The 55,990-nt window shown below is 64.1% G+C and carries 52 protein-coding genes and 1 pseudogene (2 of these 53 running past the window's edge); 22 read left to right on the top strand and 31 right to left on the bottom strand.

Going from position 1 to position 55,990, the window contains the following annotated elements:
• The 5 genes from IX761_RS00780 to IX761_RS00760 all read left to right on the top strand — a co-directional run.
• Positions 1–808, top strand: partial view of a 2-hydroxyacid dehydrogenase gene (locus IX761_RS00780; protein WP_194787663.1) — the 3' portion only. It extends 131 nt beyond the left edge of the window; the window shows 808 of its 939 coding nt (coding positions 132–939); its start codon lies beyond the left edge, outside the window; it ends in the stop codon at positions 806–808.
• 74 nt (positions 809–882) lie between these two features.
• A complete protein-coding gene (locus tag IX761_RS00775) occupies positions 883–1,296 on the top strand; it encodes a GFA family protein (protein WP_194787662.1) in 414 nt (137 codons plus the stop codon).
• Positions 1,297–1,370: 74 nt separating this feature from the next.
• Positions 1,371–1,709, top strand: a complete 339-nt coding sequence (locus IX761_RS00770) for an FKBP-type peptidyl-prolyl cis-trans isomerase (RefSeq protein ID WP_194787661.1) — start codon at positions 1,371–1,373, stop codon at positions 1,707–1,709.
• A gap of 210 nt (positions 1,710–1,919) precedes the next feature.
• Positions 1,920–2,582: a histidine phosphatase family protein gene (locus tag IX761_RS00765; RefSeq protein WP_194787660.1), complete on the top strand. Its 663-nt coding sequence runs from the start codon at positions 1,920–1,922 to the stop codon at positions 2,580–2,582.
• Positions 2,583–2,628: 46 nt separating this feature from the next.
• The gene (locus tag IX761_RS00760) at positions 2,629–3,819 is read left to right on the top strand and encodes a D-amino acid dehydrogenase (protein ID WP_194787659.1); all 1,191 of its coding nucleotides are present in this window, start codon (positions 2,629–2,631) and stop codon (positions 3,817–3,819) included.
• 90 nt (positions 3,820–3,909) lie between these two features.
• Here the strand turns inward: IX761_RS00760 and IX761_RS00755 are convergent, their stop codons facing one another.
• The 3 genes from IX761_RS00755 to IX761_RS00745 all read right to left on the bottom strand — a co-directional run bounded on the left by IX761_RS00755 (position 3,910) and on the right by IX761_RS00745 (position 7,192).
• The gene (locus IX761_RS00755) at positions 3,910–4,638 is read right to left on the bottom strand and encodes an aspartate/glutamate racemase family protein (RefSeq protein WP_194787658.1); all 729 of its coding nucleotides are present in this window, start codon (positions 4,636–4,638) and stop codon (positions 3,910–3,912) included.
• A 17-nt stretch (positions 4,639–4,655) separates the two neighbouring features.
• A complete protein-coding gene (locus IX761_RS00750) occupies positions 4,656–6,191 on the bottom strand; it encodes an NCS1 family nucleobase:cation symporter-1 (protein ID WP_194787657.1) in 1,536 nt (511 codons plus the stop codon).
• Positions 6,192–6,754: 563 nt separating this feature from the next.
• Complete coding sequence (locus IX761_RS00745; RefSeq protein WP_194787656.1) at positions 6,755–7,192, bottom strand: Lrp/AsnC family transcriptional regulator; 438 nt, start codon at positions 7,190–7,192, stop codon at positions 6,755–6,757.
• Positions 7,193–7,325: 133 nt separating this feature from the next.
• Between IX761_RS00745 and IX761_RS00740 the strand changes: the two genes are divergently transcribed.
• Both IX761_RS00740 and IX761_RS00735 read left to right on the top strand, forming a co-directional pair.
• The gene (locus IX761_RS00740; protein WP_194787655.1) at positions 7,326–8,231 is read left to right on the top strand and encodes a DMT family transporter; all 906 of its coding nucleotides are present in this window, start codon (positions 7,326–7,328) and stop codon (positions 8,229–8,231) included.
• A gap of 72 nt (positions 8,232–8,303) precedes the next feature.
• On the top strand, positions 8,304–9,185 hold the full coding sequence (locus IX761_RS00735; RefSeq protein WP_194787654.1) for a LysR family transcriptional regulator: 882 nt from the start codon (positions 8,304–8,306) through the stop codon (positions 9,183–9,185).
• Between the two features lie 12 nt (positions 9,186–9,197).
• On the opposite strand, the gene IX761_RS00730 is transcribed toward IX761_RS00735, so the two are convergent.
• Positions 9,198–9,851: a DsbA family oxidoreductase gene (locus IX761_RS00730; RefSeq protein WP_194787653.1), complete on the bottom strand. Its 654-nt coding sequence runs from the start codon at positions 9,849–9,851 to the stop codon at positions 9,198–9,200.
• 160 nt (positions 9,852–10,011) lie between these two features.
• On the opposite strand from IX761_RS00730, the gene IX761_RS00725 reads away from it, so the two are divergent.
• Complete coding sequence (locus IX761_RS00725) at positions 10,012–10,938, top strand: class I SAM-dependent methyltransferase (protein WP_194787847.1); 927 nt, start codon at positions 10,012–10,014, stop codon at positions 10,936–10,938.
• A 107-nt stretch (positions 10,939–11,045) separates the two neighbouring features.
• Here IX761_RS00725 and IX761_RS00720 read toward each other — a convergent pair whose 3' ends face one another.
• The 8 genes from IX761_RS00720 to gcl form a co-directional block, all read right to left on the bottom strand.
• Positions 11,046–12,044, bottom strand: a complete 999-nt coding sequence (locus IX761_RS00720; protein WP_194787652.1) for a sulfate ABC transporter substrate-binding protein — start codon at positions 12,042–12,044, stop codon at positions 11,046–11,048.
• A 240-nt stretch (positions 12,045–12,284) separates the two neighbouring features.
• Positions 12,285–13,121 carry an ion transporter gene (locus tag IX761_RS00715; RefSeq protein WP_194787651.1) on the bottom strand — a complete coding sequence of 279 codons (837 nt, stop codon included), beginning with the start codon at positions 13,119–13,121 and terminating at the stop codon, positions 12,285–12,287.
• Positions 13,122–13,166: 45 nt separating this feature from the next.
• On the bottom strand, positions 13,167–14,042 hold the full coding sequence (locus tag IX761_RS00710) for an urea transporter (RefSeq protein ID WP_194787650.1): 876 nt from the start codon (positions 14,040–14,042) through the stop codon (positions 13,167–13,169).
• Between the two features lie 181 nt (positions 14,043–14,223).
• Positions 14,224–15,639, bottom strand: a complete 1,416-nt coding sequence (gene pyk, locus IX761_RS00705) for a pyruvate kinase (RefSeq protein WP_194787649.1) — start codon at positions 15,637–15,639, stop codon at positions 14,224–14,226.
• Positions 15,636–16,910 carry a glycerate kinase type-2 family protein gene (locus IX761_RS00700; protein ID WP_194787648.1) on the bottom strand — a complete coding sequence of 425 codons (1,275 nt, stop codon included), beginning with the start codon at positions 16,908–16,910 and terminating at the stop codon, positions 15,636–15,638. The genes pyk and IX761_RS00700 overlap by 4 nt, the downstream gene beginning before the upstream one ends.
• Before the next feature lie 238 nt (positions 16,911–17,148).
• Positions 17,149–18,042, bottom strand: a complete 894-nt coding sequence (locus tag IX761_RS00695; protein WP_194787647.1) for a 2-hydroxy-3-oxopropionate reductase — start codon at positions 18,040–18,042, stop codon at positions 17,149–17,151.
• Between the two features lie 179 nt (positions 18,043–18,221).
• Positions 18,222–19,004, bottom strand: a complete 783-nt coding sequence (gene hyi / locus IX761_RS00690) for a hydroxypyruvate isomerase (RefSeq protein ID WP_194787646.1) — start codon at positions 19,002–19,004, stop codon at positions 18,222–18,224.
• A gap of 53 nt (positions 19,005–19,057) precedes the next feature.
• The gene (gene gcl, locus IX761_RS00685) at positions 19,058–20,833 is read right to left on the bottom strand and encodes a glyoxylate carboligase (RefSeq protein WP_194787645.1); all 1,776 of its coding nucleotides are present in this window, start codon (positions 20,831–20,833) and stop codon (positions 19,058–19,060) included.
• A gap of 256 nt (positions 20,834–21,089) precedes the next feature.
• On the opposite strand from gcl, the gene IX761_RS00680 reads away from it, so the two are divergent.
• The gene (locus IX761_RS00680; protein ID WP_194787644.1) at positions 21,090–21,530 is read left to right on the top strand and encodes a GlcG/HbpS family heme-binding protein; all 441 of its coding nucleotides are present in this window, start codon (positions 21,090–21,092) and stop codon (positions 21,528–21,530) included.
• A 139-nt stretch (positions 21,531–21,669) separates the two neighbouring features.
• Here IX761_RS00680 and IX761_RS00675 read toward each other — a convergent pair whose 3' ends face one another.
• Positions 21,670–22,281 carry a TetR/AcrR family transcriptional regulator gene (locus IX761_RS00675; protein ID WP_194787643.1) on the bottom strand — a complete coding sequence of 204 codons (612 nt, stop codon included), beginning with the start codon at positions 22,279–22,281 and terminating at the stop codon, positions 21,670–21,672.
• A gap of 132 nt (positions 22,282–22,413) precedes the next feature.
• Here IX761_RS00675 and IX761_RS00670 point away from each other — a divergent pair, with 132 nt between their 5' ends.
• Positions 22,414–23,328 carry a DUF808 domain-containing protein gene (locus IX761_RS00670; RefSeq protein ID WP_194787642.1) on the top strand — a complete coding sequence of 305 codons (915 nt, stop codon included), beginning with the start codon at positions 22,414–22,416 and terminating at the stop codon, positions 23,326–23,328.
• A 141-nt stretch (positions 23,329–23,469) separates the two neighbouring features.
• Here the strand turns inward: IX761_RS00670 and IX761_RS00665 are convergent, their stop codons facing one another.
• The 7 genes from IX761_RS00665 to puuE form a co-directional block, all read right to left on the bottom strand.
• On the bottom strand, positions 23,470–24,252 hold the full coding sequence (locus IX761_RS00665) for an outer membrane protein OmpK (protein WP_194787641.1): 783 nt from the start codon (positions 24,250–24,252) through the stop codon (positions 23,470–23,472).
• A gap of 351 nt (positions 24,253–24,603) precedes the next feature.
• Positions 24,604–25,392 (bottom strand): outer membrane protein OmpK, encoded by a 789-nt coding sequence (locus IX761_RS00660; RefSeq protein WP_194787640.1) that lies wholly within the window; start codon positions 25,390–25,392, stop codon positions 24,604–24,606.
• A 140-nt stretch (positions 25,393–25,532) separates the two neighbouring features.
• On the bottom strand, positions 25,533–26,888 hold the full coding sequence (locus IX761_RS00655; protein WP_194787639.1) for a nucleobase:cation symporter-2 family protein: 1,356 nt from the start codon (positions 26,886–26,888) through the stop codon (positions 25,533–25,535).
• A gap of 152 nt (positions 26,889–27,040) precedes the next feature.
• Positions 27,041–28,360, bottom strand: a complete 1,320-nt coding sequence (locus IX761_RS00650) for a urate hydroxylase PuuD (RefSeq protein ID WP_194787638.1) — start codon at positions 28,358–28,360, stop codon at positions 27,041–27,043.
• Positions 28,361–28,405: 45 nt separating this feature from the next.
• Positions 28,406–28,909 carry an ureidoglycolate lyase gene (locus IX761_RS00645; protein WP_046856488.1) on the bottom strand — a complete coding sequence of 168 codons (504 nt, stop codon included), beginning with the start codon at positions 28,907–28,909 and terminating at the stop codon, positions 28,406–28,408.
• Positions 28,910–28,971: 62 nt separating this feature from the next.
• Positions 28,972–29,487 (bottom strand): 2-oxo-4-hydroxy-4-carboxy-5-ureidoimidazoline decarboxylase, encoded by a 516-nt coding sequence (gene uraD, locus IX761_RS00640; RefSeq protein WP_194787637.1) that lies wholly within the window; start codon positions 29,485–29,487, stop codon positions 28,972–28,974.
• A complete protein-coding gene (puuE, locus tag IX761_RS00635) occupies positions 29,487–30,413 on the bottom strand; it encodes an allantoinase PuuE (protein ID WP_194787636.1) in 927 nt (308 codons plus the stop codon). Before puuE ends, uraD begins: the two co-directional genes overlap by 1 nt.
• A gap of 388 nt (positions 30,414–30,801) precedes the next feature.
• Between puuE and uraH the strand changes: the two genes are divergently transcribed.
• On the top strand, positions 30,802–31,155 hold the full coding sequence (gene uraH, locus IX761_RS00630) for a hydroxyisourate hydrolase (RefSeq protein ID WP_194787635.1): 354 nt from the start codon (positions 30,802–30,804) through the stop codon (positions 31,153–31,155).
• A 415-nt stretch (positions 31,156–31,570) separates the two neighbouring features.
• Here uraH and dacB read toward each other — a convergent pair whose 3' ends face one another.
• Positions 31,571–33,034 (bottom strand): D-alanyl-D-alanine carboxypeptidase/D-alanyl-D-alanine-endopeptidase, encoded by a 1,464-nt coding sequence (gene dacB, locus IX761_RS00625; RefSeq protein ID WP_194787634.1) that lies wholly within the window; start codon positions 33,032–33,034, stop codon positions 31,571–31,573.
• Positions 33,035–33,219: 185 nt separating this feature from the next.
• Between dacB and IX761_RS00620 the strand changes: the two genes are divergently transcribed.
• Positions 33,220–33,564, top strand: coding sequence for a YggL family protein (locus IX761_RS00620; RefSeq protein WP_194787633.1), 345 nt, complete (start codon positions 33,220–33,222; stop codon positions 33,562–33,564).
• Positions 33,565–33,594: 30 nt separating this feature from the next.
• Here IX761_RS00620 and IX761_RS00615 read toward each other — a convergent pair whose 3' ends face one another.
• From IX761_RS00615 to IX761_RS00590, 6 genes are all read right to left on the bottom strand, one after another.
• Entirely contained in the window at positions 33,595–37,230 is a 3,636-nt protein-coding gene (locus tag IX761_RS00615; RefSeq protein ID WP_194787846.1) for an ATP-binding protein, read from the bottom strand.
• 7 nt (positions 37,231–37,237) lie between these two features.
• Positions 37,238–37,858 (bottom strand): response regulator transcription factor, encoded by a 621-nt coding sequence (locus IX761_RS00610; RefSeq protein ID WP_194787632.1) that lies wholly within the window; start codon positions 37,856–37,858, stop codon positions 37,238–37,240.
• Positions 37,859–38,139: 281 nt separating this feature from the next.
• The gene (locus IX761_RS00605) at positions 38,140–39,471 is read right to left on the bottom strand and encodes a deoxyguanosinetriphosphate triphosphohydrolase (RefSeq protein WP_194787631.1); all 1,332 of its coding nucleotides are present in this window, start codon (positions 39,469–39,471) and stop codon (positions 38,140–38,142) included.
• Between the two features lie 77 nt (positions 39,472–39,548).
• A complete protein-coding gene (locus IX761_RS00600; RefSeq protein WP_194787630.1) occupies positions 39,549–39,878 on the bottom strand; it encodes a hypothetical protein in 330 nt (109 codons plus the stop codon).
• Positions 39,875–40,249 carry a phage holin family protein gene (locus IX761_RS00595; protein WP_194787629.1) on the bottom strand — a complete coding sequence of 125 codons (375 nt, stop codon included), beginning with the start codon at positions 40,247–40,249 and terminating at the stop codon, positions 39,875–39,877. The genes IX761_RS00600 and IX761_RS00595 overlap by 4 nt, the downstream gene beginning before the upstream one ends.
• A gap of 9 nt (positions 40,250–40,258) precedes the next feature.
• On the bottom strand, positions 40,259–40,570 hold the full coding sequence (locus tag IX761_RS00590; protein WP_194787628.1) for a DUF883 family protein: 312 nt from the start codon (positions 40,568–40,570) through the stop codon (positions 40,259–40,261).
• A gap of 303 nt (positions 40,571–40,873) precedes the next feature.
• Here IX761_RS00590 and IX761_RS00585 point away from each other — a divergent pair, with 303 nt between their 5' ends.
• The 4 genes from IX761_RS00585 (at position 40,874) to IX761_RS00570 (ending at position 43,703) form a co-directional block, all read left to right on the top strand.
• Positions 40,874–42,082: an ammonium transporter gene (locus IX761_RS00585; RefSeq protein WP_194787627.1), complete on the top strand. Its 1,209-nt coding sequence runs from the start codon at positions 40,874–40,876 to the stop codon at positions 42,080–42,082.
• Positions 42,083–42,155: 73 nt separating this feature from the next.
• Positions 42,156–42,392 carry a glutaredoxin family protein gene (locus tag IX761_RS00580; protein ID WP_194787626.1) on the top strand — a complete coding sequence of 79 codons (237 nt, stop codon included), beginning with the start codon at positions 42,156–42,158 and terminating at the stop codon, positions 42,390–42,392.
• Between the two features lie 67 nt (positions 42,393–42,459).
• Positions 42,460–42,768: a transcriptional regulator gene (locus IX761_RS00575; RefSeq protein ID WP_194787625.1), complete on the top strand. Its 309-nt coding sequence runs from the start codon at positions 42,460–42,462 to the stop codon at positions 42,766–42,768.
• A 50-nt stretch (positions 42,769–42,818) separates the two neighbouring features.
• The gene (locus IX761_RS00570) at positions 42,819–43,703 is read left to right on the top strand and encodes a pseudouridine synthase (RefSeq protein WP_194787624.1); all 885 of its coding nucleotides are present in this window, start codon (positions 42,819–42,821) and stop codon (positions 43,701–43,703) included.
• Positions 43,704–43,772: 69 nt separating this feature from the next.
• Here the strand turns inward: IX761_RS00570 and IX761_RS00565 are convergent, their stop codons facing one another.
• The 3 genes from IX761_RS00565 to acnA form a co-directional block, all read right to left on the bottom strand.
• A complete protein-coding gene (locus IX761_RS00565; RefSeq protein ID WP_194787623.1) occupies positions 43,773–45,338 on the bottom strand; it encodes a methyl-accepting chemotaxis protein in 1,566 nt (521 codons plus the stop codon).
• Positions 45,339–45,540: 202 nt separating this feature from the next.
• Positions 45,541–46,317, bottom strand: coding sequence for a CPBP family intramembrane glutamic endopeptidase (locus IX761_RS00560; protein ID WP_194787622.1), 777 nt, complete (start codon positions 46,315–46,317; stop codon positions 45,541–45,543).
• Between the two features lie 342 nt (positions 46,318–46,659).
• Positions 46,660–49,404, bottom strand: a complete 2,745-nt coding sequence (gene acnA / locus IX761_RS00555; RefSeq protein ID WP_194787621.1) for an aconitate hydratase AcnA — start codon at positions 49,402–49,404, stop codon at positions 46,660–46,662.
• 216 nt (positions 49,405–49,620) lie between these two features.
• On the opposite strand from acnA, the gene rlmM reads away from it, so the two are divergent.
• From rlmM to pdxB, 3 genes are all read left to right on the top strand, one after another.
• Positions 49,621–50,685, top strand: a complete 1,065-nt coding sequence (gene rlmM, locus IX761_RS00550) for a 23S rRNA (cytidine(2498)-2'-O)-methyltransferase RlmM (protein WP_194787620.1) — start codon at positions 49,621–49,623, stop codon at positions 50,683–50,685.
• A 91-nt stretch (positions 50,686–50,776) separates the two neighbouring features.
• On the top strand, positions 50,777–51,019 hold the full coding sequence (gene tusA / locus IX761_RS00545) for a sulfurtransferase TusA (protein ID WP_194787619.1): 243 nt from the start codon (positions 50,777–50,779) through the stop codon (positions 51,017–51,019).
• A gap of 47 nt (positions 51,020–51,066) precedes the next feature.
• Entirely contained in the window at positions 51,067–52,209 is a 1,143-nt protein-coding gene (gene pdxB / locus IX761_RS00540) for a 4-phosphoerythronate dehydrogenase PdxB (protein WP_194787618.1), read from the top strand.
• A 124-nt stretch (positions 52,210–52,333) separates the two neighbouring features.
• On the opposite strand, the gene IX761_RS00535 is transcribed toward pdxB, so the two are convergent.
• Entirely contained in the window at positions 52,334–52,507 is a 174-nt protein-coding gene (locus IX761_RS00535; RefSeq protein ID WP_194787617.1) for a PA1571 family protein, read from the bottom strand.
• A gap of 258 nt (positions 52,508–52,765) precedes the next feature.
• On the opposite strand from IX761_RS00535, the gene IX761_RS00530 reads away from it, so the two are divergent.
• The 3 genes and pseudogenes from IX761_RS00530 to IX761_RS27460 form a co-directional block, all read left to right on the top strand.
• A complete protein-coding gene (locus tag IX761_RS00530; protein ID WP_194787616.1) occupies positions 52,766–54,538 on the top strand; it encodes an ABC transporter transmembrane domain-containing protein in 1,773 nt (590 codons plus the stop codon).
• A 273-nt stretch (positions 54,539–54,811) separates the two neighbouring features.
• Positions 54,812–55,591, top strand: a pseudogene (locus IX761_RS27465) (methyl-accepting chemotaxis protein); the annotation flags it as partial.
• 165 nt (positions 55,592–55,756) lie between these two features.
• A protein-coding gene (locus IX761_RS27460; protein WP_416366753.1) for a methyl-accepting chemotaxis protein crosses the window boundary here: on the top strand, positions 55,757–55,990 show its start. 534 nt of this gene lie beyond the right edge of the window; the window shows 234 of its 768 coding nt (coding positions 1–234); its start codon is at positions 55,757–55,759; the stop codon falls past the right edge of the window.

Genomic DNA, 55,990 nt, shown 5'->3' with positions numbered 1-55,990 from the left:
CGAGATCGACGCGGTGCTCACGCGCGGCCCATTGGGCCTGACCGCCAGCGAAATCGACCAGTTGCTACAGCTGCAGATCATCTGCGTGATCGGCGCCGGCTACGAGCAGGTTGACCTGGCCGCCGCCGCCGCACGCGGCATCACCGTGACCAATGGCGCCGGCGCCAATGCCGGCGCAGTCGCCGACCATGCCATGGCGCTGCTGCTGGCGCTTGTACGTGATATCCCTCGCGCCGACGCCAGCACCCGCCGTGGCGAGTGGAACCGGGTGATCAGCCCCTCGGTGAGCGGCAAGCGCCTGGGTATCATCGGCCTGGGCGCGGTCGGCCAGGCCATCGCCCGGCGTGCCGCCCAAGGTTTCGACATGAACGTCAGCTACCACAGCCGCACCCCGCGCACGGACCAGCCCTACACCTGGTATGACAGCCCGCTGCACCTGGCCGATGCGGTCGATTTCCTGGTGGTTGCCACACCTGGCGGCAACGGCACGCGCCATCTGGTCGATGGCCAAGTGCTCGAAGCGTTGGGCACCGAGGGTTACCTGGTGAACATTGCCCGCGCCAGCGTGGTGGACACCCAAGCGCTGGTTGCCGCCCTGCAGCAAGGCCTGATCGCGGGCGCCGCGCTGGACGTGTTCGACGACGAGCCGGCCGTACCGGATGCGCTCAAGGCGCTGGGTAATACCGTGCTGACCCCGCACGTTGCCGGCCAATCCCCAGAGGCCGCGCGCGATACCGTGACCTTGGTATTGCGTAACTTGCAGGCGTTCTTCAACGGCCAGCCAGTGCTCACCCCGGTTCGCGCCTGACTGTGCTTCACTGCGCAATCCTTCCGGAACCGCAGCCTATACTCCAATCCCCCCATCAGCACGGAGCCGCGATCATGCCACTGGAATTGCAAGGCAGCTGCCTTTGCCAGGCCACGCGCCTGAAAGTCACCCTCGACAACCCCCACGTTGGCGCCTGCCACTGCAGCATGTGCCGCAAATGGACCGGTGGCCCGCTGCTGACGGTGCAGTGCACCCAGCCCCCGCAGATCGAAGGCCCGGCACCCAGCGTCTATGACTCCTCCGACTGGGCCCAGCGCGGCTTTTGCGGCGGATGCGGCACGCACCTGTTCTACCGGCTCAAAGCGCAGGACCTGTACGTCGTGCCGGTCGGCCTGCTCGATGGCGAAGCGAACTGGACCTTCACCGAGCAAATCTTCATTGATGAAAAACCCGCCTGGTACTGCTTCAAGAACGAAACCAAAGACCTCACCGGTCAGCAGGTCTTCGAGCTGTTCGCCCCGTCCTGACGCCAGCGGCCTTGCCAAGCCTGCGCATTCCTGAGAAAAGGGCGGCCACGAACAACCGCTTCGAGGAACCTGCCATGAGCAGTGAGCTGCAAGTCATCGATCTACAGGAAGGCGACGGCAAGGCCGTGGTCAAGGGCGCGCTGATCACCACCCAGTACCGCGGCACCCTGGCCGACGGCAGCGAGTTCGACTCGTCCTGGGCGCGCGGCAAGCCGTTCCAGTGCGTGATCGGCACCGGCCGGGTGATCAAGGGCTGGGACCAGGGCTTGATGGGCATGCGCGTGGGCGGCAAGCGCAAGCTGCTGGTGCCGGCGCACCTGGGCTATGGCGAGCGCAGTGTCGGTGCGATCCCCGCGAATGCGGACCTGACCTTCGAGATCGAGTTGCTTGAAGTGTTGACCCGGGACGACTGACCGACGGGCAATAATTTGGCAATAGTCCTGCTTTAACGTGGGTAATGGCCAAGGAACGGCGAGTGTCCTCAGGGAGGAACCAAATGGGCTGGGGGCACTCTGACCCTCACTCGTGGCCAAGGATGGCATCCACTCCAAGGGCGTCTTGCGGCTTCGGCGGCAGGCAGTGTGGCGAGCCCTGATACCTTTCGCCACGAGAGCCTGCCGTACATGAGATTGCCTTCCTTCTTTCGACGTCGCCGCCACCTGCTGTTGAGCCTGGCGCTTACTGCTGCGGCTGTGCCCCTGGCACTGGATGTGGTCGAAAGCCGCGCGCAACCGGTGGATGGTACCCAGACCCTGGTCTTCCTGCGCCATGCTGAAAAGCCAGGTGAAGGGCTTGGGCAACTGAACTGCCAGGGCCTCAACCGCGCCATCGACCTGGCCACGCTGCTGCCGGAGCGTTTCGGCAAGGCTGACTATGTGTTCGCTGCCAACCCCTCGCGGCATGTCGAGGAAGGCAGCCATGACCAGAGCTACAGCTACATCCGCCCCTTGATGACCATCACCCCCAGCGCCATTCGCCTGGGCCTGCCGGTGAACATCGACTACGGTGCCAACGACACCGAAGACCTGGCCGAAGAACTGCTGCGTGACAAGTACCGCAACGCGACGGTGTACACGGCCTGGTCCCATGGCTACCTGCCGGAACTGATCAATACCGTGGCCGGCAAGGCCCTCGGTGAAAAGCAGGTGATCACCCAGGACTGGCGCGGTGACGACTTCGACTCCCTGTATGTGCTGACCCTGACCTGGCATGACGGCAAGGCCAGCCTGCTCAGCCGCAACGTGCGCCAGGGCCTGGATAACGGCGAGGCTGGCTGCCCGACCTGAGCGGCTGTTACTGTCATGCGCTGAACGCATGCACAGGGATGCACGGATGAGCCAGCGGGTGACGGTGATCGGCGGTGGGGTGGTTGGCCTGGCGACAGCCTATGCACTGGTGCGTGCGGGGTGCCTGGTCGACGTGGTCGAGGCCCGTGACAGCCTGGCCAGCGCCACCAGTTTCGCCAATGGTGGGCAGTTGTCGTACCGCTATGTGGCGCCACTGGCCGATGCCGGGGTGCCCTGGCAGGCACTGGGCTGGTTGCTGCGGGGCGACTCGCCTTTGCGATTGCGGCTGCGCATGGACCCGGCGCAGTGGCGTTGGCTGGCGGCCTTCGTGATGGCCTGCCGGACACCGGTCAATCGCCGCAACGCCGCTCAGTTGCTGGGCTTGGCGCTTGAGAGTCAAGCGGCCCTGGCGCGCTGGCGAGAGCAAGATGGTCTCGATGATTTTGCCTGGCGGCGTAATGGCAAGCTGGTTGCCTTTCGCACACAACGGGCTTTCGCTCACGCACGCGAGCAACTGCTCGATCCGGTGAGTCAGCGGGTGCTGGATGCCGAGCAGGTGCGCTTGCTTGAACCAGCGCTGGCCGAAGCACCTTTCGTCGGTGGTGTGTTCACGCCGGATGAGGAGGTCGCCGATTGCCACCGCTTTTGCCTGCGCCTGGCTGAGCGTCTGCAAGCATCCGGACAGTGCAGGTTGTGGCTGGGGCAGCCGGTGACCCGGCTGATCCGTCGCAAGGACGAGGTGGTGGCGCTGGCACTCGCCGATCGGCAACTGGACGTGCAACGCCTGGTGCTATGCGCCGGGCACCGCAGTGCTGGCCTGGGGTTGCCTGGCCTCGACCTGCCGGTCTATCCGTTGAAGGGCTACAGCCTGACGGCGCCCATCGCCGCGCATCGGGCGCCAGAAGTGAGCCTGACCGACTACGAACGCAAGATCGTCTATGCGCGGCTGGATCAGCAGCTGCGGGTGGCGGCGATGGTGGACATCGTTGGCTATGACGACTCGGTGGATGCCGGCAGGTTGCGCAGCATGCGGCGGCTGGCGGGGGAGACGCTACCCGAGGCGGCCGATTATGACCAGGCGGTGGAATGGGCGGGGATGCGCCCGGCGACACCGACCGGAGTGCCGATCATCGGCGCGACGCCGTACCGCAACCTGTGGTTGAACCTGGGGCATGGGGCGCTGGGGTTCACCCTGGCTTGTGGCAGTGGTGAGCGCTTGGCCAGGATGATGGGCTGAGTCTGCGGGCCCTATCGCGGGGCAAGCCCGCTCCCACGTAATCAGCGTCGTGGGAGCGGGCTTGCCCCGCGATGGGTCGCTACAAGTAGCTCAGCGCCCGAAGCGCATCGGCCAGCCCACCACCTTCTTCGCCCGCGGCGTGGCATAGGTGCGCACCTTGGAGGTGCTCAAGCCCATTCGCACCAGCGACTCGGCGATGGTCACCGCCGCACTCACACCATCCACCACCGGCACGCCGGTACGCTGGCGAATTTCTTCGTCGAGCCCGGCCATGCCGCCACAGCCCAGGCAGATTACCTCGGCCTTGTCTTCGCGCACGGCACGCTCGGCCTGGTCGACGATGGCCGCCACGGCGCGCCTTGGGTCGGACTCCAGTTCCAGCACCGCCAGCCCGCTGGCATGCACCGAGGCGCAGCGGTCATACAGCCCGGACAGCTTCAGGCGATCCTCGATCAGCGGCACGGTGCGGTCCAGGGTGGTCACCACTGAATAGGCGTGGCCCAGGTACATGGCCGTGCTGGCAGCCGCGTCGGTGATGTCCACCACCGGCACGTTCAGCAACTCCTGCAAGCCCTCCCGGCCGTGTTCGCCGTAACCGGCCTGGATCACGGCGTCATAGGGCTGGTCGTAGGCCAGTACCCGGTCCATCACGGCGATGGCGGCGAGGTAGCTCTCGAAGTTGCCTTCCACCGACTCGGCGCCAAACCACGGCGTCAGGCCGACGATCTCGGTGCCCGGCGCGGCGACGCTGCGCGCCTGCTCGGCGATGGCCTGGGTGATGGCTTCGGTGGTGTTGACGTTGGCGATCAGAATACGCATGACGGATCTCCCTGAAATCAGTGGCTGCTGTGGTCGACGGCGATGCACTCGCCGCTGACGTCGTGGTAGTGGCCGTGGCGCGGCGCGATCAGCAGGTACAGGGCGGCGGCGATGCCGGCCCCGATCAGCCAGGAGAACGGCGCGACGCTGTGGAAGTTGGGTACCAGGGCCAGGACGATGGCCAGCAGCGCGGCAGGGATGAACGCGGCGACGGCGCGCAGGTTGATGCCGCGGCTGTAGTGATAGGCGCCGGCCGGGTTTTCGCTGTACAGCTCGGGCACGTTGATGCGGCCCTTACGCAGCAGCCAGTAGTCGGCCATGATCACCCCGTACAGCGGGCCGAGCAGGGCGCCCAGGCCGGACAGGAAGTACACGATCACCAGCGGGCTGTTGTAGAGGTTCCACGGCAGGATCAGCACCGCCAGCGTGGCGCTGATCAGGCCGGCGCGGCGGAAGTTCAGGTGGCGTGGCGCCAGGTTGCTCAGCACGAAGGCCGGGGCGACGAAGTTGGCCATGATGTTCACCGCCACGGTGACGATCAGGAAGGCCAGGCAACCCAGCACCAGGAACAGGGTGTTGGGGATGCTGGCGACGATCTGCGTGGGGCTGTCGATGATCTGGCCGTTGATCTGGAACTGCGCGCCGCACAGCACCACGGTGATCGCGGCGAACACCAGGATGTTCACCGGCAGGCCCCAGAAGTTGCCGACGCGGATGGTCTTGCGGCACGGCGCGCTGCGGGCGAAGTCGCAGAAGTTCAGCACCAGGGTGCCGTAGATCGCCAGCCACAGCGCGCCGCCGGCGAAGATGTTGCGCCACATCTCATAGCCGGTCAGCGGCTCGGCCACCGACCAGGCGATGCGCGCGTCGGCCTTGAAGTACATGAATACCGCCAGGCTGGCCACGGTCAGCAGGATCACCGGGCCGGCGAAGGCCTCGTAGCGGCGCACCATCTCCATGCCGTAGGCGAGGATCACCAGTTGCACCAGCCAGATCGCCACGAAGCACACCCAGCCCAGGCTCGACAGGCCGAGGATGCTGTCGTGGTCGTAGGCGGCTACTTGCGGCCACACGGCTGTCAGCAGCACCCGCAGCACCACCGAGGCCAGGTAGGTCTGGATGCCGAACCAGGCGATGGCGATCACCGCGCGGATCAGCGCTGGAATTTGCGCGCCGTGGATACCGAAGGCGATACGGCTGATCACCGGGAACGGCACGCCGGTCTTCTGCCCCATGTAGCCGGACAGGTTCATGAAGAAGTACACCAGCGCCGCACCGATCGCCAGCGACATGAGGATCTGCCAGCCGCCCAGGCCGAGGGCGAACAGCCCCATGGCGAACGAGTAGTTGGCGATGTTGTGCACGTCGTTGGTCCACAGCGCGAAGATGCTGTAGCCACCCCAGCGCCGGCCTTCGGCTTTGGTGGGGGCCAGGTCGCGGTTATGCAGGCGCGGGCTCAGTTCGAGGTCGGGCGCATGGCCTGCGAGGGTGGTTGATGTGGGGCTGGTGCTGGCAACGGAAAGTTCAGGGGCAAGGGGGAGGCTGCTACTCATTCCGGCGGCTCCTGATGCGTGTGACTGCGATGAGCGGGCGCTGGCGCACGGGCTCGCCATCTCGTCGGTGCAGGCGTTGGCATCACTGGGTTCTGGGCGCGGCGGTCGCGGTTCGGAGCGACGCTGCGGGTTCTTGTGTATTTATGTTTTGTTCAAGTTGTATACAAAACACGAACACACAAAAGCCAGTTCCATGCCAGGGTGAATCCAGTTTTTAACTGGCCACTATTTTGAACTTATCTATTTGAAATATAAGTGGCTGAAATAACGAATTTATAAATTGACCAAATGAACAAGTTTAATTTTTAGAGCGTCTTATTAGTTGATCAATTGGTCAAAATTAGTTGGAGGCTGGGTGTAACCTAATGGGGCGTTACCCTATAAAAGTGCACACAAAAATGGCACTTAAGGTGACATTTATGTGTACAAAAAATCGCCAGGGCATTGGGGGGCACCGGCAAGCCGGCCCCCACATCTGTTTCGGGCCAGTTATGCCTGTAGCTTCACCGCTGTCCGCCTTGGTGCATTTCGCAAGCCCTGCGCAGCGGCTGAAGTGCCCATCTTCAAGCCATCGGCGGCAGCCGCCGCTTCACCGGGGTCTTCTTGATGATCGCGGTATTGGTCTCGGCCAGCACATTGAGCCGGTCGAGCAGGGTGTCCAGCTGTTCCATCGAGCGCACATGCAAGCGCGCGATGAAGCAATCCTCACCGGTGACCTTGTCGCACTCGGTGAACTCGGGGATGGCGATGATCTGCCGTTCCACCTCCTGCAACTGCCCCGGCAGCGGGCGGATGCGCACGATGGCCTGCAACTGGTAACCGAAGCAGCGCGGGTCCACCTCCACCGTGTAGCCGCGCAGCACGCCACGCTCCTCCAGGCGACGCAGGCGTTCGCTGACACTGGGCGCCGACAGCCCGCTGATCTGCGCCAGGGCCTTGAGCGAGCGACGCGAGTCCTCCATCAGGGCGTTGATCAGCAACTGGTCGATGTCATCGGTCATGCTTACCTCGTTAGGCAATTTTGGTGATCAGCCTTGATAGTAAAGGCGAACTGACGCTTCTGCCTTCGCTATCCGCTGGAAGGTGGGTTGGCACCCCGCGCATACTGTGGCCATCGTTCAGAGGAGGTGTGAGATGGACAATTCGTTGCGCCGCGGTTCCCTGGAAATGGTCGCCGCCATGCTGATCTCCGGGACCATCGGCTGGTTCGTGCTGGTGTCCGGGCAGCCGGTGCTGGACGTGGTGTTCTGGCGTTGCGTATTCGGTGCCGTCACCTTGCTGCTGATCTGCGCGGCCATGGGCTTTCTCAAGCCGGGCATGTTGACCCGCGCCACCTTCCTGCTGGGGGTGCTCAGCGGGGTGGCGATCGTCGGCAACTGGGTGCTGCTGTTCGCCTCCTACTCGCGGGCGTCGATCGCCATCGGCACGGCGGTGTACAACGTCCAACCCTTCATGCTGGTGGGGCTGGCGGCGCTGTTTCTTGGCGAGAAGATCACCCTGGCCAAGCTGACCTGGCTGGGCGTGGCCTTCGTGGGCATGCTGGCGATTGTCAGCGCCCATGGCGCCGGGCAAGCCAGCGGCAATGAATACCTCTTGGGTATCGCCCTGGCATTGGGCGCGGCGTTCCTTTACGCAGTGGCGGCGCTGATCATCAAACGGCTTACCGGTACCCCACCGCACCTGATCGCGCTGATCCAGGTGAGCACCGGGGTGCTGTTGCTGGCGCCCTGGGTGAAACTCGGTGGCCTGCCGGGCGAGCTGCCGGCACTGGGCAGCCTGGTGACCCTGGGTATCGTCCATACGGGGCTGATGTACGTACTGCTGTACAGCGCCATCCAGCGCCTGCCCACGGCACTGACCGGCGCGCTGTCATTCATCTACCCGATCGCGGCGATCCTGGTCGACTGGGTGGCTTTCGGTCACCGCTTGGCGCCGCTGCAATGGCTGGGGGTGGCGCTGATCCTGCTGGCCGCCGCCGGCATGCAGCAGGGCTGGTGGTTCCGGCCGGCCCGTGCGCGGGGCGTGGCGCGCTCGGAATGAGCCGTTGGCTATGGTAAAACGCCGCAGGGCATGGAACGGTCGCCCGCAGGGCGGGCATGCAAGGAGGCATCGGTGTTTTCCAGGATCAGTCTCGAACAGTGGCGCGCGTTCGTCAGCACGGTCGAGTGCGGCGGTTTCCAGCAGGCCGGCGAGCACTTGTACAAATCGCAGTCGGCGGTCAGCCACGCGGTCAACCGCATGGAGCAGTTGCTCGGCCAGGCGCTGTTCGTCATCGAGGGGCGCAAGGCCGTGCTGACCCCGCTCGGCCAGGCGCTGCTGCCCCAGGCCAAGCACCTGCTGGGGGCCGCGCAGAAACTCGAACAACTGGCCAACCAGTACCAGCCGGGGTTGTTCAGCGAGCTGGCGCTGGCGGTGGATGTGCTGTTTCCGGTCGAGCGCTTGCAACAGGCGCTCGAGGCGTTTGCCCAGCAGTTCCCGGATTACCGGATTCGCCTGTACGAAACAGCGTTGTCAGGTGCCCGGGAGTTGCTGGAGGACGGCAAGGTCGAGCTGGCCATCGCCAGCAGCCTGCCGCCGGGCTATGTGCAAGCGTTGCTGCTCGATGTCTCGCTGGCCTGCGTGGTGGCTGCCAGCCACCCGTTGAGCCAGGCAGAGGGCGAGTTGAGCCTGGACGACATGAAACCCCATCGGCAAGTGGTGATTCGCGACTCCGGGACGCGGCAATCGCAGAACAGCGGTTGGCTGGGGACCTCCCAGCGCTGGACGGTAAGCAGCCTGGCGCTGGCCGAACGCTTCGTCGAGCGTAGCCTTGGGTTTGCCTGGCTGCCGGAACATGGGGTGCGGGACGGGTTGGCGCAAGGGCGTCTGCGCAGGCTGCCACTCCAGCACCAACGCGTGCGTGAAGTGCCGCTGTACATGGGCTATGCGCAAGCGTACCGGCACAACCCCGCGGTGCAGTGGCTGGCGCAGTGCCTGCACGAGCAGTGCCGGTGAGCCGTAGGTGGTTTACCGCGCGACGCCCGTGGCCTGTTCACGGCCGGCGCGGGCCAGGGTGATGGTCCTTCGCAGTTGCTCGAAGGTCAGGGCGCCGGAAATCATGAAGCGGCCATCGATCAACAGGCTGGGCACCGAGCTGATATTCAAGCGACGACCTTCGGCCAAGTCATGCTCGAGCAACGCAGGTGCCTGGTGTTCCAGCGCGAGGGCGAACGCCGCGGGATCGAAGCCGGCTTCGGCGGCCACCGCCAGCACCGTGTCGCGGTCGCCGATGTTGCGACTGTGCACCAGGTGAGCCTCCTGCAAGCGGTCGAACAGGTTTTCGTGGCCAGCGTTGCCGCCGAGTGCCGAGGCGGCCTGGCAGGCCAGCCCTGCGAGCAGGCCGTTGGGGTATTCGAACGTTTGCCGACGCATGCCTTCGATATCGATACGCTTGGTGTCTTCTGCGTGTGAGCACGACAACCAGTGGCCGAGGATGGTCGCTTTGGCTTCGGGCATCGAACCGAAGCGTTCGATCATCGCCTCGCGACTGGCCTGGAGGATGAAGCTGCGGTGCTGGATGTCCAGGTTCAGCTCGGCCTGCAACAGCTTGAGGCGCGGGGCGAGGACGAAGCACCAGGCGCAGACGACGTCATGGAAGAATTCGATCTTCAGCGGGGGCATGGCAGTGATCCGTATTCAGTGGGGGTGACGCACTATCCCTCGACGTTGAGCGGCTGAAAAAGCGACAAAAATACGGCCAACCCATTCATCCCGTTCATCGATGGCGGCAGGATGCGCGTTCGAACGGGTAGAATGGCGCTTTTGCCCGACCATGACCGATATGAGCCCAGCCATCGCCACCCTCGAGCAGCATCTGCTCGCCGCCCTCGATCCCGCTCCGCAGGAGACCCGCCGCTTGTTCCATGGCCGTGGCCGCTGCTGGCCGGGGTTGGAGCAGATCACCGTCGACTGGCTCGACGGGGTACTGCTGGTGGCGTTGTTCCGCGAACCGCCCGAAGGTCAGCTGGCCGAGCTGGAGGCGATGCTGCAGGCGCTGGCACAGCAACCGCAATGGACCGGCCAGGCGATCCTGTTGCAGCACCGCTACCTGCCCGACAGCCCCGGCCAGTGGCTCATCGGCGAGCCCTGCCAGCAGCGCGAAGTGGTCGAGGATGGCTTGAAGTACTTGCTTGACCTGGGCGTGCGCCAGAACAATGGCCTGTTCCTCGACATGCGCTATGGCCGGCGCTGGGTGCGTGAGCAAGCTGCGGGCAAGCGGGTGCTCAACCTGTTCGCCTATACCTGCGGATTCTCTGTGGCGGCGATTGCCGGAGGCGCCGAGCAGGTGGTCAACCTGGACATGGCCAAGTCGGCGCTGTCCCGTGGCCGTGACAACCATCGGCTGAACGGTCACGACGCCTCACGTGTCGCCTACCTGGGCCACGAGCTGTTCAAGTCATGGGGCAAGGTGCGCAAGTACGGGCCATACGACCTGATCATCATCGACCCGCCGACGTTCCAGCGCGGTAGCTTCGTGCTGACCCAGGACTACGGGAAGGTGCTTCGGCGTTTGCCGGAGTTGTTGAATGACGGCGGGACGGTGTTGGCGTGTGTCAACGACCCGGGGATCGAGTCGCAGTTCCTGGTCGACGGCATGGCTGAGCATGCGCCGGGGCTGGCGTTTGTCGAGCGGCTGGAGAATCCGCCGGAGTTTCCGGATGCGGACCCGGAAGGTGGGTTGAAGGCGTTGGTGTTCCGTCAGGATTGATGTTGCCTTGGCCGGCCTCATCGCTGGCAAGCCAGCTCCCACAGTGTCGTGCGCATGACTCTTGTGGGAGCCGGCTTGCCGGCGATGAGGTCGGTTCAGGCGGATGATTACTTGTTGGTATAGATCTGGTCGAACACGCCACCGTCGTTGAAGTGGGTCTTCTGCACGGTGCGCCAGTCACCGAAGGTCTTCTCTACCGACAGGAAGTCGACTTTCGGGAAGCGGTCGGTGTACTTGGCCAGCACCGTGGCGTCACGCGGGCGCAGGTAGTTGTTCGCGGCGATCTCCTGGGCTTCGGGCGACCACAGGTACTTCAGGTATTCCTCGGCAACCGCCTGGGTGCCTTTCTTGGCCACCACCTTGTCGACCACGCTCACCGGCGGCTCGGCTTCGGCAGACACGCTTGGGTAGACCACTTCGAACTGGTCGCGGCCGAACTCGCGGGCGATCATCTCGGCTTCGTTCTCGAAGGTCACCAGCACATCGCCGATCTGGTTGGTCATGAAGGTGGTGGTGGCGGCGCGGCCACCGGTGTCGAGCACCGGCGCCTGCTTGAACAGCTTGCCGACGAAGTCACGGGCCTTGGTTTCATCGCCGCCCTGCTTGAGCACATAGCCCCAGGCCGAGAGGTAGGTGTAGCGGCCATTGCCCGAGGTTTTCGGGTTGGGCACGATCACCTGCACGCCGTCCTTGAGCAGGTCGGGCCAGTCCTTGAGTGCCTTGGGGTTGCCCTTGCGCACGATGAACACGGTGGCCGAGGTGAACGGCGCGCTGTTGTTCGGCAGGCGGCTCACCCAGTTGTCCGGCACCAACTTGCCATTGTCGGCCAGGGCGTTGATGTCGGTGGCCATGTTCATGGTGATGACATCGGCCGGCAGGCCATCGATCACCGCGCGCGCCTGCTTGCTCGAACCGCCGAAGGACATCTGCAGGTTGACCTTCTCGTTGTGCTCTTTTTCCCAGTGCTTCTGGAAGGCGGGGTTGTAGTCCTTGTAGAAGTCGCGCATCACGTCGTAGCTGACGTTGAGCAGGGTGGGGGCGGCGTGGGCGAGGTTGCCCAGGGCCAGGCCCGCGGCGAGCAGCGAGGCGCTGAAGAGTTTTTTCACGTTGCGTCCTTGTTATTGAAAGGGTGTAAGCAGAGTGCCTGCGACTATAGCGGGTGGTTGGCGAGGGGTTAAAGATCAAAACAGTCTTTGGTTATGCCTGGCGCAAGACTGCAAGGCCCAAGCGTCCTCTGTAGGAGCGGCCTTGTGTCACGAAAGGGCTGCGCAGCAGCCCCAGCGGTACTGAGGTGTACTTGAAATTCTGGGGCTGCTTTGCAGCCCTTTCGCGACACAAGGCCGCTCCTACAGGTCCTGTGCCGGTTGTTTGGGAAACAGCACATTGCCACAGCGCGAACAGAACGCCGCGCCATGCTCATGGCTCTTCTTGGCGCAGGTCGGACAGTCGTGCTGCAACTGCTCGCCGCGCATGGCATTGGCCAGCTCCGCGGTGAAGATGCCGGTGGGCACGGCGATGATCGAGTAACCGGTGATCATCACCAGTGACGACAGCACCTGCCCCAGCGGGGTCTTGGGTACGATGTCGCCGAAGCCCACGGTGGTGAGGGTGACGATGGCCCAGTAGATGCCCTTGGGGATGCTGGTGAAACCATGCTCGGGGCCTTCGATCACGTACATCAAGGTGCCGAACACGGTGACCAGGGTCGACACAGTGACCAGGAACACGATGATCTTCTGCTTGCTGCCCTGCAGCGCTGCCAGCAAGTAGTGGGCCTGCTTGAGGTACGGGCTGAGCTTGAGCACGCGGAAGATCCGCAGCATGCGCACCACGCGGATGATCAACAGGTACTGGGCGTCGCTGTAGTACAGGGCGATGATCCCCGGCACGATGGCCAGCAGGTCGACCAACCCGTAGAAACTGAAGGCATAGCGCAGGGGCTTGGGCGAGCAGTACAGGCGGGTCAGGTACTCGGCGAGGAAGATCGCGGTGAAGCCCCATTCGATAAGTGCCAGCAGCCCCGCGTAGTTCTGGTGGACCTCGTCGATGCTGTCGAGGATCACTGTGATGAGGCTGGCGAGGATGATCAGCAACAAAATCATGTCGAAGCGTCTTCCAGCCACGGTGTCGGTCTGGAAGACGATGACGTAGAGCCGCTCGCGCAGGCTCGTGGGGTTGTCCATGGGCTCGTTCCCTTGTGCGAATGGGCAGAGCCTAGGGGCTGGGTTTCAGCTGTGCAAGCGGGGTGCGTTGCGGCGTTGGTTGAGCTGCGCGAAATGGCTGCCCAGGTGCATCAGCCAGCAGGCGACCACGAACGGCGCGGTCAACCCGGCAATGGGCAGCAGGTTGAACAGCGGTTGCAGCAGCAGCGCCAGGGCGATGGCCAGCAGTGTCACCCAGGGCTTTTCGCCCTGGCGGCTGAAGGCCAGTGCGGCCAGTGCCGCATTGAAGCCGTACAGGCCCAGCCAGGCCGCTTGCGCATCGCCAGCCAGCAGCGCGATACCACCACCGATGGCCGAGCCGATCACTGCCCAGGTGGCCGCGTAGGGGTTGGCAAGGTACAGGCCGATGACGATCAGCAGGCCGGCCATGGGCTTGTCGAGCAGGAAGATCTGCCCCAGGCCGCGCAGCATGGCGTACAGCGGGTCGGCCTCGACATAGCTGTTGGTGGCAGGTTCGGCCAGCAGCAGGGCGGCCCAGCCGAGCAGCACGAAGGGCGCGGTGTAGGCGATCAGCAGTTTGCCGCCGCGCTTGCGCCACTGGTGGGTGAGCATGCTCGACAGGCCCCCGGCGGCGATGATCAGCGGCGGCAGGATGGCCGACCAGGGCAGCACCGCGCTGATCAGGATGCCGACCAGCACGCCGTTGTAGCTGTACAGCCCGGCCTGGCGGTCGGCACGGTCGTAACCACGGCGTTGCGCAGTGAGCAGGCCGGCCAGGGCGCCGAGCAGGGCACCGCCGACCAGGCCCGGGGCGGTCAGCAGGATGGCCAGCAGGCAGCACAGGCCGCACAGGGGGTTGCGCAGCAGCAGCACCTGGCTGAAGCCGTTGAGCAGCGCCGTGGCCCAGTCGGGGCACGGGTTGACGAAATTCTTGGTGTACATGGGCAGTCAGTGAGGTGAGTGGTCAGCGGTGGGCCTCTTTGGGCCTCGGTTTTCCGCGGGTTCGGTGTATTGGGAGGGCTTTGCCCTCCTTTCGCGGCACAAGGCCGCTCCTACAAGGGATCGCGTAGCTCTGTAGGAGCGGCCTTGTGTCGCGAAAGGGGCGCAGAGCGCCCCAGCGATCTCAGACCAGGGTCTCGATGCGCAAGGTATTAGTCGAACCGGGCTTGCCGAAAGGCACACCGGCGGTGATCAGCAGCGTGTCACCGCGGCTGGCCATACCTTGCGCCTGGGCGATTTCCAGCGCCGTGGAGACCACTTCATCGACCTGGCGCAGGCGGTCGTTGACCACCGAGTGCACACCCCAGGCCACGCTCAGGCGCCGCGCGGTGTTCAGGTTTGGCGTGAGGTTGAGGATCGGCGCGCGGGGGCGTTCGCGGGCGGCGCGCAGGGTGGAATTGCCCGACTCGCTGTAGTTGACCAGCACCGCCACCGGCAGGATGCCGCTGATACGGCGGATGGCGCAGCTGATGGCGTCCGACACGGTGGCTTCGGCCTTGGGCCGGCCAGCGTCGAGCTGGGCCTGGTAGTCCGGGCCGTTTTCCACCTGGCGGATGATCTTGCTCATCATCTGCACCGCTTCCAGCGGGTAGTCGCCCGAGGCGGTCTCGGCTGACAGCATTACCGCATCGGCACCCTCGGCCACGGCGTTGGCCACGTCGGTGACTTCGGCGCGGGTCGGGGCAGGGGAGAAGCGCATGGATTCAAGCATCTGCGTGGCCACCACCACCGGTTTGCCCAGTTGGCGGCAGGTGTTGATGATCTGCTTCTGGATCTGCGGCACGCTTTCGGCCGGCACCTCCACCCCCAGGTCGCCGCGAGCGACCATGATCGCGTCGGACAGCTCGGCGATGGCTTGCAGCTGCTCGACCGCCGAAGGCTTCTCGATCTTGGCCATCAGGTAGGCGCGGTCGCCGATCAGCTGGCGCGCTTCGATGATGTCTTCAGGGCGCTGCACGAACGACAGGGCCACCCAGTCCACACCCAGCTCCAGGCCGAAGGTGAGGTCGCGGCGGTCTTTTTCGGTGAGCGGGGACAGGTCGAGCACTGCTTGCGGCACGTTGACGCCCTTGCGGTCCGACAGCTCGCCACCGGCCAGCACTTCGGTGTCGATGGCGTCGGCGTGCTTGGCGGTCACCCGCAGGCGCAGCTTGCCGTCATCGAGCAGCAGGTCCATGCCCGGCTCCAGCGCGGCGATGATCTCCGGGTGCGGCAGGTTGACCCGGCGGCTGTCGCCCGGGGTCTTGTCCAGGTCCAGGCGCAGGGCCTGGCCGCGCTGCAGCTGCACCTTGCCGTCGGCGAAGCGGCCCACGCGCAGTTTCGGGCCTTGCAGGTCCATGAGGATGCCCAGCGGGTAGTTGAGCTGCTGCTCGACTTCGCGGATCCACTGGTAGCGCAGGGCGTGGTCGGCGTGTTCGCCGTGGCTGAAGTTGAGGCGGAAGATGTTCACCCCGGCTTCGACCAGCTGGCGGATGTCATCGATGCCGTTGATCGCAGGCCCGAGGGTGGCGAGGATTTTTACTTTTTTATCAGGCGTCATGATTGCGGGGTCTCAAGGATCAGGATGGCGCGGAAGTCGTTGACGTTGGTGCGGGTCGGCTCGGTGACGATCAGCGCATCGAGGGCGGCGAAGTAGCCGTAGCCGTTGTTGTTGTCCAGCTCATCGCTGGCCGACAGGCCCAGGGCCTCGGCGCGGGCGTAGCTGTCTGGGGTCATGTAGGCGCCGGCGTTCTCTTCCGAGCCGTCGATGCCGTCGGTGTCACCGGCCAGGGCGTACACGCCCGGCAGGCCTTTGAGGCTTTCGGTGAGGCTGAGCAGGAATTCGGCGTTGCGCCCGCCACGGCCGTTGCCGCGCACGGTGACGGTGGTCTCGCCGCCGGAGAGGATCACACAGGGCGCCTTCAGCGGCTGGCCGTGCAGGACGATCTGCCGGGCGATGCCGGCGTGGACCTTGGCCACTTCGCGCGACTCGCCTTCCAGGTCACCGAGGATCAGCGGGCTGAAGCCGGCCTGGCGGGCTTTCACGGCGGCGGCCTCCAGCGACTGCTGGGGTTTGGCGATCAGCTGGAAGTGGCTGCGCGCCAGCGCCGGGTCGTCGGCCTTGACGGTTTCGGAGGCCGGGTTGTTGAGCCAGTCGATGACCGCTTTAGGGGCGTCGATGTTGTAGCGCTTGATGATCGCCAATGCATCGGCCGAGGTGCTCGGGTCGGCCACGGTGGGGCCGGAGGCGATGACCGTGGCCAGGTCGCCCGGTACGTCGGAAATCGCATAGGTGTAGACGGTGGCCGGCCAGCAGGCCTTGGCCAGGCGGCCGCCCTTGATCGCCGAGAGGTGCTTGCGCACGCAGTTCATCTCGCCGATGGTGGCGCCGGACTTGAGCAGCGCCTTGTTGATCTGCTGCTTGTCGGCCAGGGTCAGGCCTTCGGCGGGCAGGGCCAGCAGCGCCGAGCCACCGCCGGAGAGCAGGAAGATGACGCGGTCGTCTTCGTTCAGGTTGCTGACCAGATCGAGCACGCGCTTGGCGACGGCCAGGCCGGCGGCGTCGGGGACCGGGTGGGCGGCTTCGACCACCTCGATCTTCTGGCAGTTGGCGCCGTGGCCGTAGCGGGTGACGACCAGGCCGGAGACTTCTCCTTGCCAGCTTTTCTCGACCACTTCGGCCATGGCGGCTGCGGCTTTGCCGGCGCCGATGACGATGACACGGCCGCTACGGTCGGCGGGCAGGTAGGGTTCTAGGACTTGGCGAGGGTGGGCGGCGGCGATGGCTGTGTCGAACAGCTCGCGGAGTAATTTTTGCGGATCGACCGACATGGCAGGCTCCCAGATTATTGTTGTTCTGCACAATCAAAAACGCCCCTGGAACTGCCTCCGTGCAGGCCGAACCAGGGGCGGGTGTTGCTCGGTGTGAAATCGGGAATTCTGGGGGCGCTTTGCGCCCCTTTCGCGACACAAGGCCGCTCCTACAGGAGACCGCGATCCCTTGTGGGAGCGGCCTCGCCGGAGCGCCGGACCGGTCGGAAAGGGCTGCGCAGCAGCCCCCGAACTCAAATCACTTGTCGTCGCGGATCGAGAAGTTGGCCATGTGCTCCAGGCCTTTGATCAGCGCCGAGTGGTCCCAGTTGCCGCCGCCCAGGGCCTGGCAGGTGTTGAACACTTGCTGGGCATTGGAGGTGTTGGGCAGGTTGATGCCCAGCTCCTTGGCACCCTGCAGGGCCAGGTTCAGGTCCTTCTGGTGCAGGTTGATGCGGAAGCCCGGGTCGAAGGTGCCTTTGATCATGCGCTCGGCGTGCACTTCGAGGATCTTCGAGGAGGCGAAGCCACCCATAAGCGCTTCACGCACCTTGGCTGGGTCGGCGCCGTTCTTGGCGGCGAACAGCAGGGCTTCGGCGACGGCCTGGATGTTCAGGGCGACGATGATCTGGTTGGCGACCTTGGCGGTCTGGCCGTCACCGTTGCCACCGACGCGGGTGATGTTCTTGCCCATGGCTTCGAACAGCGGCAGGGCGCGCTCGAAGGCTTTCGGGCAGCCGCCGACCATGATGCTCAGAGTGGCAGCCTTGGCGCCGACTTCGCCGCCGGACACCGGGGCGTCCAGGTAGGCGGCGCCGGTGGCCTTGATCTTCTCGGCGAAAGCCTTGGTGGCGGTAGGGGAGATCGAGCTCATGTCGATCACCACCTTGTTCGGACCGACGCCTTCGGCAACGCCGTTCTCACCGAACAGGACGCTTTCGACCTGTGGGGTGTCGGGCACCATGACGATGATGAACTCGGCTTCCTGGGCCACTTCCTTGGGGTTGGCCAGGGCCACGCCGCCGGCGGCGATCAGGTTGGCTGGCGCTGCGTCGTGGTGGGTCGAAACGAAGATGCTGTGACCTGCCTTTTGCAGGTTCTGGGCCATGGGGTTGCCCATGATGCCGGTGCCGAGGAAACCGATTTTAGCCATGAGAATTCTGCCTCTTTGTATTTGTATGAACAGGCGACCTGGCCCCTGTAGGAGCGGCCTTGTGTCGCGAAAGGGGCGCGTAGCGGCCCCACCTTCTCAGCCACGCAGGAACATTGTCGGGGCTGCTGCGCAGCCCTTTCGCGACACAAGGCCGCTCCTACAACGGTCCTGCGTGTGTTTCAAATTGCGTTGTGCGTCTTGAGCCAGCCCAGGCCCGCTTCGGTGGTGGTCTTGGGCTTGTATTCCGCGCCCACCCAGCCCTGGTAACCGATGCGGTCCAGGTGCTCGAACAGGAAGCGGTAGTTGATCTCGCCGGTGCCGGGTTCGTTGCGGCCCGGGTTGTCGGCTAACTGCACGTGGTTGATCAGCGCCAGGTTGGCTTCCAGGGTGCGGGCCAGGTCACCTTCCATGATCTGCATGTGATAGATGTCGTACTGCAGGAACAGGTTGTCGCTGCCCACTTCGGCCTGGATTTCCAGGGCCTGTTTAGTGGTGTTCAGGTAGAAGCCTGGGATGTCGCGGGTGTTGATCATTTCCATGACCAGGCGGATCCCGGCGGCCTTGAGCTTGTCGGCGGCGTAGCGCAGGTTGTCGACGAAGGTCTTGCGCACGGTGGCGCAATCCGGGCCTTGCGGGCGGATGCCGGCCAGGGCGTTGACCTGGGTGTTGCCCAGCACCTTGGCGTACTCGATGGCCTTGTCGACCCCGGCGCGGAACTCTTCGATGCGGTCCGGGTGGCAGGTGATGCCGCGCTCACCCTTGGCCCAGTCGCCGGCCGGCAGGTTGAACAACACTTGCGTAAGGCCGTGGGCGTCGAGCTGCTGCTTGATCTCGGCGGCGCTGAAATCGTACGGGAAGAGGTATTCGACACCGCTGAAGCCAGCATCGGCGGCGGCCTTGAAGCGGGCCAGGAAGTCCTGTTCGGTGAACAGCATGGACAGGTTGGCAGCGAAGCGAGGCATGGTTGTCTCCTTGCGATGGAGGCCCCCGGCGCAGCGCCGGGGGCGTCAGGCGATCAGTCGAGCATCGAGATGGCGGTTGGCGCGTCGTTACCGACCAGGGCGAGGTCTTCGAATTCGTTGACCGCGTTGATCTCGGTGCCCATGGAAATGTTGGTGACACGCTCGAGGATCACTTCGACCACGACCGGTACGCGGAACTCTTCGGCCATCTTCTGCGCCTTGAGCAGGGCAGGGGCGATCTCGGCCGGTTCGAACACGCGCAATGCCTTGCAGCCCAGGCCTTCGACCACGGCGACGTGGTCGACACCGTAGGTGGCGGCGTCGGTGGAGTTGATGTTCTCGAACGCCAGTTGTACACAGTAATCCATGTCGAAGCCACGCTGCGCCTGGCGGATCAGGCCGAGGTAGGCGTTGTTCACCAGCACGTGGACATACGGCAGGTTGAACTGCGCGCCCACCGCCAGCTCTTCGATCATGAACTGGAAGTCGTAGTCACCGGACAGCGCGACAACCTTGCGCGATGGATCGGCCTTGACCACACCGAGTGCGGCAGGGATGGTCCAGCCCAGCGGGCCGGCCTGGCCGCAGTTGATCCAGTGGCGTGGCTTGTACACGTGCAGGAACTGCGCGCCGGCGATCTGCGACAGGCCGATGGTGCTGACGTAGGTGGTGTCCTTGCCGAACACTTCGTTCATTTCCTGGTACACGCGCTGTGGCTTGACCGGAACGTTGTCGAAGTTGGTCTTGCGCTGCAGGCTCGATTTGCGCTGCTGGCAGTCTTCCAGCCAGGCCTTGCGGCACTTCAGCTTGCCGGCGGCTTTCCACTCGCGGGCCACTTCGAGGAACACGTCCAGCGCCTTGCCGGCATCGGAAACGATACCCAGGTCCGGGGTGAATACGCGGCCGATCTGGGTCGGTTCGATGTCCACGTGCACGAACTTGCGGCCTTCGGTGTAGACGTCGACCGAGCCGGTGTGGCGGTTGGCCCAACGGTTGCCGATACCGAACACCAGGTCGGACTTGAGCATGGTCGCGTTGCCGTAGCGGTGCGAGGTCTGCAGGCCGACCATGCCGACCATCAGCGCGTGGTCGTCAGGGATGGTGCCCCAGCCCATCAGGGTTGGCACTACCGGTACGCCGGTCAGTTCGGCGAACTCGACCAGCTTGTCGCTGGCGTCGGCGTTGATGATGCCGCCACCGGCCACCAGCAGTGGGCGCTCGGCGTCATTGAGCAGGGCCAGGGCTTTTTCGGCCTGGACGCGGGTAGCGGCTGGCTTGTTGATCGCCAGTGGCTCGTAGGCGTCGATGTCGAATTCGATTTCGGCCATCTGCACGTCGAACGGCAGGTCGATCAGCACGGGGCCTGGGCGGCCGGTACGCATTTCGTAGAAGGCTTTCTGGAAGGCATAGGGCACCTGGCCCGGCTCCAGTACGGTGGTCGCCCACTTGGTCACCGGCTTGACGATGCTGGTGATGTCGACGGCCTGGAAGTCTTCCTTGTGCAGGCGAGCACGTGGGGCTTGGCCTGTGATGCAGAGGATCGGGATGGAGTCGGCCGACGCACTGTACAGGCCGGTGACCATGTCGGTGCCGGCAGGGCCGGAAGTGCCGATGCACACGCCGATGTTGCCTGGGTTGGCGCGGGTGTAGCCCTCGGCCATGTGCGAGGCACCTTCGACGTGGCGAGCGAGGACGTGATCGATGCCACCGACTTTCTTCAGGGCCGAGTACAGCGGGTTGATCGCGGCGCCGGGAATACCGAACGCGGTATCTACACCTTCACGGCGCATGACCAGAACGGCTGCATCGATTGCTCTCATTTTGCTCATGGTTTGTGCCTCATCGATTTTGTAATTGTATACAACTTGCTTTGCGGCAGAGTGTATTCACGCTTCGACCCAAAGGTCAATCCATTTTCGTCGGGGAATTGCGCTGGTCGCTCAGGCCCTGGAAAAGCGGCATTTCGTCGCACTCGGTACGATTGGTCAAAAATATTGTATACAAAACATATCGCTGTTGTGTTCTATTCTTCCATCGGTTTTCAACTGCCCTCAGGGCTTCTCACAACAAGAAGAGGACCTTTTCATGACCGCATTGACCCTGAAAGTCGCCGTAGGCGTGGTGAACGCTGCGCTTGCCGCAGGCCGCAAGATCAACGCAGCGCCACTGACCGTGGCGGTGCTGGATGCCGGCGGGCACCTGCTGGCGCTGCAGCGGGAGGATGGCGCTAGCCTGTTGCGCCCGGAGGTGGCCATCGGCAAGGCCTGGGGCGCGGTGGCGCTGGGCAAGGGTTCGCGCCTGCTGGCGCTGGATTCGCAGCAGCGGCCGGCGTTCTACGCCGCGCTCAATGGGCTGGGCGAGCGGCCGGTGGTGCCGGTACCGGGTGGCGTGCTGATTCGTGATCAGGACGGCACGGTACTGGGTTCGGTAGGGATCAGCGGGGATACGTCGGATATCGACGAGCAGTGCGCGATCAGTGCGATCGAGGAGGTGGGGCTGACGGCGGATGCGGGGGTTGCGGCCTAAGGCTCAAAATACTGGGGCCGCTTTGCGGCCCTTTCGCGGCACAAGGCCGCTCCTACAGGGGTTACGCATTTCCCTGTAGGAGCGGCCTTGTGCCGCGAAAGGGCCGCGAACGGGCTGCAAAGCAGCCCCATTGGCCCTGTCAGGCCGCTTCGGGTTCGCAACCCTTCAACACCAGGCGAATGATGGTCTCCGCCGCCGCGTCGTAATCGCTCTCTGCCAGCTTGGCCTTCCCGGTCACCACGGAAATCTGCCAGTCGAAATCCGCATAGGTTTGTGTCGCTGCCCAGATGCTGAACATCAGGTGGTGCGGGTCGACGTTGGCGATCTGCCCGCGCTCAAGCCAGCTCTGGATGCACTCGATGTTGTGCCGGGCCTGCTCGTTCAACTGCTCGACCTGGCGCGGCGACAAGTGCGGGGCGCCGTGCATGATCTCGCTGGCGAACACTTTCGAGGCGTGGGGCAGGTCGCGGGAGATGCGAATCTTCGAGCGGATGTAGGCGCTGAGCACTTCCTTGGGGTCACCGTCGGCATTGAACGGCGTCGACGCCTGCATGATCGGCGCGATGATGCTCTCGAGCACCTCGCGGTAGAGGTTCTCTTTCGACTTGAAGTAGTAGTACACGTTCGGCTTGGGCAGGCCGGCCTTGGCCGCGATATCGCTGGTCTTGGTGGCGGCGAAGCCCTTGTCGGCGAATTCTTCACTGGCCGCGCGCAGGATCAGTTCCTTGTTGCGCTCGCGAATGGTGCTCATTGGCGGGGATCTTCCTCGTATAGGGCCCCTTGCAGGAAGGGTTCGGCATGGTAGCACCCGGCCCGACAAGCGCTCAAGGCAGCGTCATTGGGCTAGAATTCGCATCTTTGAAAACCACTGGAACAGGCAAACATGGCAGGAAGCAGTCTACTGGTACTGATCGACGACATCGCCACGGTGCTCGACGACGTCTCGTTGATGACCAAGGTCGCGGCGAAGAAGACCGCCGGTGTGCTGGGCGACGACCTGGCGCTCAATGCCCAGCAGGTCAGCGGCGTGCGCGCCGAGCGGGAGATCCCGGTGGTGTGGGCGGTGGCCAAGGGCTCGATGGTCAACAAGGCGATCCTGGTGCCGGCGGCGCTGCTGATCAGTGCCTTCATCCCCTGGGCGGTGACGCCGCTGCTGATGGTCGGTGGTGCCTACCTGTGCTTCGAAGGCTTCGAGAAGCTGGCGCACAAGTTCCTGCACAGCAAGGCCGATGCCGAGGCGCAGCATGAGGCGCGCAAAGAGGCCGTGGCCGATCCGAATGTGGACCTGGTCGCGTTCGAGAAGGAGAAGATCAAGGGCGCGGTGCGCACCGACTTCATCCTCTCCGCCGAAATCATCGCCATCACCCTGGGCACCGTCGCCGATGCGCCGCTGACCCAGCAGATCATCGTGCTGTCGGGGATCGCCATTGTCATGACCGTCGGCGTTTACGGCCTGGTGGGTGGCATCGTCAAACTCGATGACCTGGGGCTGTGGATGAGCAAGAAGGCCTCGGGCCTGGCCCGTGCCGTCGGCAATGGCATCCTGCGTGCGGCGCCGTACCTGATGAAGAGCTTGTCGGTGATCGGCACCGCAGCGATGTTCCTGGTGGGTGGCGGCATCCTGGTGCACGGCATCGCGCCGCTGCATCACGCGATCGAAGCATTCAGCGAAGGGCGTGGCGGGGCATTGACCGGGGCGCTGCTCAATGGCGTGGCCGGCGTGGTGGCCGGGGCCGTGGTGCTGGCGGTGGTCGGTGTGGTGGGTAAGCTGTGGCGGGCGCTACGGCCGGCTAATTGAGGTGCATGGCCGGGGCTTTGCCCCGGTTCGCGGGTAAACCCGCTCCCACAGGCGCCGCATCAGGGATGAAGCCTGCGCGGTACCTGTGGGAGCGGGTTTACCCGCGAATGGGCTGCGCAGCAGCCCAGGCCGTCGATCAAATCAGAAGTGAACCTTGACCAGGAAGCTCATGGTGTTCTGATCGGTGGTGAAGGCATCGCTGTCTTTGATGCCGTACTTGTTCTTCCAGTAGTCGTACTCGATACCCACGTACAACTGCTTCTCACCCAGGTGCAGCGCTTTACCCAGGTCGTACTTGATCTGCGGGTTGAAGTGCAGGTTGGCCTGGTAGGTGCCGCGACGGTTCTCGTCGTTGTCCACCACCCAATCCATGAAGCCGTCGATCAGGATGTCGGACGAACCCACCGGCAGGGTGTACGACCACACCGGGGTGATCTGCCAGACGTTGTCGCCCGGGCGGCTGCCATCGGTGGTGCGCTGGTAGAAGTTCAGCTGGAAGTAGTCGAAGCCGGGGATGGCCAGGTCGAAGCCGGGACCGATCAGGTAGGACTCGGTGTCACCCTCGCCGAACTCGTAGGTCATGGCCAGCAGCACGTCCTTCACCGGGCCGAACTCGATCTTCTGGTCGAAGATCTTGCCGAACGACAGGCGTGGGCTGAACTCGCCGTAGTAGGTGTTCGGGCCGTTGCTGGCGTCCTTCTTGCCCTGGTAGAAAATCTTGTCGACGAAGAAGAAGTTGTCGCCGTACTTCCAGCCGTCGGCGTGCTCGAAGGTCACCGTCTGCTGGATCTCGGGGTTGACCTTGAAGTTCTTGCCCCACAGGTAGGTGAGGCTGTTGTTCTGCCATTGCAGCAGGTCACCGGCTTGGCTGGCGCCGCAGGCCAGCAGGCCACCGGCGAGGATCAGGCTATTCATGATACGCATTGCGTGTGTCGCTCCCTTTATTGGATCTGTTGTCAGCGCTCGGGCGCTGTTTTTTGTCTTTTGAGTCAGCTTTTTTCGATTGGCCACAGCTGTTTGGCAAGAGCTGCGCCAACTTTCCGGGTTGGCCACAACCATCCTGCTCGACGACTTGCTGAACGGATGAACATGGGTCTTTCTGGCTGGCAACACGTTGGCCAACCGCCCGAATTCATTGACTGAGCGGTCAGCAAACGTGGGCAGGATCCTTCCTGCCCCGATCGAGGGGGCGCGCAGATTACTGGCTTGCGCGCCGGTCCTCAAGTGCTCCATCCTGGAACACGGTGTTACAAACTTGTGCGTTCGGTCAGGTTATCAGAAATGAACCTTGATGAGAGCACTGGCGACGCTTTGATTGCTTTGCAGGTTGCCCTGGCTGTCGATACCGTACTTGTCCTTCCAGTAGCTGTACTCGAAGCCCACGTAGAGCTGCTTGGCGCCCAGGTTCAGGGCCTTGCCCAGGTCGTACTTGACCTGCGGGTTGAAGTGCAGGTTGGCGTGGTAGGTGCCGCGACGGGTCTGGTCGTTGTCGGTGACCCAGTCCATGTAGCCGTCGATCAGAATGTCCGAGCGGCCAACGGGGATGGTGTACGACCAGCCAGGGGTGATCTGCCAGACGTTGTCGCCCGGGCGGCTGCCTTCGGTGTTGCGCACGTAGAAGTTCAGGGTGAAATAGTTGAAGCCGGGAATGTTCAGGTCGAAGCCGGGGCCGATCAGGTAGGCCTCGTTGTCGCCCTCACCACGCTCGTAGGTCATGGCCAGCAGCACGTCCTTGATCGGACCGAAGCTCAAGTTGCGATCGAAGATCTTGCCGAATGACAGGCGCGGGCTGAACTCGCCGTAGTAGGTGGTCACGCCTTTGCTCGGGTCGGGCTTGCCGTTGTAGAAGATCTTGTCGACGAACATGAAGGTGTCGCCGTACTTCCATTTGTTGGCGTGCTCGAAGGTGATGGTCTGCTGGATGTCGGGGTTGACCTTGAAGTCCTTGCCATACAGGTAGGTCAGGCTTTCGCCGTGCCATTGCAGCCATTCCCCGGCATGCGAGGGAAGGGTGGTGGCCAGCAGGCTGCTGCCCAGCAGCAGGGACGAGGTGATGCGTTTCATGTTGTGTTTCCCGGACTTATTGTTTTTGTTGGCGGTTTATTCGGCGCGCAGGCGCCCCGGACGGCCCATTCCGGCGGGCCGACGGTGTTGCATCTACTACGGGTCGAGAGCGGGGCGGCAATGCATGCCGCCCCTGGTCCTCAATGCTGGTGGCAGGCGTCGTTGTGCGCGGCGCGGTCGGCGCCACCGAGGATGTTGAACAACAGGTTCAGCACCAGGGCGCTGAGGGTGGCCATGGCGATGCCACTGTGGGTGATGGGTTCCATCCACTGCGGCATCTGCGCGAAGAACTCCGGACGGACCACGGGGATCAGGCCGAAGCCGACACTGACCGCGACCAGCAGCTGGTTGCGACGGTCGGAGATATCCGCTTCCTGGAGGATCTTGATCCCGGTGGCGGTGACCATGCCGAACATGGCGATGGACGCGCCACCCAGTACCGCAGGCGGGATCGAGGCGATCAGGAAGGCCGCCTTGGGCAGCAGGCTGAGCAGGATCAGCAGCCCGCCGGCCATGACCGTGACGTAGCGGCAGCGCACGCCGGTCATCTGCACCAGGCCGATGTTCTGGGCGAACGAGGAGTGGGTGAAGGTGTTGAAGAAGCCGGCGATGAACGACGCGCCAGCGTCGCACAGCAGGCCGCGACGCAGCATCCCAGGGGTGACTTCACGATCGGTGACCTTGCCCAGGGCGAGGAACATGCCCGTGGACTCGACGAAGATGATCACCACCACCAGGCACATCGACAGGATCGGTGCCAGGCTGAAGGTCGGCATGCCGAAGTGCAGGGGGGTGACCACCTGCAGCCAGGGTGCTTCGCTCAGGCCGGACAGGTCGACCATGCCGATGGAGCCGGCAAGGATGTAGCCCAGGCCCATGCCCACCAGTACCGAAACGTTGACCCAGAAGCCGCGCATGAAGCGGTTGATCAGCAGGATCACCGCCAGCACCAGGCCGGCGACCATCAGGTAGATCGGCGCGCCGAAGGCTTCGGCCTCGTGGCCGCCACCCGCCCAGTTGACCGCGACCGGGAACAGCGACAGGCCGATGGAGGTGATGACCGTGCCGGTCACCAGGGGTGGGAAGAAGCGCACGACCTTGGACATGAACGGCGCGATCAGCATGCCGAAGAACCCGGCGGCGATGGTCGCGCCGAAGATCCCCTGCAAACCGACCCCTGGCATGCCGGCCATGGCCACCATGCTGCCGACGGCGGCGAAGCTGGCGCCCATCATGACCGGCATGCGTATGCCGACCGGGCCGATACCGAAGGATTGGATGATGGTGGCAACGCCGGCGACCAGCAGGTCGGCGTTGATCAGGAAGGCGACTTCCTCGCGTGACAGGCCGGCGGCCTGGCCGATGATCAGCGGCACGGCAATGGCGCCACCGTACATCAGCAGAACGTGTTGCAGACCCACCAAGATCAGCTGGAACAAGGGCAGGGGCTGTCGTGGTGGCGCAACAGGGATGTACGCCTTGGGTGACTCGGACATGCAGCACCTCGAGTTTTGTTTTTATTCTCGGATCCAAGCCAAAAGCTCCAAGCGGCAAGCTTCAAGTAGAAGCTTGTGGTTCCCGCTCGAAGCCTGAGGCTCGATGCTTGCTTGTTATCTAGCTACTTACCGCTTGTAGCTTGCAGCTGCTTTCAGTTGACTTGCGCGCCTTTGGCGATCCAGTCGCCGACCAGCTTGCGCTCTTCGACGGTCATCTGGGTGATGTTGCCCAGCGGCATGATCTGGCTGGCGACAGCTTGCGCCTGGATGCGCGCGGCCTGGGCCTGGATCTGCTGCGGGGTGTCGAACATCACGCCGGCAGGGGCGGCGCTGAACAGCGGGCTGGTCGGCTTGGCCGAGTGGCACACGGTGCAGCGTTCCTGGATGACGTTGTGGATCTTGTCGAAGCTACCGGTGGCGGCCTGGGCGGTGGCCTGGGCAGGCGCCGCGGCAGCTGCTTCGGCAGGCTTGGCAGCTTCCTCGGCACGCAGTTCGGCGGCGGTCTTGCCACCTACGGCGGTGGCCGGCAGCGGCTGGTACTCGACCTTGGCAGCAGCCTGCTCAGGCGCAGTCGGCAGCGGCTTGGGGCCGGTCACGTAGGCCAGGCAGATCATCGCCAGGGCGCCGACGGGCAGGGTCCAGGCGTACTTGTTGCTGTCGTGGCGGGTGTTGAAGTAGTGACGGATCAGTACCGCGGCCACCGCGATCCCGGCCAGGATCAGCCAGTTGTACTGGCTGCCGTAGGTGCTCGGGAAGTGGTTGCTGATCATGATGAACAGCACCGGCAGGGTGAAGTAGTTGTTGTGGCGCGAGCGCAGCAGGCCCTTGGCCGGCAGTACCGGGTCCGGGGTCTGGTTGTTCTCGATGGCCGCCACCAGCTGGCGCTGGGCCGGCATGATGATGCGGAACACGTTACCGACCATGATGGTGCCGATGATCGCGCCGGTGTGCAGGTAGGCGCCGCGGCCGCTGAACACCAGGCTGAAGCCCCAGCATGCGGCGATGATCAGCACGAACAGCACGCCACCCAGCAGCGCTGGCTTCTTGCCCAGGGGCGAGTCGCACAGGAAGTCGTAGACGAACCAGCCGGCGATCAGCGAGCCGATACCGATGGCCACGCCTTCGGCACCGCTCAGGGTGCTGCCGGGTGCCAGCAGGTACAGCGCCGGGTTCCAGTAGAACACCACGCACAGCAAGGCGATCCCGGACATCCAGGTGAAGTAGGCTTCCCATTTGAACCAGTGCAGGTTCTCGGGCATCTTCGGCGGGGCGAGCTTGTATTTTTCCAGGTGGTAGATACCGCCACCGTGGATGGCCCAGAGGTCACCCGACAACCCATCGCGCGGGTTGCTTCGGTTCAGGTGGTTCTCCAGCCAGACGAAGTAGAACGATGCACCGATCCAGGCGACACCGGTGATCATGTGAACCCAGCGAATGCTCAGGTTCAGCCATTCGTGAAGGTGTGCTTCCACAGTAGTTACCTCTCGCCGGTCACCACATCGATGACCGACCCTTTCTTATTGGTGGGGATTGAGGATCAGCATCTGTTCCTCGGGGAAGTAATGCTCATCGCAGTTGTTGCCAGAACCACTGCGATCAACCACCAGGAAATCATCCCGCTTTTCGATCGTCAGCACCGGGTGGTGCCACACGCCGCGATGGTAATTAATGCCCTGCCTGCCGTTACTACGGAAGGCACGGACCAAGCCTGATACAGGTGCATCGCCAACCGGCGCGACCACGATCAGAAAGGGGTTGCCGAGCAGCGGGATGAAAGCCTGGCTGCCCAGCGGATGGCGTTCCAGCATGCGTACGGTCAGCGGCATCTCCAGCGCGTCGGCGCGGAAGATGCTGATGATCGCCTTGTCCTCAGGCTCGGCGGTCTCGACCGTGGCGAGCTTGTGGAAGCGCATGGTCGAGCCGTTGTTGATCATGAAGTGGTCACTGCCATCGGTTTCGATCACGTCACCGAACGGGGCGAAGGCTTCTTTGGTCAGGGGCTCGATCATCAGGGTGCGCATGCGGTTATCTCTTCTATGTTCGTTGTTCTTGATTTAGGCAGGCCGGTTCAGCGGGCCCGTCCTCAAAGCTGCAGCAGGCGGAACAGGGCGATCAGGTTGATCTGCGCCAGGGCTTCCTTGAACTCGGCATCCTGGTCGTTGTGGATGCGTTTTTCGAAAGAAGCGAGGATCTGGTGCCGGTTGCTGCCCTTGACCGCCATGATGAACGGGAACTGGAACTTGGCCTTGTAGCCGTCGTTCAGTTCGGTGAAACGGGCGAATTCCTCGGCGGTGCACTGGTGGATGCCAGCGCCGGCCTGCTCGTTGGTGCTCGATTCGGTCAGCTCGCCCTGTACGGCGGCTTTGCCGGCCAGGTCCGGGTGAGCGTTAATCAGTGCCAGCTGGTCTGCATGGTTGGCGCTGAGCAGGATGTCGCTCATGCGCTGATGCAACGCCTCGATCTCGTCCAGCTCAGTCAGCTGACCCAGGTCGTAGGCTTTCTCGGCGACCCACGGCGAGTGCTCGTAGATGTCGGCGAAGGCCTCGACGAAGGCGGCGCGGTCCAGGGTGGAGGGCTTGAGGGTCTTGAAGGCGGTCATCAGGCGTTCTCTTTCTTGTACGGGTGGGTGGCGTGCCAGTGGCGGGCGATGTCCACGCGACGGGCGAACCAGACCTGGTCGTGGCTCTTGGCGTAGTCGACGAAGCGCTTGAGCGCGGCCAGGCGGGCAGGGCGGCCGACCAGGCGGCAGTGCAGGCCGATCGAGAGCATTTTCGGGGCTTCGGCGCCTTCTGCGTACAGCACGTCGAAGGCGTCCTTGAGGTACTGGAAGAACTGCTCGCCGCAGTTGAAACCCTGCACCTGGGTGAAGCGCATGTCGTTGGTGTCCAGGGTGTAGGGGATCACCAGGTGCGGCTTGTCGGTCGGGTTGTTTGGTTCCCAGTAGGGCAGGTCGTCGTCGTAGGTGTCGCTGTCGTAGAGGAAGCCACCTTCCTCCATCACCAGGCGGCGAGTGTTCGGGCCGGTGCGGCCGGTGTACCAACCCACCGGACGTTCGCCGGTCAGTTCGGTAAGGATGCGGATGGCCTCGAGCATGTGCTCGCGCTCTTGCGCCTCATCCATGTTCTGGTAGTCGATCCAGCGGTAGCCGTGGCTGCAGATCTCGTGGCCGGCTTCGGCCATGGCGCGGATCACGTCGGGGTGGCGCTGGGCGGCCATGGCCACGGCGAAGATGGTCAGCGGCACGCCGCTGTCCTTGAACAACTTGAGCAGGCGCCACACGCCGGCACGGCTGCCGTACTCGTACAGCGACTCCATGCTCATGTTGCGCTGGCCCTGCAGGGGCTGGGCGGCAACCATTTCAGACAGGAAGGCCTCGGATTCCTTGTCACCGTGCAGGATGTTGCGCTCGCCACCTTCTTCGTAGTTGAGCACGAAGGACAGTGCAATGCGGGCATTCCCCGGCCATTGCGGATGAGGTGGGTTGTTGCCGTAACCGATCAGGTCGCGAGGGTAGTCAGCGCTCACTGCAGTCTTCCTTCTTGTACGTTTGTGCGGGTGGTGGGCGGGCCGCGTCGGGATGTCGCACCACCGGATGGGCTGATTGTATACAACTTCTTAAATCTTTTGTAAGCCTGTTTTTCCGCATTTCTTCCCATTTGTCGCGTCGTGGTCCCTTGCAAGAAATCTGCCTGACTGGTCAGATAATGCTGACGGCGCCGGCATGCGGCCTGCCTTTGCGATTGATGGCGTGTTTTCGGGGGTGAGCGGACGGGCAGGGAAGAAGGTTCAAAAAATTGTGTACAATTTTTTGAGAAACTGTCTTAATGGCGTCATTCCCGCATGCCGCAGGCCTCTGTGCCCGCTGAATGCCGTGTATTTTTTGCCCACGCATATGACAAGAGGCGACAAGCAAATGGGACGTTTGACCACACACGTACTGGATGCCGCGCACGGCTGCCCAGGCAGCTCGATCAAGGTCGAGCTGTATCGCGTCGAAGGCCAGCAGCTGGAGCTGGTGAACACTGCCCTGACCAATAGCGATGGCCGCGTCGACGCGCCGCTGCTGCAGGGTGATGACTACCGTACCGGCGTTTACCAGCTGCAGTTCAGCGCCGGCGACTATTACCGCGCCCGTGGCGTGCAATTGCCGGGCACCGCGTTCCTCGACGTCGTCGTGCTGCGCTTTGGCATCGACGAGCAGCAGGAGCACTACCACGTGCCGCTGCTGATCTCGCCGTACAGTTACTCGACCTATCGTGGAAGCTAGTTGGTCGCTAGATGAATCTTCGTAGGTCCTTGCCCGCTCTCACACTGGCGGGCTTTTTTTTGCCTGCTGGAAAGTGCGTCGCGGGGCTGGAGCAACAGTGTTGTTGTAGGAGCAACTGTCTTGCTCAGATTCTAAAAAGCCTACGCGATCCCTTGTGGGAGCGGGCTTGCCCGCGAACACCGGCGCAGCCGGTGCCAGCCAGCGCGGTGGCTGCTTCGCGGGCAAGTCGCAGCGGCGAACCGCCGCTCCCACAGGGGATCGCGGTGCGGCTCCTGGCAATGTTCCCTGCGCGACAGCGCAGCCCGTAGGGCTGGGGGATCTCCTACAGGGGCGTGCGCACAAGCAAAAGGCAGTTACTCTTGCAGGCAGACATGACAAAGGGGCGCCATGCGCCCCTTTTTCGTTCAGCCCTGGATCAGGGCGTAACGCCCACCGTCCCACCCGCCAGCTTCGGCTGCCGGTACAGGTCCAGCAGCACCTGGTCCAGCACCTGCGAGGCGCCCCAGGGTTTGGGGTCGTTGAGGATGGCGGCGACCGCCCAGGTGTTGCCGTTGCTGTCGCGGCTGAAGCCGGCGATCGCGCGCACGGTGTTGAGGGTACCGGTCTTGATGTGGGCCTCGCCGCTCATCGCCGTGCGCTTGAGGCGCTTGCGCATGGTGCCGTCCATGCCCACCAGTGGCATCGAGCTGATGAACTCGGCGGCGTACGGGCTCTTCCAGGCAGCCTGCAGCAGTGCTGCCATCTCGCGGGTGCTGACCCGTTCGGCGCGGGACAGGCCGGAGCCGTTCTCCATCACCAGGTGCGGTGCGGTGATGCCTTTCTTGGCCAGCCACTGGCGCACCACGCGTTGGGCGGCGCGGGCGTCGTCGCCGTCGGCGTCGGTACGGAACTGCGCGCCAAGGCTCAGGAACAGCTGCTGGGCCATGGTGTTGTTGCTGTACTTGTTGATGTCGCGGATCACTTCCACCAGGTCGGGGGAGAAGGCCCGGGCCAGCAGGCGCGCGCTCTTGGGCACGTTCTCGACGCGATCGCGGCCCTGGATGCTGCCGCCCAGCTCGTTCCAGATGGCGCGCACGGCGCCAGCGGCATAGGTGGGGTGGTCGAGCAGCGACAGGTAGGTCTGCGAGTTGCAGCCCTCGCCCAGTTGGCCGCTGACGGTCACGCTTACGCCGTCGGCCTGCATCACCGGGTTGTAACGCACATCGCCGGTGCACTGTTTGCTCGCTACCGCCTTGACCTGGTTGTCGATGCGGATGCTGGCGATGGGCGGTTCCACCGCAATGGTCACCTTGCCGCCATCATTGCGGGCGACGAAGCGCAGGGCCTTGAGGTTGACCAGCAGCGAGTCGGGCTTGACCAGGAAGGGTTTGTTCTCGTCGCCGCCATCGTCATTGAACTGCGGCAGGTTGGGCTGCACGAAATGGCTGCGGTCCAGTACCAGGTCGCCGGTGACGGTGCGCACGCCGTTGGCGCGCAGGTCGCGCATCAGCAGCCAGAGCTTTTCCATGTTCAGCTTGGGGTCACCGCCACCCTTGAGGTAGAGGTTGCCGTTGAGCACGCCGTTGCTCAGGGTGCCATCGGTGTAGAACTCGGTCTTCCACTGGAAGGTGGGGCCCAGCAGCTCCAGCGCGGCGTAGGTGGTGACCAGCTTCATGGTCGAGGCAGGGTTCACTGAAACGTCAGCGTTGAATACCGTCGCGGTACCAGGGCCGTCGAGCGGCAGCATCACCAGCGACAGGGCGCTGTCCTGAAGTTTGTTGTTTTTCAGGGCCTGTTGCACTTTGGCCGGCAAGCTGGTGTTGACGGCCGCAGCCTGGCTGGGCAGCGCGAGTGGCAGGAGCAGGCCGGCGAGCAATAGTGGGCGGAGCGTCTTGATCATAGAAATAAGAACCCTGCAGGCGAGGGAAAAAGAACATGGGGCTGTAAGAATGATGGCCCCAGCACGAAAACGAATGCGCATTATGCCCCAAGCGCACAGTGTATGCGCCCCGTTCGACACAAATGCGCCGAACTGCCTCGGAAACTGGTAAAGTGCCGCGCGTAAATACTTGAGAGGATTGTTTCATGGCTACCAACCGTTCCCGTCGTCTGCGCAAAAAACTGTGCGTGGATGAATTCCAGGAGCTGGGTTTCGAACTGAACCTGGGCTTCAAGGAAGACCTGTCCGATGAAGCCATCGATGCCTTCCTCGATGCCTTCCTCGCCGAAGCCATGGATGCCAATGGCCTGGATTATGTCGGTGGCGATGATTTCGGCCTGGTCTGCAAGGCTGAACGCGGCTCGGTCACCGAGGAGCAGCGCGCTGCCGTCGAAGCCTGGCTCAAGGGCCGCAACGAGCTGACCACTATCGAAGTCAGCCCGCTGCTGGACGCCTGGTATCCGGAAAAGCCGATCAACCCGGCTTCCTGATCCGCTGGCGGCACCCTTGCCGGTGCCGTATCAGCCTGCCTCGGCCAGGTGGCCCAGCTGCCTGGCCAGGGCCTTCTCCACGCGGCGCATGTGCCGCGCCAGCGCCTGCCGGCGCCGCTTCAACTCCATCAGCGGCAACCCTGGCCCTTCCAATGCCTGACAAGCGAGAATCAACGACCTGGCCTCCAGCATCCGTGCCGCGCTGAGGATCTTGTGTGCCTGGGCGTAGAGCGCGTCGGCATGCTCTTGCGGGTCGATGCTCATCAGGATCTCCAGGTCCTGTCGCAGGCTGAGGTGCAGCGTACCGAGGATGCGGTCGCGATCACTGGCGTTGTCGCCGACGATGGCGCTCAGACCGTCGAGGTCGAAGCGGTGGCCGTGCTTGCCGCAGCCTTTGCTGCACGGCCTGGTACCGCGGGAAATGGCCGTCAGTCGTTGCCCGAGCAACTGCAGGCCAATGGGCTTGAGCAGGCAGTCGTCCATCCCGGCATCCAGGCATTGCTGGCGTACCTCGGGCTGTGCGTTGGCGGTGTAGCCGAGCAGGATGCAACGCGGCCTGCTGTGCAACTGCTCCTCCGTGCGCACGGTCCTGGCCAGTTCGTAGCCGTTCATTTGCGGCATGTTGCAATCGACGATCATGACGTCGAAGCAACCTTCGCGCCATTTGCGCAACCCTTCTCGACCATCGCGGGCGCTATCCTGGCGTAGCCCGAGATAGCTCAATTGCTGGGCCATCAGCAGCAGGTTGGCGGGGTGATCGTCGATCACCAGCACTTTCAGCCGCCCATCGGGGCGTTCGATGGCGCTGGCGAGCAGCGGCGAGGAGGCGACCGGGGCAACGCGTTGCACGGGCATGACCAGTCGCACCCGCGTACCCACGCCATGCAGGCTTTGCAAGGTCAGCTCGCCGCCCATCATCGTGCACAGGTTACGGCTGATCACCAGCCCCAGGCCGGTACCGGCGCGGGCCTCGTCACTGTAGGGGTTGGCCTGCATGAACGGCGTGAACAAGCGTTGCAGGTCTTGCTCGTGGATGCCGATGCCGGTGTCGCGCACCTCCAGTTCCAGGGTCGGGGAGGGTGGGGTACCGTTGCTGCCGAGCTTGATGCTGATACGCACCTGGCCCTGCTCGGTGAACTTGATCGCATTGCTGACCAGGTTGGACAGCACCTGCTTGAAACGCAGCGGGTCGAGCAGCGCATGGCAGCGTGCCTCATCGGTGATCCTCACCTCCAGGGTCAGGCCCTTGTGCCGGGCCAGGCCGTCGAATACCCGGCCCACCGACTCGACCAATGCGGCAAGGTCTACGGGCTCCGGGGCGAGGGACAGATGCCCGGACTCGATGCGGGCAATGTCGAGGATGTCACCGATCAGGCCCAGCAGGTCGGTCGCCGAGTGATGGGCGATCTCCAGGGCTGGGCGATCGAGCTGGCCTTGTTCGGCACGTCGCAGGGCCAGTTCAAGCATGCCGATCAGGGCGTTCATGGGGGTTCGTATTTCATGGCTGATGGTCGCCAGGAACGTGCTCTTGGCCCGGTTGGCATCGTCGGCTTGCTGCTTGGCCAGGCGCAGGTCCTGCACCAGGTCGCGGCGCTCGCTGATGTCGATCCAGCCGCCGATGATGCCTTGCATTTCACCCAGGGAGTCGCGGTAGGGAAGAATCCAATGATAGAGGGTCAGTTCCCTGTCCTTTAATCGTAAGGGGCGGTCGAGAATCAGGGGTTTGCCTTCGGCCATCACCCGGTTGTAGTCGTCCTGGATCTGCTGGGTGTACTCGCAGACGCTGAAGCGCGAATCTTGCAAGCGCTTGCCGATGACCTGCTCGCGACTGGCGCCGACGGCCTGCAGGTAACTGTCGTTACAGCTTTTCAGGCGGCCGTCGCGGTCGCGGACGTACATCGGGTGAGGCGTGCCATTGAGCAGCGCGCCCATGAATTCCAACTGGTCGTTCAGTGCCCGCTCGGCACGCTGGCGCTGTTTGATCTGGCGCCGCAGCCGGGCATTCCAGACCAGGGTCAGGACCAGCAGCATGCCGATGGCCGCGACCACTTGCAGGATCACTCGACGGTAGCCACGCCAGTAGGCGTCATCCGCCACGCCATGGTCGCGCCAGCGGCTGTTGATGACCCCAAGCTCTTCCGGGGAGATGCTCAGCAATGCCTTGTCGAGGATCGAGCCCAGTTCGCTGGCTTGGGGTAGGGTCGCCAGCGAGAACGTCGCAGGCTCGGTACCGACGGTGCTGCGTATCGCCAGGCTGTCGTTGCTGGCCAGCATGTGGTTGGCGTCGATCAGCGTGGCGACCGCGGCATCCACCGCGCCGCTGCCGAGCAGGGCCATGGAGTAGAAGGTGCTTTCGGTGGCGACCTGGTGGATGCCTGGGTGGTCGGCGGTCAGCATTGTGGTCACGCTGCTGTCGCGAGGGACCGCCACCCGTTTGCCCTTGAGTGTTGCCAGCGTGGTGGGCTGGTCGGCGCCGCTGCGGCTGACAAGAACATAGGCGCTCTCCAGGTACGGCCTGCTGACTTGCAGCGGCCCGGCCCGGCGAGTGTCAGTGGAAAGCGTGGCGATGATGTCGGCGCGCGCATTCTCGAGCTGGTTGATCATATCGCCATCGCCACTGGCACGGATCGTCTCGAAGCGTAGGCCGGTACGCAGGCGAATGAGTTCGAGCAGGTCGGCGACAATGCCACGCAAGCGCCCATTACTGTCGTAAAAGGTGAGCGGCGCGGCGGTATCGTTGACCACCACGCGCATGACCGGATGACCGCTCAACCATTGTTCCTCGTGAGGCGTCAATTGCAGCTTGCGATCCGTCAACAGGTTGCCGCTGCTGGCGCTCCAGCGCTTGAAAATATCATTGCGGGTCGCGGGCGCCTGCGCATCGAGCGCGGCGTTGATCAGGTCCACTAGCACAGGATCGTCTCCGCGCACGGCAAAGCTGAAGCCCACGGCCTTGGGCTTGCCGAAGTTGGCCATGCGCAGGCGTGGCAAATGCCCCTGGCTGATGAGGTAGTGGGTGGAGATGGTGTCGCCGATGAACACATCGGCTTGCTCGAAGGCCACGGCGTTCAATGCCTGAGTAGAGGACTCGAAGGTCAGTAGCTCGGCCTTGGGGTAGCTGGCGTGGATTTCTTCCGGTGGCAGGTAGTGGTAGAGCGTGCTCAGGCGCATGCCCTCAAGGCCCGTGTCCAGGGCGCGGCTTTCGTCCTCGCGGGTAACCAGCACGGGCTGATCGACGGCATAGGGATGGGAAAGCACCAACCCCTCGGTGGTCGCCTCGTAGCCGTTGGCACTACCGAGCAAGTCGATGTGCCCGCTCTTGAGCGCCGCGACCGCTGCCGGCCGGCTGGGGAAGCGCTGTACCCGCACCGGCAGGCCGAGGGCGTTGCCGACCAGGCCAGCGTAGCCGGCTGTCAACCCCTGGTATTCCTGCCCGCCAGTGGCAATGTCGAATGGGGGGTAGTCGGGCGCCGAAGTGCCCAGCACCAGCTCGTGCCTGCCCCTGAGCCAGGCACGCTGGGCGGCTGTCAGCACAGGGGGCGTCGCTGTCGGGGATGAGCGGCTGAGCAGGGTGTAGGTCTTGCCCTCGTCGAAGGACACACAGGCGCCGTGCAAGGGAGCGCCCAGCCACAGGCATAGCAGCGAATTTACAAGGTACCTCCACATCATGACCTCAAACCAGTGCGTTGCGCTTGGCGACGTCGATCAGTTCCACCAGCGTGCTGGCCCGCAACTTGTGCATCAGTCGTTTCTTGTAGGTACTGACAGTCTTGTTGCTAAGGAACATGCCTTTGGCGATTTCCTTGTTACAACGGCCTTGGGCAAAAAGTTGCAGCACCATGAGTTCGCGGTCATTGACCTGGCGGAACAGTTCAAGTTCGTGGTTGCAGTTGTTGTGGGTGGGCGCAAGTGCCTGGCTGGGAAAGTAGTTGTAGCCGGAAAGCACGGCCTTGATGGCACTGAGCAGTTCGCCCAGGTCTTCCTGCTTGCAGACATAGCCCGCAGCACCCGAATGCATGCAGCGGATGGCGAACAGCGCGGGTGATTGCGCGGTCAGCACCAGTACCTTGAGCGGAATGGCCATGGCCTGGAAGCGCGACAGCATCTCAAGGCCGTCCAGTTTGGGGATGCTGATGTCGAGAATCACCAGCTCGGGGCGGGTCTCGCGAATCATCTGCATGGCATCGACGCCATTGTCCGACTCACCCACCACGCTATACCCCTGGTTTTCCAGCAGCATCCGCACAGCCAGGCGAATGACGGGATGATCGTCGACGATAAATACTGTGTTCATGTTCAACATTCCATGCGGCGAGTCGGAAAGAGTCGGCACATTAGCTCAGTTGAAAGTCGACGGGCAGGGAAGAATAGGTCAAATCCTTTATATAGGAAATTCCTTACGGCAATGAAGATTTGGTGCTACGAGCAATATGGAGTTTTGGCCGCGATGGTTACCTTTTTATAGATTGATGGGGCGTGTAGGCGTTGATGTTTAGTTTGCGCTGCCAGTTGTGAGAATACTCTTACAGCAGGTAGTGGCGATGGCATGTCGCAGGCTGTCACTGCGGTCATCGCTCAAGTCGAGCTGGAGCGTCCGGTCATTTCGCAGGCCATTTCGCTGGCATAACTGTCGGTCATGCCGGCGATGAAATCGATCATGCGCAGGAACGCGGCATGCAGCGATCCGCAGGGGTCGGGGGCGTTGTTACCAATCAGGTCCAGCACGCGTTGGCTCTTGAACGAGGGCGTGCGCCCGCCGTGCTGCTCCAGCGCAGCAGCGCAGAAGGTGTTGAGGAGGATCTCGAGTGTGGTGTAGGCACCGATTTCGTGCAGGGTCTTGCGTTTGTCCTGGAAGATCTTCTTGCGTGCCATGTCCTTGGCCCGTAGCACGCAGCGTTGTGCCGGGCCGTGCATGTGCTCTACCAGGTCGCCCACCAGCTGACCGGCAAGCAGGGCTTCCTGCTGTTCGACGAAGGCCTGGGCGGCGGCGTTGGTCAGGTGCTCGATGGCCTTGCCGCGCAGGATTGCCAGCTTGCGCCGTCGAGAATCGTCGTGGCGCAACTGGCGGTAGGTTTCCGGCAGGTCGTCGCCAACCAGGTCGAGCAGCAGCGCCTCGACCTCGGCGTACTGCAGCAGATCCATCTCCAGGCCATCTTCAAGGTCGATGAGCGCGTAGCAGATGTCATCGGCCGCCTCCATCAGGTAGACCAGCGGGTGGCGAGCCCAGCGTTGATGCTCCAGTTGTGGCAGGCCGAGCTTGCCGGCGATCTGCTCTAGCAGGGGGAGCTCGCTCTGGTAACAGCCGAACTTGTGTTTCTTGTACCCCAGGGCATCGGCGTGGCGGGCGGTCCACGGGTACTTCAGGTAGGTGCCGAGCGTCGCATAGGTCAGGCGCATGCCCCCGTCGAACTGGTGGTACTCGAGCTGGGTTAGGACGCGAAAGCCCTGGGCATTACCTTCGAAATTGAGGAAATCGGCGCGTTGGTCGTCGCTCATGTCGTCCAGCCAACCGCGCCCCGCGGCCTGCTGAAACCAGTGGCGGATGGCGTCCTCGCCGGAGTGGCCGAAGGGAGGATTGCCAATGTCGTGGGCCAGGCAGGCTGACTGCACGATCATCCCCAGGTCGCTGGGCGCGCACCAGTCCGGCAGGTCGTCGCGCAGGGTTTCGCCCACACGCATACCCAGCGAACGGCCTACGCAGCTGACCTCCAACGAGTGGGTCAGGCGCGTATGGATGTGATCGTTGCTGGTGACCGGATGCACCTGGGTCTTGCGCCCCAGGCGGCGGAAGGCGCCGGAGAAAATCACCCGGTCGTGGTCCTTGTGGTAGGGGCTGCGGCCAAGCTCCTCGGGGCTGTACAGGGCCTTGCCCAAGCGCTCGCGGGTCAGCAGGGTTTGCCAGTCCAAGGCGGATTCTCCTGTCGGTGGGTCGCCATAGCTTCCGGTGTCTTGCGTGCCCGCGCAAGCGGCGGGCACGCGGAGCTTCAAGGGCGGCGAGCGCTACCCATGAACAGGCGGAGCAACGGGACGAGGCTGGTGCCGACACGGATCAGGCGCGCCAGGTTGCCACTGCGCACGCCCTTGCCGGTGAGAAAGCCCAGCGCGACGACCGCGCCGATGCCCCACAGCGAGCCGTGCTTGATCCCCAGACCTTCGCCGAACGAGGCACCCATGCCACGCAGGCGGCGTGCCGGTTCGAGCATCTGGGCGGACTCGTGGCGAATCTGCTGGCGATGCATCTCCATGCGCAGGCGCAGCAGGGCCTTGCGCAGCTCCCGTGGGTTCCGGGTGTCAGGCAGTTCGGGCAGGCTCATGGCAGCAGGCGCTCCCGGTCCTTGGCCAACTCTTCGAGCGTGGCGTTGAAGGGGGAGGATTCATCGAACACCGCGGCCTTCAGGCGCAGGCCGCAATACAGTGCGGCTACCCCGTAGAAGATGCACAGGCCGATGATCCCGGCCAACCGATAGCTGTCCCACAGCAGCACCAGCAGCAGCCCGGACAAGGCAGTCAGCAGCAGCAGGGCGAAGACCAGCGCGAGCCCGGCGAACAGCAGCAGGCTGAGCGTGCGGGCTTTCTGCTCTTGCAACTCGATGCCGAACAACTCGATATGGCTGTGCAGCAGCCCCAGCAGGGCGGCGCCCAGGCGCCTGCCGGAAGCGCCGGCGCCAATGGCGTCGTTTTCCATGGGCGTTCCTCAGCGCTTGGCCAGCAGGCCGATCAGCAGGCCGACACCCGCGGCGATGCCGATCGCCTGCCAGGGGTTTTCCTGCACGTACTGCTCGGCGCTGCCCAGTGCTGCCTGGCCACGCTGGCGCACCGAGTCCTGGGTGAGTTGCAGGGTTTCGCGGGCCTGGGCGAGGCGTTCGTGGATCTGCTCGCGCACCTCGTCGGCCTGTTCGCCCGCCAGGTTGGCGGTATCGGCGAGCAGTTTCTCGGTGTCGCGAACCAGTGCCTGGAAGTCAGCCATCAGGATGTCTTGTGCAGTCTTTGCCGATTTGCTGGCCATGGATGGGCCTCTCCCTGTGAATGTGTGTGGCTATTTCGAGTGACGGGGCGAGCGGAAGGTTCAGCACGATGTGCTGGTACGGCGCTTGCTAAAACCTGGGGCGGACTCGCCGAGGCACGCGCTGAAACCGTGCGCCCTTCGTGCGAATCCCGATAAACCTTAACCCAATCCACGACAAACCCAAGAAAAAACCACGCAGGCACCGCCCAGCTCACCGAAACAGGGCAGGTGCCTGGCACCGATACGGTGCAGGGATGCCGGTTCTTGAACTGTCCTGGTGCCTTTTTGCAGGTCTGCCACTTCATGGAACACATGCACAGCGCGATGGACTCCCTGGTCCATGGCTCCAACACTCTGTTCATCCTCATGGGCGCCATCCTGGTGCTGGCCATGCACGCGGGGTTCGCCTTCCTGGAAGTTGGCACCGTGCGCCACAAGAACCAGGTCAACGCATTGTCAAAGATCCTCAGTGACTTCGCCGTCTCGGCACTGGTGTACTTTTTCATCGGCTATTGGATCGCCTATGGCGTGAACTTCATGCAGCCTGCGGCGGCATTGGCCCAGGACCATGGCTATGCGTTGGTCAAATGCTTCTTCCTGCTGACCTTCGCTGCGGCGATTCCGGCGATCATTTCCGGTGGGATCGCCGAGCGTGCACGGTTCGCCCCGCAACTGTGTGCCACGGCGCTGATCGTGGCATTCGTCTATCCCTTCTTCGAAGGGGTGGTGTGGAACGGCAATTTCGGCGTGCAGGCCTGGCTACAGGCACGCTTCGGCGCCCCCTTCCATGATTTCGCCGGCTCCGTGGTGGTGCATGCCATGGGCGGCTGGCTGGCGCTGGCGGCGGTGCTGCTGCTTGGGGCGCGGCGTGGGCGCTATCGCGACGGTCGGCTGGTGGCGTTCGCACCGTCGAGCATCCCGTTCCTGGCGCTGGGGTCGTGGATCCTGATCATCGGCTGGTTCGGCTTCAATGTCATGAGCGCGCAGACGCTTCAGGGCGTGAGCGGCCTGGTGGCGATCAACTCGCTGATGGCCATGGTGGGCGGCACGCTGTCGGCGCTGCTGGCAGGGCGCAACGACCCGGGCTTCTTGCACAACGGCCCGTTGGCCGGGCTGGTGGCGGTGTGCGCCGGCTCCGACCTGATGCACCCGATTGGCGCGTTGGCCACCGGCCTGGTGGCGGGCGTGCTGTTCGTCTGGAGTTTCACGGCGGCGCAAAATCGCTGGAAGATCGACGATGTGCTCGGTGTATGGCCGCTGCACGGCCTGTGCGGCGTGTGGGGTGGTATCGCCTGCGGGGTGTTCGGCCAGGCGGCGCTGGGCGGGCTGGGCGGTGTCAGCCTGGCCAGTCAGTTGTTGGGCAGCCTGGCCGGGGTACTGGTGGCGCTGGCCGGCGGTTTTGCCGTGTATGGTCTGATCCGGGCGGTACATGGCCTGCGTTTGAGCCATGAACAGGAGTTCCAGGGCGCCGACCTTTCGCTGCACCGCATCGGCGCGACCAGCCAGGATTGATTCAGGGCAAGTGCGCAATGCGTGGGCTGGACCTAGAATAAGCATCCCTTTCCTGTGATTTTCGGGTCCGTCCATGCTCCCTGAATGCCAGTTGTTCGGTACCGTCGGGTGCCATCTGTGCGAAGTGGCCGAGGCCGTGCTGATGCCATTCGTCGACCACGGCCTGTTGGTCGAGCTGGTCGATATCGCCGAGAGCGAAGCGTTGTACGAGCGCTACGGCCTGATCATCCCGGTATTGCGCCGTCGCGATAGCGGTGCCGAGCTGCATTGGCCCTTCGATGCCGAGCAAGTGGTCAGCTTCCTCGATTGAGGCGCACATTGACGGCAGTGTGATGCGCTCCGTATGCTGTATATAAATACAGTATCGAGGTGAAGCCATGCTCAATGTCGAGCAACTCAAGTACAGCATCAACCACATGGCGCCGGAGCGCGTGTGCGACGCGGTGCTGGAGCTACGCCTCGATGGCATCGTCACCGATGAGCACACGCCCTTCGGCAAGGTCCACTTCAATACCTGTTTTGCCGAGATCGAGGCGTTGTTCCAGCGCGCCGGCTTCCACCGCCCGCTTGACGTGGTGGGCTACCAGGGCCTGAGCTACGCGCTGTACGACCCCAGCCGCTGGGACGCGGTACAGGTGCTGCGCTGGCTGAAGGCGCGTTGCGAGCCAGCCTGCGAGGCTGGTTGAGGGGCGCGGGCTGGGGGATAATGCCCGGCCCTGATCCGCAGAGCCTGAAGATGACCACGCCTTTCGACCCCGCCCGCCAGCAAGCCAGCACCGTATGCCTGCCGCCAGGCCAATGGGCGACGGTGCTCGATTGCCTGTGCGATCACTTCAAGGCTATCGACCGTGAGCAATGGCTTGACCGTTTTGCCCGTGGCCGGGTGCTGGATGCGCAGGGGCAACCGGTTGCCGTGGACCTGGCCTACCGCCAAGGCATGCGCCTGCATTACTTTCGCGAAGTGCCCAACGAAAAGCCGATTCCGGTGCAAGAACAGATCCTGCACATGGATGAGCACCTGGTGGTGGCCGACAAGCCGCATTTCCTGCCTGTGACACCCACGGGCGAGTATGTCGAGCAGACCTTGTTGCGCCGCCTGATCCGCCGCTTGGACAACCCGCACCTGGTGCCGCTGCACCGCATCGATCGGCACACTGCCGGGTTGGTGCTGTTCTCCGCCAACCCGCAATCGCGTGGCGCCTACCAGCGGTTGTTCCCCGAGCGGCGTATCGACAAGCACTACCAGGCCATCGCCGCAGCGATGCCGCAGCATGACTTCCCGTTGGTGCACTGTAGCCGCCTGGTGCATGGCGAGCCCTTCTTCCGCATGCATGAAGTGGAAGGGGCCGACAACAGCGAAACCCATGCGCGTGTGCTGGAGAAGAAGGGTGATCTGTGGCGCTATGGCCTGTCGCCGGTAACCGGCAAGACCCATCAGTTGCGGGTGCACATGGCGGCGCTGGGGGCAGGGATCTGCAACGACCCGTTTTATCCGCAGCTGCTCGATGAGCAGGATGACTACGACAGGCCACTGAAACTGCTGGCCCACAGTCTACGCTTCGAGGACCCGTTGACGGGCGAAGAGCGCTCATTCGAAAGCCGTTTGAAGCTGGACTGGTAAACCCATCGCGGGGCAAGCCCGCTCCCAACTTGTGGGAGCGGGCTTGCCCCGCGATGGGTTCAGGTCGCCTCAGCGGTTGAACCGCTCCACCAGCGAGTATTGCGTGCCAGCGGTGCTGGTCAGCTCCTCGCTGAGCAGTGCCGAGCGCTGCGCCTGGCCGGCGGTCTGGTCGGCGAGGTCGGCAATGGTGCTGATGTTGCGGCTGATTTCTTCAGCCACCGCGGTCTGCTCCTCGGTGGCGGCGGCGATCTGGGTGGCCATGTCGGTGATATTGGCCACCGCTTCGCTGATGCCCACCAGCGCCTGGTCGGCTTCCATCACTCGCTCGACGCCTTCCTGCGCCTGACGGTGGCCGGTTTCCATGGTCTGCACCGCGTTGTTGGCGGTCTGCTGCAGCTTGGCGATCAGGCCATGGATCTGCCCGGTGGACTCGGCAGTGCGCTGGGCCAGCTGGCGAACTTCGTCGGCGACTACCGCGAAACCGCGGCCCATCTCGCCGGCACGGGCCGCTTCGATGGCCGCATTGAGTGCCAGCAGGTTGGTCTGGTCGGCGATGCCCTTGATCACGTCGACCACGCCACCAATCTCGTCGCTGTCCTTGGCCAGTTGCGTGACGGTCAACCCGGTTTCACCGACGGCGGCCGACAGCCGCTCGATGGCGTCACGGGTTTCGCCGGCAATGTTGCGGCCCTGGCTGGTCAGGCGATTGGCTTCCTGGGTGGCGTCGGCGGTGCGCTGCACGTGGCTGGCCACCTCTTGCGTGGTGGCGGCCATCTGGTTGACCGCGGCGGCCACCTGCTCGGTTTCCACCCGCTGGCGCTCCAGGCCCGAAGAGCTCTGGTGGGCGAGGGCGTCGGACTGGCGTGCCTGGTCGCTGAGCTGTTCGGCGCTGTCCTGCAGGCGCGTCAGGCAGGTCTTCATCCGTGCGTCCTGGCTGAGCATGGCCATTTCCAGGCGAGCCTGGACGCCGCGGCTGTCGGTGAACATCTGCGCGATCAGCGGGTCGGAGGTGGTCTGTTCGGCCAGGCGCAGCAGGCGCTTGAGGCCGCGTTGCTGCCAGCTCAGGCCGAGCAGGCCCAGCGGTACCGACAGGCCGGCGGCCAGGGCGAAGCCCCAGGAGTGGCCCAGCCAGTTGCCGATCAGGAAGCCCACCTGGCTGACCAGAATGAACGGCAGCCAGTCCTGCAGCACCGGCAGCCACTTGTCACGGCGCGGAATGGCCGACTTGCCCTGGTTGATGCGCTGGTACAGCCCTTCGGCGCGGCGAATCTGCTCGGCAGTCGGTTTGACCCGCACCGATTCGTAGCCGACCACCTGGTTGTTGTCGAACACCGGCGTGACGTAGGCGTTGACCCAATAGTGGTCGCCCGATTTGCAACGGTTCTTGACGATACCCATCCACGGCAGGCCCTGCTTGAGGGTCTGCCACATGTGGGCGAACACGGCGGGCGGCACGTCGGGGTGGCGCACCAGGTTGTGCGGCGCGCCCATCAGTTCTTCGCGGGAGAAACCGCTGATTTCGATGAAGGCGTCGTTGCAGTAGGTGATCACGCCCTTGGCGTTGGTGGTGGAGATCAACCGCTGCTGGGCAGGGAAAGTCCGTTCTCTCTGGGTAATCGGCTGGTTGTTACGCATTGGCTGTTCAATCCGCAAGGCTTTCGACGGGTATCGGCAAGCCTCTGGTTTTATTGAATGGATATTTAACTGGCATTGATCTGGCGCAACACGCGCGCCTGGCAGTTGCTTTAGCAAAAGCCGGCAAAATCGCGTAAGTTGCCGCCAAGATTGCAGTTTTCGTTATGTTTGATGACGAACAGGTCGGATCATGACCGATTGCTTAACCAAGAGCCAGCATCGGATAGCTGAAGCCGGCGAAGTGCGCCAGGTTGACGCAGGCGTGGCAGAGCACCGCGGCCGCCAGCCCGCCATGGCGATAAGCCAGGCCGTAACCCACGCCAGCCAGGGTTGCGAGGTAGAACCATTGCCAGCCGCCACCGAGGTGGGCCAGGCCGAATAGCAGCGCGGCCGCCAGCAACGCAAGGCCCTCATGCCTGAACAGACGTTGCAGGCCGCCCTGGATATAGCCGCGGAACAACAACTCCTCGGTCAGGCTGACCAGCAGGACGTTGTTCAGCAGCCACACCCAGGCCTGGTCAGGCCATTTCGGTGCCCAGCCCACCAGCCCCAAACTCCAGGCGCCACCAAGGCAGGCGAGCAGGGTCAAGGGCAGGATCAGCGCCAGGCTCGGCGCCAGGCCGCGCCCGCGCAGCACTACCAGCCATGGGCAGGCCAGCAGCAGCCAGAAGCCGATCAGTGGCTTGTCCAGGTTCAGGTACATCGAGAAGGGTACGGCACCTGGGCTGAACACGGCCTTGTCGATGACCTTGGCGCTGTTGAAACCGGGTAGCCAGTGCAGCGCCAGTGCGGCGGCGAGCACGATGAACAGGCCATGGCCGAGGGTTTGTTGCCAGCGTACCCGGCGTCGCACCAACACGCCGGTGCAGGCCAACGCCAGCAGCGCTGGCAGGGCGGCCAGGCCGAGGCTGCCGTAGTCAAGGGCGAAGAGGTAGCCGAGGGTGAGCGCGAGCAGGGCAATGCAGTGGGAGAGGGGCATGGTGAATTCCTTATGCCAATGAGTCCATGGGGGGTTGGACTCATCCACTGCGCCTCAGGACACCTCTGTTGAATCGGATCAAGCGGTTCGCAGGCTTGCCGGTTCCTACGGCAAAAAAAGCGTCGCACATTCTTCGTGGGAGCAACTGTCTTGCGCAGCATTTTGTAGGAGCGGCCTTGTGTCGCGAAAGGGCCGCAAAGCGGCCCCGGCGATCATGAGGTGTAATCGAGATCCTGGGGGCGCTGCGCACCCCTTTCGCGACACAAGGCCGCTCCTACAGAGACCGCGCAAGATGTGGGGATTGCCGGCGAAAGGGGCGCAGTGCGCCCCTGGGGTCTATCGCTAGCGGTTTGCGATCAACTGCCGCAGCACATAGTGCAGGATCCCCCCAGACTTGAAGTACTCGACCTCATTGAGGGTGTCGATCCGGCACAGCACGTCAATCTGTTGTTGCTGGCCATCTTCACGGGTAATGCGCAGCGGCAGGCTCATGCCCGGGCGGATCTGCGCAGCCGTCAGCCCCAGCACATCGATGCGCTCCTTGCCGGTCAGTCCCAGGCGCTTGCGGTCATCACCGGCCTTGAACTGCAATGGCAGCACACCCATGCCCACCAGGTTGGAGCGGTGGATACGCTCGAAACTCTCCGCCAGCACCGCCTTGACCCCCAGCAGGTTAGTGCCTTTGGCGGCCCAGTCGCGGCTGGAGCCGGTGCCGTATTCCTGCCCGGCGATCACCACCAGGGGCGTGCCGTCCTGCTGGTAGCGCATGGCTGCGTCGTAGATCGACAGCTTCTCGCCTGTGGGCACATACAGAGTATTGCCGCCTTCCTCACCTCCGAGCATTTCGTTGCGGATGCGAATGTTGGCGAAGGTGCCGCGCATCATCACTTCGTGGTTGCCCCGGCGCGAACCGTAGGAGTTGAAGTCGCGCGGCTCCACGCCCTTGTCGCGCAGGTAGCGCCCGGCCGGGCTGTCGGCCTTGATGTTGCCGGCAGGGGAGATGTGGTCGGTAGTCACCGAGTCGCCTAGCAGGGCGAGGATGCGTGCACCCTGGATATCGACGATTTTCGGCAACGGCCCGCCGATGTCGTCGAAGAACGGCGGGTGCTGGATGTAGGTGGAGTCGTCCTGCCAGACGTAGGTCGCCGCCTGGGGTACCGCGATCGCCTGCCACTGGGCATCGCCTTCGAACACCGCGGCGTATTCTCGGTGGAACATGCCGGTCTCGACCTTGGCCACGGCTTCGGCGATCTCCTGCTGGCTTGGCCAGATATCGCGCAGGTACACCGGCTTGCCATCCTTGCCGGTGCCCAGGGCATCGCTGGTCAGGTCGGTGCGCACGCTGCCGGCCAGGGCGTAGGCCACCACCAGCGGAGGCGAGGCCAGCCAGTTGGTCTTGACCAGTGGGTGCACCCGGCCTTCGAAGTTGCGGTTGCCCGAAAGCACCGAGGCGACGGTGAGGTCGGCGCTACCGATGGCCTTCTCGATGGCCTCGTCCAACGGGCCTGAGTTGCCGATGCAGGTGGTGCAGCCATACCCCACCAGGTCGAAGCCCAGCTGGTCGAGGTAGAGGCTCAGGCCGGCGGCCTTGAAGTAGTCGGTGACCACCTTCGACCCCGGCGCCAGCGAGCTCTTCACCCACGGCTTGCGTTGCAGGCCTTTCTCGATGGCTTTTTTCGCCACCAGCCCGGCGGCCATCATCACGCTGGGGTTGGAGGTGTTGGTGCAGGAGGTGATGGCGGCGATCACCACCGCGCCGTCACGCAAGGTGTGGGTCTGGCCTTGATGGGTGTAGTCGATCTCGCCGGCCTGGTCGGCGTTGCCCACCGCCACGCCACCGCCACCTTCGCTTTCCAGGCGGCCGACCTCGCGGGCCAGCGGCTTGGGCTGCAGCTCGATGAAGTGATCGAAGGCCTGGCGAACCTCGCCGAGGGCGACCCGGTCCTGTGGGCGCTTGGGCCCGGCGAGGCTTGCTTGCACATCATTCATGTCCAGCGCCAGGGTGTCGCTGAACAGCGGCTCCTGGCCCGGCAGGCGCCACAGGCCCTGTGCCTTGCAGTAGGCTTCGACCAGTTGCACCGCCGGCTCAGGTCGGCCCGAGAGACGCAGGTAGTCAAGGGTCACCTGGTCGACCGGGAAGAAGCCGCAGGTGGCGCCGTATTCCGGCGCCATGTTGGCGAGGGTGGCGCGGTCTGCCAGTGGCAGGTCGGCCAGGCCGTCGCCGTAGAATTCGACGAACTTGCCCACCACCCCCTTCTTGCGCAGCATTTGCGTCACCGTCAGCACCAGGTCGGTGGCGGTGATGCCTTCGCGCAGCTTGCCGGTGAGCTTGAAGCCGATCACCTCGGGGATCAGCATCGACACCGGCTGGCCCAGCATGGCCGCCTCGGCCTCGATGCCGCCCACGCCCCAGCCGAGCACGCCGAGGCCGTTGATCATGGTGGTGTGCGAGTCGGTGCCAACCAGGGTGTCGGGGAAGGCGTAGGTGCGGCCGTCTTCCTCGCGGGTCCAGACCGTGCGCCCCAGGTACTCCAGGTTGACCTGGTGGCAGATGCCGGTGCCCGGCGGTACCACGCGGAAATTGTCGAAGGCGCTCTGGCCCCAGCGCAGGAAGGCGTAGCGTTCGCCGTTGCGTTGCATCTCGATGTCGACGTTCTCGGCGAAGGCGGCAGGGCTGGCGTAGCGGTCGACCATCACCGAGTGGTCGATCACCAGGTCCACCGGCGACAGTGGGTTGATCCGCTGCGGGTCGCCACCGGCCTTTTGCATGGCGGCGCGCATGGCGGCCAGGTCGACCACCGCCGGCACGCCGGTGAAGTCCTGCATCAATACCCGCGCCGGGCGGTACTGGATCTCGCGGTCAGAGCGGCGCTCCTGCAGCCAAGCGGCCAGGGCCCGCAGATCATCGCCGGTGACAGTCTTGCCGTCCTCCCAGCGCAGCAGGTTTTCCAGCAGCACCTTGAGCGACATCGGCAGGCGCTGCAGGTCGCCGAGCTGGCGGGCGGCCTCGGCGAGGCTGAAATAGTGGTAGGTCGCGCCGCCCACTGGCAGCGTCTTGAGGGTCTTCAGGCTATCGAGCGAGGGCATTTACAACTCCTTGTGCTCCGGTGGCCCGGCATTCGCTTGGGGCCGGTGCCACCGCTCTGGATCGGTCCGCACGGCACGGACCTGGCTGAACCGTCAGGTTAGACCGCTTTGTCCGGCCCGACTTGATTCTGGACAGGTGGGGCGTGTCGCCGGTTCCGATCTTCCTTTATCATTCGCCGCCCTGGCGCCACCTGCGCCAGTGATGTGGAGTGAGAAATGAATACCCTGTTCATGCATTGCCGGCCCGGCTTCGAGGGCGAGGTCTGCGCCGAAATCAGCGAACACGCCGCCCACCTGGGCGTGGCCGGCTATGCCAAAGGCAAGCCAAACAGCGCCTGCGCCGAATTCGTCTGCAGCGAGCCCGACGGTGCCGCGCGGCTGATGCGTGAAATGCGATTCGACCAGCTGATCTTCCCGCGCCAGTGGGCGCGCGGCAGCTACATCGAGCTGCCCGAGACCGACCGCATCAGCGTGCTGCTCGAACACCTGGCCGAGCTGCCGGTGTTCGGCAGCCTGTGGCTGGAGGTGCTCGACACCAACGACGGCAAGGAACTGTCGACGTTCTGCCGCAAGTTCGAAGTGCCATTGCGCAAGGCGCTGGAGAAGGCCGGGCGGCTGGTCGACGACGCACAGCGTCCGCGCCTGTTGTTGACCTTCATCAGTGGCCGGCGGGTGTTCCTGGGCCAGGCCGAAGCGGGTAACCAGGCGCTGTGGCCGATGGGCATCCCGCGCCTGAAGTTCCCCCGCGAGGCGCCCAGCCGCTCGACCCTCAAGCTGGAAGAGGCCTGGCACCAGTTCATCCCCCGCGAGCAGTGGGACCAGCGCCTGAACGACGACATGACCGGTGTCGACCTGGGGGCCGCGCCCGGCGGCTGGACCTACCAGCTGGTCAAGCGCGGCATGCTGGTGACCGCCATCGACAACGGCCCGATGGCCGAAAGCCTGATGGACACCGGCCTGGTCACCCACCTGATGGCCGACGGTTTCACCTGGAAACCGAAACAGACGGTGGACTGGATGGTCTGCGACATCGTCGAGAAGCCCGCACGCACCGCGTCGCTGATCGAGACCTGGCTGGGCGAGGGGTTGTGCCGTGAGGCGGTGGTCAACCTCAAGCTGCCGATGAAGCAGCGCCATGCCGAGGTGCGCAAGCTGCTCGAGCGTATCGAGGCGGGGTTCAAGGCGCGCAAGGTGAAGGTGTCGATCGCTTGCAAGCAGCTGTACCACGACCGTGAGGAAGTGACCTGCCACCTGCGCCGGCTGGACCTGAAACCACGTTGAACTTATCGGTCACGCCGTCCCCGTAGGAGCCAGCAAGCTGGCTCCTACGGGGAAGGTGCGCCACAATGACGAACATTTTGCGGAGCCTTTCATGACCGATTTCACCCACGACGCGATCCTCGACGCCACCGGCCTGAACTGCCCGGAACCGGTGATGATGCTGCACACCCATGTGCGCAACCTGGCGGGCGGCGGCGTGCTCAAGGTGATCGCCACCGACCCCTCGACCCGTCGCGACATCCCCAAGTTCTGCAACTTCCTCGGCCATGAGCTGATCGGCCAGCAGGAAGAAGCCGGCACCTACCTGTACTGGATCCGCAAGAAGGCCGACTGAGCCGCCTGTGATCGCGCTACACTGCGCTCCCCTGACAGGAGAGCGCCATGCTGATTGTTGCCGACGAGAATATCCCGCTGCTCGATGCCTTCTTCGCCGGGTTCGGCGAGATCCGCCGCTACCCCGGCCGGGCCATCGACGCCGCCTGCGTCAAGGACGCCGACGTGCTGCTGGTGCGCTCGGTGACCCAGGTCGACCGGCAACTGCTCGAGGGTAGCCGGGTACGTTTCGTCGGCACCTGCACCATCGGCACCGATCATCTCGACCTCGACTATTTCGCCCAGGCCGGCATCCACTGGAGCAGCGCGCCCGGTTGCAACGCCCGTGGCGTGGTGGACTACGTGCTGGGCAGCTTGCTGACCCTGGCCGAGCTCGACGGCGTCGACCTAGCCACGCGGGTCTATGGCGTGGTCGGCGCGGGTGAAGTGGGCGGCCGCCTGGTGCGGGTGCTGCACGGCCTGGGCTGGAAGGTGCTGGTGTGCGATCCGCTGCGCGAGGCGCGAGAAGGCAGCGACTTCGTCAGCCTCGACACCGTTCTTGAACAGTGCGACGTGATCAGCCTGCACACCCCGCTGCAACGCGCTGGCGAACACCCGACCTGGCACCTGCTCGACCAGCCGCGCCTGGCGCGGTTGCGCCCCGGGGCCTGGCTGATCAACGCCAGCCGCGGCCCGGTGGTGGACAACGCCGCCCTGCGCGAGCTGTTGCTCGACCGCGAAGATGTACATGCGGTGCTCGACGTGTGGGAGGGCGAGCCGCAGGTGGACCTGCAGCTCGCCGACCTGTGCACGTTGGCCAGCCCGCATATCGCCGGCTACAGCCTGGACGGCAAGCAGCGCGGCACGGCGCAGATCTACCAGGCGTTCTGCCGCTGGCGTGGCGAACCCGAGCAGGTGCGCCTGGCGGACCTGCTGCCCGCGCCGGCACTGGCGCGGATCGAACTGGACGCCAGTACCGACCCTGCCTGGGCGTTGGCCACCTTGTGCCGAGCCGTGTATGACCCACGCCGCGACGATGCCGATTTTCGCCGCAGCCTGAGCGACGATCCGGCCGAGCAGCGCGCGGCGTTCGACCTGCTGCGCAAGCACTACCCGGTAAGGCGCGAGATCGAGGGGCTGGCGGTGCGGATACACGGCGAGGCGTCGCAGTTGGCGCAGTTGGTGAGTGCGTTGGGCGCGGTGCAGGAATGACGCGGTGTGCTGCCTTCCTGGAATCTGTGGGAGCGGTAAGCTGAAGAGCCCTTGTTGCTTACGCTAGGGCAGACCCACCAATAAAAACCCGGCGCATGCGCCGGGTTGCAATGAATTCTTGTTATCAGCCCTTGCGGACTTTCTCGACCCGGCTCTCTTCAAGATCCTGGCAGGCCTTCTGGATCATCTTCTCGGTGATCGGGACCTCGCGGCCCTGGGCATCGATCAGCGAGCCGCACACCTGGGGTTGCGGTTGCTTCGGGGCTTTATGTGTCTCGTTGCCATGTTGCAAGCTCATATCCAGTCTCCTCATCAGGTAACAGCGTCAAACTAGCGCTGCGCCGTGACCGGCCTGTGACAGCGTCCCTGGGCGTCACGACAGTAACAGTCCACCAGAAAGCGTGGCAAAGCTCCAGAACCCCTTTAGAACGAAAGGTCATAGCCCCTGCACTGCGGCGGCGCATGCCTGGGTTGCGACGCTGGCGGTGTTGCATGAGTTCCAGTGCGGCCGACCGGTGGTAGGCTTGGCCGATCTTCCCGATGAACCCATGCCGCCATGCCTGAACCGATTTCCTCCCGCCAGCGCCGCGCCCTGCGGCTGGGCTGGCAGTTCCTGCGTCCCTACCGTCGCCAAGCGCTGCTGGCCTTGCTGGCACTGGTGGTCACCGCCGCCATCACCTTGTCCATGGGCCAGGGTATCCGCCTGCTGGTGGACCAGGGTTTCATGACGGGCTCCCTGCACCAGCTCAACCAGACCATCGGCCTGTTCCTGCTGCTGGTGCTGGCCCTGGCGGTGGGCACGTTCAGCCGTTTCTACCTGGTGTCGTGGATCGGCGAGCGCTGCGTCGCCGATATCCGGCGTGCGGTGTTCGACCATCTACTGGGGCTGCACCCCGGGTTCTTCGAAGATAACCGCAGCTCGGAGATCCAGTCGCGGCTGACGGCCGACACCACCTTGCTGCAATCGGTGATCGGTTCGTCGTTGTCGATGTTCCTGCGCAACGCGCTGATGGTGATTGGCGGGGTGGTCTTGTTGTTCATCACCAACCCCAAGCTGACCAGCATCGTGGTGTTGGCCCTGCCGCTGGTGCTGGCGCCGATCCTGCTGTTCGGCCGGCGGGTGCGCAGCCTGTCGCGGCAGAGCCAGGACCGGGTGGCTGATGTTGGCAGCTATGTCGCCGAAACCCTTGGCCAGATCAAGACCGTGCAAGCCTACAACCATGAGGCGCGCGACCAGGTGCTGTTTGCCGACACCGTAGAGGCCGCGTTCGCCGTGGCGCGGCGGCGCATTGCCCAGCGTGCCTGGCTGATCACCCTGGTGATCGTACTGGTGCTGGGGGCGGTGGGGGTGATGCTGTGGGTGGGCGGCATGGATGTGATCGCCGGGCGCATCTCGGGCGGCGAGCTGGCGGCCTTCGTGTTCTACAGCCTGATCGTCGGCAGCGCCTTCGGTACCTTGAGCGAGGTGATCGGTGAGCTGCAACGGGCCGCTGGCGCTGCCGAACGCATCGCCGAGCTGCTGGCGGCGCAGAGCGCGATCCTCACGCCCAGTGACGCGGGCAGCTTGCCGGGCGGGCGTGCCCGTGGTGACCTGGAGCTGCGTGAGGTACGTTTTGCCTATCCGTCACGGCCAACGCCAGCTGCTATCGACGGCCTGAGCCTGCATGTCCTGCCTGGGCAGACGGTGGCGCTGGTGGGGCCGTCGGGGGCCGGGAAATCGACGCTGTTCGATCTTTTGCTGCGGTTCTACGATCCGCAGCAAGGTGGTATCTACCTCGACGGGCAACCCATCACCGGCCTGGCGCCGGCCGACCTGCGCCGCCAGTTCGCCCTGGTGGCCCAGCAGCCGGCGTTGTTCCGTGGCACGGTGGAGGCGAACATCCGCTACGGGCGCCCCGAGGCCAGCCTGGCCGAAGTCGAGGCGGTGGCGCGCACTGCCCATGCCCATTCATTCATCACCCAGTTGCCCCAGGGTTACCAGACGCCGCTGGGGGAGGGTGGCGTGGGCCTGTCCGGTGGGCAGCGCCAGCGCCTGGCAATCGCCCGGGCGCTGCTGGTGGATGCGCCAATCCTGTTGCTGGACGAAGCCACCAGCGCCCTTGATGCGCAGAGTGAGCATTTGATCCAGCAAGCCTTGCCGCAACTGATGGCCGGGCGCACCACCCTGGTGATCGCCCACCGCCTGGCCACGGTGCAGCACGCCGACCGCATTGCCGTGATCGACCAGGGGCGCCTGGTGGCGGTGGGCACGCATGCCCAGTTGATCGAGGAAAGCCCACTGTACGCGCGGTTGGCGGCATTGCAGTTCAGCGTTGGCAGGGTTGAGTGACCGGGAAAGGGCCGCAAAGCGGCCCCGGCGATCTTGAGGTGTATTCGAGATCCTGGGGGCGCTGCGCACCCCTTTCGCGGCACAAGGCCGCTCCTACAGATACACGTGCAAGACAGTTGCTCCGACAGGGCGCTGCGGTTCGCCGCTGCGATTTGCCAGTGATGAGGTCATTACGAGCAGTGTTGTCGCTGTTTTGTAACAATTCTGTAGCAATTGCCTGAGAGTATCTGACACAGCTTTAGCGTGTGTGCTTGACCTGGCTGCTATCAACCGATGGCAGCTTTTTTTTGGCCTGCGATCGAGGACAAGGATGTCTTTAGTCGGCGGCGCCCAGGCGCCCGCTTCCTTCCCCTTGTTCCGAGATCCGCGATGTTGCGTAAATCCCTCAGAGTCCAGATCCTCACCTTGCTCGGCGGCAGCCTGGCAGCGATGTTGCTGATCGCCCTGGTGTGCTTCCAGTTCCTGTCGTCCAGCGTGCGCGGCTATGCCCAGCTGGTGGACGGGCCGTTGCAGGCGTCGCAGTTGATCGACGAAGCCAACCTGCAGTTCAAGATCCAGGTGCAAGAGTGGAAGAACGTGCTGCTGCGCGGGCGTCAGCCGGCCGAACTGGACAAGTACTGGCAGCAATTCCAGGCCCGCGAGCAGCAAGTGCAGCAATTGCTTGGGCAACTCATCGCCAGCGGCGATCCGGCGCTCAAGGGGCGCCTGGAGCAGCTCAAGGCCAGCCACCAGCAACTGGGGGTGGCCTATGCCCAGGGCCGCCAGGCGTTCTTGGCCGCCGGCGGTGACCCCGTGGCGGGTGATGTGGCGGTCAAGGGTGTCGACCGCGCCACCAGCGACCAGATGAGCGCGCTGGTCGAGCAACTGCGCAGCGACGCCCGTGACCGTGCCGAGGTGATCAATGCGGGCGCCGAGCGCACGGTGTGGCTCGGCGTGTTGGTGATGCTGGCCTCGGCCGTGCTGGTCGGGCTGCTGAGCCTGTGGTTGATCAATCGCAGCCTGGTCGAGCCGATCCGCCAGCTGATCGACTACGTCGCCCAGCTCAGTCAGGGCCGCTTCGGCGCGCGGGTGGACAGCCGCCGTGAAGACGAACTGGGGCGCCTGGCGCGGGCCGCCAATACCCTGCGCGATTTTCTCGCTGACACTGTCGGCCGGCTCAAGGACAACGCCGAAGAGCTGGAAAGCGCCAGCGGCCAGCTGCGCAGCATCGCCGGCGACATGGCCAGTGGTACCCATGATCAGTTCCAGCGCACTGACCAGGTTGCCACCGCCATGCACGAAATGTCCGCCACCGCCCAGGAAGTGGCGCGACACGCCGCCGAGGCGGCGCGGGCCGCGGATGATGCCGACCACAGCGCCCAGGCCGGCGAGCAGGTGATGCAGCAGACCATCGACATCATCGGTGTGGTCAACCGTGAAATCGCGGGTACCGCGACGGTGATCCGCAACCTG

The organism is Pseudomonas sp. UFMG81, assembly GCF_015354575.1.
Classification (GTDB): domain Bacteria; phylum Pseudomonadota; class Gammaproteobacteria; order Pseudomonadales; family Pseudomonadaceae; genus Aquipseudomonas.
The sequence above is the reverse complement of the archived record's forward strand: the minus strand, read 5'-3'. Positions and strand labels throughout refer to the sequence as shown.

Bases quoted from the DNA above. Each gene is read 5' to 3' on its own strand.
- IX761_RS00615 (WP_194787846.1), bottom strand. From the start codon at position 37,230: ATGTGGAGGTACCTTGTAAATTCGCTGCTATGCCTGTGGCTGGGCGCT.
- IX761_RS00750 (WP_194787657.1), bottom strand. From the start codon at position 6,191: ATGAGTAGCAGCCTCCCCCTTGCCCCTGAACTTTCCGTTGCCAGCACC.
- IX761_RS00595 (WP_194787629.1), bottom strand. From the start codon at position 40,249: ATGGAAAACGACGCCATTGGCGCCGGCGCTTCCGGCAGGCGCCTGGGC.
- IX761_RS00610 (WP_194787632.1), bottom strand. From the start codon at position 37,858: ATGAACACAGTATTTATCGTCGACGATCATCCCGTCATTCGCCTGGCT.
- IX761_RS00765 (WP_194787660.1), top strand. From the start codon at position 1,920: ATGAGATTGCCTTCCTTCTTTCGACGTCGCCGCCACCTGCTGTTGAGC.
- IX761_RS00760 (WP_194787659.1), top strand. From the start codon at position 2,629: ATGAGCCAGCGGGTGACGGTGATCGGCGGTGGGGTGGTTGGCCTGGCG.
- IX761_RS00710 (WP_194787650.1), bottom strand. From the start codon at position 14,042: ATGTACACCAAGAATTTCGTCAACCCGTGCCCCGACTGGGCCACGGCG.
- IX761_RS00590 (WP_194787628.1), bottom strand. From the start codon at position 40,570: ATGGCCAGCAAATCGGCAAAGACTGCACAAGACATCCTGATGGCTGAC.
- pdxB (WP_194787618.1), top strand. From the start codon at position 51,067: ATGCTGATTGTTGCCGACGAGAATATCCCGCTGCTCGATGCCTTCTTC.
- rlmM (WP_194787620.1), top strand. From the start codon at position 49,621: ATGAATACCCTGTTCATGCATTGCCGGCCCGGCTTCGAGGGCGAGGTC.
- IX761_RS00680 (WP_194787644.1), top strand. From the start codon at position 21,090: ATGACCGCATTGACCCTGAAAGTCGCCGTAGGCGTGGTGAACGCTGCG.
- tusA (WP_194787619.1), top strand. From the start codon at position 50,777: ATGACCGATTTCACCCACGACGCGATCCTCGACGCCACCGGCCTGAAC.
- dacB (WP_194787634.1), bottom strand. From the start codon at position 33,034: ATGATCAAGACGCTCCGCCCACTATTGCTCGCCGGCCTGCTCCTGCCA.
- IX761_RS00675 (WP_194787643.1), bottom strand. From the start codon at position 22,281: ATGAGCACCATTCGCGAGCGCAACAAGGAACTGATCCTGCGCGCGGCC.
- uraH (WP_194787635.1), top strand. From the start codon at position 30,802: ATGGGACGTTTGACCACACACGTACTGGATGCCGCGCACGGCTGCCCA.
- IX761_RS00665 (WP_194787641.1), bottom strand. From the start codon at position 24,252: ATGCGTATCATGAATAGCCTGATCCTCGCCGGTGGCCTGCTGGCCTGC.
- IX761_RS00770 (WP_194787661.1), top strand. From the start codon at position 1,371: ATGAGCAGTGAGCTGCAAGTCATCGATCTACAGGAAGGCGACGGCAAG.
- IX761_RS00740 (WP_194787655.1), top strand. From the start codon at position 7,326: ATGGACAATTCGTTGCGCCGCGGTTCCCTGGAAATGGTCGCCGCCATG.
- IX761_RS00700 (WP_194787648.1), bottom strand. From the start codon at position 16,910: ATGTCGGTCGATCCGCAAAAATTACTCCGCGAGCTGTTCGACACAGCC.
- IX761_RS00715 (WP_194787651.1), bottom strand. From the start codon at position 13,121: ATGGACAACCCCACGAGCCTGCGCGAGCGGCTCTACGTCATCGTCTTC.
- IX761_RS00660 (WP_194787640.1), bottom strand. From the start codon at position 25,392: ATGAAACGCATCACCTCGTCCCTGCTGCTGGGCAGCAGCCTGCTGGCC.
- IX761_RS00755 (WP_194787658.1), bottom strand. From the start codon at position 4,638: ATGCGTATTCTGATCGCCAACGTCAACACCACCGAAGCCATCACCCAG.
- IX761_RS00670 (WP_194787642.1), top strand. From the start codon at position 22,414: ATGGCAGGAAGCAGTCTACTGGTACTGATCGACGACATCGCCACGGTG.
- IX761_RS00775 (WP_194787662.1), top strand. From the start codon at position 883: ATGCCACTGGAATTGCAAGGCAGCTGCCTTTGCCAGGCCACGCGCCTG.
- gcl (WP_194787645.1), bottom strand. From the start codon at position 20,833: ATGAGCAAAATGAGAGCAATCGATGCAGCCGTTCTGGTCATGCGCCGT.
- IX761_RS00620 (WP_194787633.1), top strand. From the start codon at position 33,220: ATGGCTACCAACCGTTCCCGTCGTCTGCGCAAAAAACTGTGCGTGGAT.
- IX761_RS00585 (WP_194787627.1), top strand. From the start codon at position 40,874: ATGGAACACATGCACAGCGCGATGGACTCCCTGGTCCATGGCTCCAAC.
- IX761_RS00535 (WP_194787617.1), bottom strand. From the start codon at position 52,507: ATGAGCTTGCAACATGGCAACGAGACACATAAAGCCCCGAAGCAACCG.
- IX761_RS00655 (WP_194787639.1), bottom strand. From the start codon at position 26,888: ATGTCCGAGTCACCCAAGGCGTACATCCCTGTTGCGCCACCACGACAG.
- pyk (WP_194787649.1), bottom strand. From the start codon at position 15,639: ATGACGCCTGATAAAAAAGTAAAAATCCTCGCCACCCTCGGGCCTGCG.
- IX761_RS00560 (WP_194787622.1), bottom strand. From the start codon at position 46,317: ATGCCCCTCTCCCACTGCATTGCCCTGCTCGCGCTCACCCTCGGCTAC.
- IX761_RS00570 (WP_194787624.1), top strand. From the start codon at position 42,819: ATGACCACGCCTTTCGACCCCGCCCGCCAGCAAGCCAGCACCGTATGC.
- IX761_RS00565 (WP_194787623.1), bottom strand. From the start codon at position 45,338: ATGCGTAACAACCAGCCGATTACCCAGAGAGAACGGACTTTCCCTGCC.
- hyi (WP_194787646.1), bottom strand. From the start codon at position 19,004: ATGCCTCGCTTCGCTGCCAACCTGTCCATGCTGTTCACCGAACAGGAC.
- IX761_RS00725 (WP_194787847.1), top strand. From the start codon at position 10,012: ATGAGCCCAGCCATCGCCACCCTCGAGCAGCATCTGCTCGCCGCCCTC.
- IX761_RS00695 (WP_194787647.1), bottom strand. From the start codon at position 18,042: ATGGCTAAAATCGGTTTCCTCGGCACCGGCATCATGGGCAACCCCATG.
- IX761_RS00645 (WP_046856488.1), bottom strand. From the start codon at position 28,909: ATGCGCACCCTGATGATCGAGCCCCTGACCAAAGAAGCCTTCGCCCCG.
- IX761_RS00580 (WP_194787626.1), top strand. From the start codon at position 42,156: ATGCTCCCTGAATGCCAGTTGTTCGGTACCGTCGGGTGCCATCTGTGC.
- IX761_RS00600 (WP_194787630.1), bottom strand. From the start codon at position 39,878: ATGAGCCTGCCCGAACTGCCTGACACCCGGAACCCACGGGAGCTGCGC.
- IX761_RS00745 (WP_194787656.1), bottom strand. From the start codon at position 7,192: ATGACCGATGACATCGACCAGTTGCTGATCAACGCCCTGATGGAGGAC.
- acnA (WP_194787621.1), bottom strand. From the start codon at position 49,404: ATGCCCTCGCTCGATAGCCTGAAGACCCTCAAGACGCTGCCAGTGGGC.
- IX761_RS00575 (WP_194787625.1), top strand. From the start codon at position 42,460: ATGCTCAATGTCGAGCAACTCAAGTACAGCATCAACCACATGGCGCCG.
- uraD (WP_194787637.1), bottom strand. From the start codon at position 29,487: ATGACCGCCTTCAAGACCCTCAAGCCCTCCACCCTGGACCGCGCCGCC.
- IX761_RS00530 (WP_194787616.1), top strand. From the start codon at position 52,766: ATGCCTGAACCGATTTCCTCCCGCCAGCGCCGCGCCCTGCGGCTGGGC.
- IX761_RS00730 (WP_194787653.1), bottom strand. From the start codon at position 9,851: ATGCCCCCGCTGAAGATCGAATTCTTCCATGACGTCGTCTGCGCCTGG.